Source organism: Stenotrophomonas maltophilia, assembly GCF_039555535.1.
Classification (GTDB): Bacteria; Pseudomonadota; Gammaproteobacteria; order Xanthomonadales; family Xanthomonadaceae; genus Stenotrophomonas; species Stenotrophomonas maltophilia_Q.
Genome location: NZ_CP154630.1, coordinates 1,063,123 through 1,119,783 on the forward strand (window position 1 = coordinate 1,063,123; position 56,661 = coordinate 1,119,783).

At 65.6% G+C, this 56,661-nt stretch carries 51 protein-coding genes, 2 tRNA genes and 1 other RNA gene (2 of these 54 cut by a window edge); 29 read left to right on the top strand and 25 right to left on the bottom strand.

Going from position 1 to position 56,661, the window contains the following annotated elements; genetic code table 11:
• Together AASM09_RS04860 and AASM09_RS04865 are read left to right on the top strand one after the other, a co-directional pair.
• A protein-coding gene (locus AASM09_RS04860; protein WP_049430213.1) for an MBL fold metallo-hydrolase crosses the window boundary here: on the top strand, positions 1–223 show its 3' end. 545 nt of this gene lie to the left of the window's left edge; only the last 223 of its 768 coding nucleotides appear in the window; its start codon lies beyond the left edge, outside the window; it ends in the stop codon at positions 221–223.
• Complete coding sequence (locus AASM09_RS04865) at positions 220–609, top strand: DUF4440 domain-containing protein (protein WP_049430211.1); 390 nt, start codon at positions 220–222, stop codon at positions 607–609. Before AASM09_RS04860 ends, AASM09_RS04865 begins: the two co-directional genes overlap by 4 nt.
• A 90-nt stretch (positions 610–699) precedes the next feature.
• Here AASM09_RS04865 and ffs read toward each other — a convergent pair.
• An RNA gene (ffs, locus tag AASM09_RS04870) (signal recognition particle sRNA small type) lies at positions 700–796 on the bottom strand.
• A gap of 300 nt (positions 797–1,096) precedes the next feature.
• Here ffs and AASM09_RS04875 point away from each other — a divergent pair.
• Positions 1,097–1,414: a DMT family transporter gene (locus tag AASM09_RS04875; RefSeq protein ID WP_005408286.1), complete on the top strand. Its 318-nt coding sequence runs from the start codon at positions 1,097–1,099 to the stop codon at positions 1,412–1,414.
• A gap of 359 nt (positions 1,415–1,773) precedes the next feature.
• On the top strand, positions 1,774–12,678 hold the full coding sequence (locus AASM09_RS04880; protein WP_049430209.1) for an autotransporter-associated beta strand repeat-containing protein: 10,905 nt from the start codon (positions 1,774–1,776) through the stop codon (positions 12,676–12,678).
• Positions 12,679–12,735: 57 nt separating this feature from the next.
• On the opposite strand, the gene AASM09_RS04885 is transcribed toward AASM09_RS04880, so the two are convergent.
• On the bottom strand, positions 12,736–13,179 hold the full coding sequence (locus tag AASM09_RS04885) for a GNAT family N-acetyltransferase (RefSeq protein WP_049430239.1): 444 nt from the start codon (positions 13,177–13,179) through the stop codon (positions 12,736–12,738).
• Between the two features lie 374 nt (positions 13,180–13,553).
• Between AASM09_RS04885 and AASM09_RS04890 the strand changes: the two genes are divergently transcribed.
• Positions 13,554–13,928, top strand: a complete 375-nt coding sequence (locus AASM09_RS04890; RefSeq protein WP_049430207.1) for a DUF3592 domain-containing protein — start codon at positions 13,554–13,556, stop codon at positions 13,926–13,928.
• Positions 13,929–14,069: 141 nt separating this feature from the next.
• On the opposite strand, the gene AASM09_RS04895 is transcribed toward AASM09_RS04890, so the two are convergent.
• A tRNA-Ser gene (locus AASM09_RS04895) sits at positions 14,070–14,162 on the bottom strand.
• Positions 14,163–14,306: 144 nt separating this feature from the next.
• Here AASM09_RS04895 and dnaX point away from each other — a divergent pair.
• The 4 genes from dnaX (at position 14,307) to AASM09_RS04915 (ending at position 17,788) form a co-directional block, all read left to right on the top strand.
• Positions 14,307–16,352, top strand: a complete 2,046-nt coding sequence (gene dnaX, locus AASM09_RS04900; RefSeq protein ID WP_049430206.1) for a DNA polymerase III subunit gamma/tau — start codon at positions 14,307–14,309, stop codon at positions 16,350–16,352.
• A 6-nt stretch (positions 16,353–16,358) separates the two neighbouring features.
• Positions 16,359–16,679, top strand: coding sequence for a YbaB/EbfC family nucleoid-associated protein (locus AASM09_RS04905; protein ID WP_004154630.1), 321 nt, complete (start codon positions 16,359–16,361; stop codon positions 16,677–16,679).
• A gap of 82 nt (positions 16,680–16,761) precedes the next feature.
• Positions 16,762–17,361 carry a recombination mediator RecR gene (gene recR, locus AASM09_RS04910; protein ID WP_049430204.1) on the top strand — a complete coding sequence of 200 codons (600 nt, stop codon included), beginning with the start codon at positions 16,762–16,764 and terminating at the stop codon, positions 17,359–17,361.
• Between the two features lie 67 nt (positions 17,362–17,428).
• Complete coding sequence (locus AASM09_RS04915) at positions 17,429–17,788, top strand: histidine triad nucleotide-binding protein (RefSeq protein ID WP_049430202.1); 360 nt, start codon at positions 17,429–17,431, stop codon at positions 17,786–17,788.
• Positions 17,789–17,900: 112 nt separating this feature from the next.
• Here AASM09_RS04915 and AASM09_RS04920 read toward each other — a convergent pair whose 3' ends face one another.
• From AASM09_RS04920 to AASM09_RS04935, 4 genes are read right to left on the bottom strand one after another with little or no spacing between them, the layout of a single operon-like run.
• The gene (locus AASM09_RS04920) at positions 17,901–18,428 is read right to left on the bottom strand and encodes a Slp family lipoprotein (protein WP_008265847.1); all 528 of its coding nucleotides are present in this window, start codon (positions 18,426–18,428) and stop codon (positions 17,901–17,903) included.
• Positions 18,425–20,374 (bottom strand): transglutaminase TgpA family protein, encoded by a 1,950-nt coding sequence (locus AASM09_RS04925; RefSeq protein WP_049430200.1) that lies wholly within the window; start codon positions 20,372–20,374, stop codon positions 18,425–18,427. Before AASM09_RS04925 ends, AASM09_RS04920 begins: the two co-directional genes overlap by 4 nt.
• Positions 20,367–21,311 (bottom strand): DUF58 domain-containing protein, encoded by a 945-nt coding sequence (locus AASM09_RS04930; RefSeq protein WP_049430198.1) that lies wholly within the window; start codon positions 21,309–21,311, stop codon positions 20,367–20,369. The genes AASM09_RS04925 and AASM09_RS04930 overlap by 8 nt, the downstream gene beginning before the upstream one ends.
• A 2-nt stretch (positions 21,312–21,313) precedes the next feature.
• Positions 21,314–22,267, bottom strand: coding sequence for an AAA family ATPase (locus tag AASM09_RS04935; RefSeq protein ID WP_049430196.1), 954 nt, complete (start codon positions 22,265–22,267; stop codon positions 21,314–21,316).
• Positions 22,268–22,309: 42 nt separating this feature from the next.
• Here AASM09_RS04935 and AASM09_RS04940 point away from each other — a divergent pair, with 42 nt between their 5' ends.
• Positions 22,310–24,151, top strand: coding sequence for a glycosyltransferase family 39 protein (locus AASM09_RS04940; RefSeq protein ID WP_049430194.1), 1,842 nt, complete (start codon positions 22,310–22,312; stop codon positions 24,149–24,151).
• A 250-nt stretch (positions 24,152–24,401) separates the two neighbouring features.
• Here AASM09_RS04940 and AASM09_RS04945 read toward each other — a convergent pair whose 3' ends face one another.
• Positions 24,402–24,971: a Maf family protein gene (locus AASM09_RS04945; protein WP_049430191.1), complete on the bottom strand. Its 570-nt coding sequence runs from the start codon at positions 24,969–24,971 to the stop codon at positions 24,402–24,404.
• A gap of 113 nt (positions 24,972–25,084) precedes the next feature.
• On the opposite strand from AASM09_RS04945, the gene AASM09_RS04950 reads away from it, so the two are divergent.
• The 15 genes from AASM09_RS04950 to AASM09_RS05020 all read left to right on the top strand — a co-directional run bounded on the left by AASM09_RS04950 (position 25,085) and on the right by AASM09_RS05020 (position 36,681).
• Entirely contained in the window at positions 25,085–25,594 is a 510-nt protein-coding gene (locus tag AASM09_RS04950; protein ID WP_012479287.1) for a YceD family protein, read from the top strand.
• 107 nt (positions 25,595–25,701) lie between these two features.
• On the top strand, positions 25,702–25,896 hold the full coding sequence (rpmF, locus tag AASM09_RS04955) for a 50S ribosomal protein L32 (RefSeq protein ID WP_005408308.1): 195 nt from the start codon (positions 25,702–25,704) through the stop codon (positions 25,894–25,896).
• A gap of 90 nt (positions 25,897–25,986) precedes the next feature.
• A complete protein-coding gene (locus tag AASM09_RS04960; RefSeq protein WP_005408309.1) occupies positions 25,987–26,964 on the top strand; it encodes a beta-ketoacyl-ACP synthase III in 978 nt (325 codons plus the stop codon).
• Positions 26,965–27,041: 77 nt separating this feature from the next.
• Positions 27,042–27,824: a serine/threonine protein phosphatase gene (locus AASM09_RS04965; protein WP_049430189.1), complete on the top strand. Its 783-nt coding sequence runs from the start codon at positions 27,042–27,044 to the stop codon at positions 27,822–27,824.
• A 113-nt stretch (positions 27,825–27,937) separates the two neighbouring features.
• The gene (fabD, locus tag AASM09_RS04970; protein ID WP_049430187.1) at positions 27,938–28,882 is read left to right on the top strand and encodes an ACP S-malonyltransferase; all 945 of its coding nucleotides are present in this window, start codon (positions 27,938–27,940) and stop codon (positions 28,880–28,882) included.
• Between the two features lie 82 nt (positions 28,883–28,964).
• Positions 28,965–29,708, top strand: a complete 744-nt coding sequence (fabG, locus tag AASM09_RS04975; protein ID WP_005408312.1) for a 3-oxoacyl-ACP reductase FabG — start codon at positions 28,965–28,967, stop codon at positions 29,706–29,708.
• 152 nt (positions 29,709–29,860) lie between these two features.
• Positions 29,861–30,100: an acyl carrier protein gene (acpP, locus tag AASM09_RS04980; protein ID WP_005408313.1), complete on the top strand. Its 240-nt coding sequence runs from the start codon at positions 29,861–29,863 to the stop codon at positions 30,098–30,100.
• 142 nt (positions 30,101–30,242) lie between these two features.
• On the top strand, positions 30,243–31,505 hold the full coding sequence (gene fabF, locus AASM09_RS04985) for a beta-ketoacyl-ACP synthase II (RefSeq protein WP_049430185.1): 1,263 nt from the start codon (positions 30,243–30,245) through the stop codon (positions 31,503–31,505).
• Between the two features lie 112 nt (positions 31,506–31,617).
• Positions 31,618–32,982, top strand: a complete 1,365-nt coding sequence (locus AASM09_RS04990; RefSeq protein WP_049430183.1) for an aminodeoxychorismate synthase component I — start codon at positions 31,618–31,620, stop codon at positions 32,980–32,982.
• Between the two features lie 157 nt (positions 32,983–33,139).
• On the top strand, positions 33,140–34,201 hold the full coding sequence (mltG, locus tag AASM09_RS04995; RefSeq protein WP_049430182.1) for an endolytic transglycosylase MltG: 1,062 nt from the start codon (positions 33,140–33,142) through the stop codon (positions 34,199–34,201).
• Entirely contained in the window at positions 34,198–34,863 is a 666-nt protein-coding gene (gene tmk / locus AASM09_RS05000; RefSeq protein WP_049430181.1) for a dTMP kinase, read from the top strand. Before mltG ends, tmk begins: the two co-directional genes overlap by 4 nt.
• Positions 34,860–35,816: a DNA polymerase III subunit delta' gene (locus AASM09_RS05005; RefSeq protein WP_049430180.1), complete on the top strand. Its 957-nt coding sequence runs from the start codon at positions 34,860–34,862 to the stop codon at positions 35,814–35,816. Before tmk ends, AASM09_RS05005 begins: the two co-directional genes overlap by 4 nt.
• Positions 35,813–36,166, top strand: coding sequence for a PilZ domain-containing protein (locus AASM09_RS05010; RefSeq protein WP_046982794.1), 354 nt, complete (start codon positions 35,813–35,815; stop codon positions 36,164–36,166). Before AASM09_RS05005 ends, AASM09_RS05010 begins: the two co-directional genes overlap by 4 nt.
• A 112-nt stretch (positions 36,167–36,278) precedes the next feature.
• Positions 36,279–36,353, top strand: a tRNA-Val gene (locus AASM09_RS05015).
• 106 nt (positions 36,354–36,459) lie between these two features.
• Positions 36,460–36,681: a hypothetical protein gene (locus AASM09_RS05020; protein ID WP_343368829.1), complete on the top strand. Its 222-nt coding sequence runs from the start codon at positions 36,460–36,462 to the stop codon at positions 36,679–36,681.
• A 9-nt stretch (positions 36,682–36,690) separates the two neighbouring features.
• Here the strand turns inward: AASM09_RS05020 and AASM09_RS05025 are convergent, their stop codons facing one another.
• Positions 36,691–40,392 (bottom strand): phage tail protein, encoded by a 3,702-nt coding sequence (locus AASM09_RS05025; RefSeq protein ID WP_343368830.1) that lies wholly within the window; start codon positions 40,390–40,392, stop codon positions 36,691–36,693.
• 190 nt (positions 40,393–40,582) lie between these two features.
• The gene (locus tag AASM09_RS05030; RefSeq protein ID WP_343368832.1) at positions 40,583–42,013 is read right to left on the bottom strand and encodes a phage major capsid protein; all 1,431 of its coding nucleotides are present in this window, start codon (positions 42,011–42,013) and stop codon (positions 40,583–40,585) included.
• Between the two features lie 392 nt (positions 42,014–42,405).
• Here AASM09_RS05030 and AASM09_RS05035 point away from each other — a divergent pair, with 392 nt between their 5' ends.
• Complete coding sequence (locus AASM09_RS05035) at positions 42,406–42,609, top strand: hypothetical protein (RefSeq protein WP_256647484.1); 204 nt, start codon at positions 42,406–42,408, stop codon at positions 42,607–42,609.
• 43 nt (positions 42,610–42,652) lie between these two features.
• On the opposite strand, the gene AASM09_RS05040 is transcribed toward AASM09_RS05035, so the two are convergent.
• From AASM09_RS05040 to AASM09_RS05055, 4 genes are all read right to left on the bottom strand, one after another.
• A complete protein-coding gene (locus tag AASM09_RS05040; RefSeq protein ID WP_343368833.1) occupies positions 42,653–43,162 on the bottom strand; it encodes a hypothetical protein in 510 nt (169 codons plus the stop codon).
• Positions 43,159–43,425: a hypothetical protein gene (locus AASM09_RS05045; protein ID WP_188239830.1), complete on the bottom strand. Its 267-nt coding sequence runs from the start codon at positions 43,423–43,425 to the stop codon at positions 43,159–43,161. Before AASM09_RS05045 ends, AASM09_RS05040 begins: the two co-directional genes overlap by 4 nt.
• A 145-nt stretch (positions 43,426–43,570) precedes the next feature.
• Positions 43,571–43,933 (bottom strand): hypothetical protein, encoded by a 363-nt coding sequence (locus AASM09_RS05050; RefSeq protein ID WP_343368835.1) that lies wholly within the window; start codon positions 43,931–43,933, stop codon positions 43,571–43,573.
• A 100-nt stretch (positions 43,934–44,033) separates the two neighbouring features.
• A complete protein-coding gene (locus AASM09_RS05055) occupies positions 44,034–44,228 on the bottom strand; it encodes a helix-turn-helix domain-containing protein (protein ID WP_049433219.1) in 195 nt (64 codons plus the stop codon).
• Between the two features lie 106 nt (positions 44,229–44,334).
• Here AASM09_RS05055 and AASM09_RS05060 point away from each other — a divergent pair, with 106 nt between their 5' ends.
• A complete protein-coding gene (locus AASM09_RS05060) occupies positions 44,335–44,883 on the top strand; it encodes a hypothetical protein (protein ID WP_049433220.1) in 549 nt (182 codons plus the stop codon).
• Between the two features lie 30 nt (positions 44,884–44,913).
• Here the strand turns inward: AASM09_RS05060 and AASM09_RS05065 are convergent, their stop codons facing one another.
• Positions 44,914–46,092: an integrase family protein gene (locus tag AASM09_RS05065; RefSeq protein ID WP_343368837.1), complete on the bottom strand. Its 1,179-nt coding sequence runs from the start codon at positions 46,090–46,092 to the stop codon at positions 44,914–44,916.
• A 290-nt stretch (positions 46,093–46,382) separates the two neighbouring features.
• Between AASM09_RS05065 and AASM09_RS05070 the strand changes: the two genes are divergently transcribed.
• On the top strand, positions 46,383–46,862 hold the full coding sequence (locus AASM09_RS05070) for a hypothetical protein (protein WP_049430179.1): 480 nt from the start codon (positions 46,383–46,385) through the stop codon (positions 46,860–46,862).
• A 122-nt stretch (positions 46,863–46,984) separates the two neighbouring features.
• Here the strand turns inward: AASM09_RS05070 and AASM09_RS05075 are convergent, their stop codons facing one another.
• From AASM09_RS05075 to AASM09_RS05090, 4 genes are all read right to left on the bottom strand, one after another.
• A complete protein-coding gene (locus AASM09_RS05075; RefSeq protein ID WP_152906594.1) occupies positions 46,985–47,596 on the bottom strand; it encodes a hypothetical protein in 612 nt (203 codons plus the stop codon).
• A 141-nt stretch (positions 47,597–47,737) separates the two neighbouring features.
• Complete coding sequence (locus AASM09_RS05080; protein WP_202908393.1) at positions 47,738–49,141, bottom strand: RNA-directed DNA polymerase; 1,404 nt, start codon at positions 49,139–49,141, stop codon at positions 47,738–47,740.
• 467 nt (positions 49,142–49,608) lie between these two features.
• On the bottom strand, positions 49,609–50,169 hold the full coding sequence (locus tag AASM09_RS05085) for a hypothetical protein (protein WP_049430178.1): 561 nt from the start codon (positions 50,167–50,169) through the stop codon (positions 49,609–49,611).
• A gap of 52 nt (positions 50,170–50,221) precedes the next feature.
• Positions 50,222–50,629 carry a hypothetical protein gene (locus AASM09_RS05090; RefSeq protein ID WP_049430177.1) on the bottom strand — a complete coding sequence of 136 codons (408 nt, stop codon included), beginning with the start codon at positions 50,627–50,629 and terminating at the stop codon, positions 50,222–50,224.
• A 563-nt stretch (positions 50,630–51,192) separates the two neighbouring features.
• Here AASM09_RS05090 and AASM09_RS05095 point away from each other — a divergent pair.
• Positions 51,193–51,573 carry a tautomerase family protein gene (locus AASM09_RS05095; protein ID WP_049430176.1) on the top strand — a complete coding sequence of 127 codons (381 nt, stop codon included), beginning with the start codon at positions 51,193–51,195 and terminating at the stop codon, positions 51,571–51,573.
• An 80-nt stretch (positions 51,574–51,653) separates the two neighbouring features.
• On the opposite strand, the gene AASM09_RS05100 is transcribed toward AASM09_RS05095, so the two are convergent.
• The 6 genes from AASM09_RS05100 to AASM09_RS05125 form a co-directional block, all read right to left on the bottom strand.
• Positions 51,654–52,727, bottom strand: a complete 1,074-nt coding sequence (locus AASM09_RS05100) for a phage late control D family protein (protein WP_049430175.1) — start codon at positions 52,725–52,727, stop codon at positions 51,654–51,656.
• Positions 52,718–52,933: a tail protein X gene (locus AASM09_RS05105; protein WP_049430174.1), complete on the bottom strand. Its 216-nt coding sequence runs from the start codon at positions 52,931–52,933 to the stop codon at positions 52,718–52,720. Before AASM09_RS05105 ends, AASM09_RS05100 begins: the two co-directional genes overlap by 10 nt.
• Positions 52,917–53,384, bottom strand: coding sequence for a phage tail protein (locus AASM09_RS05110; protein ID WP_049430173.1), 468 nt, complete (start codon positions 53,382–53,384; stop codon positions 52,917–52,919). The genes AASM09_RS05105 and AASM09_RS05110 overlap by 17 nt, the downstream gene beginning before the upstream one ends.
• Positions 53,385–53,386: 2 nt before the next feature.
• Positions 53,387–55,858, bottom strand: a complete 2,472-nt coding sequence (locus AASM09_RS05115; RefSeq protein WP_049430172.1) for a phage tail tape measure protein — start codon at positions 55,856–55,858, stop codon at positions 53,387–53,389.
• Positions 55,859–55,978: 120 nt separating this feature from the next.
• Positions 55,979–56,269 (bottom strand): phage tail assembly protein, encoded by a 291-nt coding sequence (locus AASM09_RS05120; protein WP_005412456.1) that lies wholly within the window; start codon positions 56,267–56,269, stop codon positions 55,979–55,981.
• A gap of 80 nt (positions 56,270–56,349) precedes the next feature.
• Positions 56,350–56,661, bottom strand: the 3' portion of a protein-coding gene (locus tag AASM09_RS05125; RefSeq protein WP_049430170.1) for a phage major tail tube protein. Its footprint extends 192 nt past the window's final position; only the last 312 of its 504 coding nucleotides appear in the window; its start codon lies beyond the right edge, outside the window; it ends in the stop codon at positions 56,350–56,352.

Below are 56,661 nucleotides of genomic sequence, written 5' to 3' on the forward strand. Positions count from 1 at the left end.
CCACGACTGTGGCCTGCACGGCAACCCGTCGCATACCGGCGTGGACGACCTGGAACGTGAGTACAGCGCGGAACTGCAGGCACGGATGATGCTGTACCACTACGCCAGCGTGGCCGATGGTGCGGCGCTGGCCGCGCGCGGGCACCGTGTCGCACAGCCGGGGCAGTGCGTGCCGCTGGCCAGCCCGACCGCGCCGCACGTGCTGGCGCAGGACCCGCCGTGACGGACGTGGCCCAGCCTGCGGATGCAGCGCTGGCCGCCGGACTGGAACATCTGGAACGCGCACTGCACACCCCGCAGGTGCGCGGTGACCGTGCGCGTCTTGCGGCGCTGCTGGATGAGGATTTCAGCGAGATCGGCAGTTCCGGCCGCTGTTACGGCCGTGAAGCGGCGTTGGCGGAGATTCCGCTGGAGCGGGCGCAGGTGCAGATCGAATCGGAGCAGTACGCGGTCTCGCTGCTGACGCAGGACCTGGCCCAGGTGCGTTATCGCAGCCGCTATCACCTCGATGGCCAGCCGCAGGGCTGGGTGCTGCGCAGTTCGCTGTGGCGCAGGCACGCACAGGGGTGGCGGGTGGTGTTCCACCAGGGCACGCCCGAGGCACGGTAGCGCTGGGCCATGCCGGGCGAAGCATGTGAAGCCGGGGTCAGATCCCTTTGCCGTGCAAAGGGATCTGACCCCAGTGCAGAAAAGGCGGTGGCCCCGCCGGCTGACCTCGGCGCCCGCGTCGATCGATACCGTTGCTGCCTTCCGGCCCTGGCGGGGTTTTCGACCTAGCGTCGCGAGGGGCCGACGGGGCCACCATAGAGACGTTGGCCGCCCGGTGGGCGGCCAGTTCACGGATCAGGGGAAGCAGCGCGCGATGCGCCAGAGACCACAGCCGGACTGCGCATCGGCTGGCCGATGGCAGGCGCGTAGTCTAGCGCAGGCAGGTGCATCGACGCCAGCTTCACGCGCTGAATCTGCTGTAACCCGTTCCCGCCCACGGCGCCCCGGGCCAGCCCCCGTTGCTAGAATGCCGGCCTGGAGGAACGACCTCCCCCACATCGGGAATCAATGACCAGGACGGCCTGGCCCTACCAAGAGGAGGGCCGTCATGGCCTGGATCTATCTGTTGTTCGCCGGCCTGCTGGAAATCGTCTGGGCCGTGTCCATGAAGCAGTCCGAAGGCTTCACCAAGCTCACCCCCACCGTGGTCACGATCGTTGGCATGATCGCCAGCTTCTGGCTGCTGGCCGTGGCCATGCGCAGCCTGCCGCTGGGCACCGCCTACACGATCTGGACCGGCATCGGCGCGGTCGGCGCATTCGTGGTCGGCATCGTGTTCCTGGGCGAGCAGGTCAGCCCGATGCGGATCGGTGCGGCGGTACTGATCGTTTCCGGCCTGGTGCTGATGAAACTCTCGAGCAGCTGAATGTATTTACTTATGGCGGGGAAAGGAATCTCCGCTTCCAGTAGATATATGCATTTTCGGCAAAACCATTTTGTCCGCCCGTTTTATTTGACGTACGTCATGAAAATGGAGGGCGTGATTCACATGCCGCTGGCACCGACGGTCGCACAGTGCCGCCATTCGTCGGGCGAAACCGGGGAGTTTTCGCCTTGATGGACATGCTTTCGTACCTGTCACCGGGTGTGATCGCGTGAAGATGTGAAGATTTTCAGGAGTTAATGCCTTCAAGCCTTGTTTCCGTATCGGGAGCCGAGGTGGGCCGCATTGTCTCCAAAAAACCTGCCAGCTGTGCCATCCGGTCTTTTCATGGAGATTTACCGATGAACCGCATTTACCGTCTGGTTTTCAATCGCGCCCTCGGCGTAATGCAGGTTGCTTCGGAGGTCGCCCAGAATCCCGGCGGAAGTGCGGTACGCTCGGCACGGCCACCGCGATTGCGGACGCACCAGCTGGCGGTAGCACTGGCAGCCACGCTGGCCAGTGGATCGGCATTCGCGGCCTGCACTACCGCAGGTACGACGGTGACCTGCGCCACCGGCTCCAATACCAATTCTCTGGCCAACAGCATCAATGGCGTGACGCTGGATATCCAGACCGGCGCCGCGCTCAGCGTGCTGCCGGTCGTTGGCGGAAGTGCAGTGAATTTGAGTGGTAATGGCATCACCGTGAACAACCAGGGCACGGTCGATCCCACGATCAACGGTGGCCTGAGCCTGGCGGCGTCGGGCATGGTGCTGGGCAACAACACCGTCGGTGGAAACACCATCAGCGTCAACAATCAGGCAGGCGGGGCGATCAAAGGCCTGGTCAACATCGGCTCCATCTTCGGTTTCGGCGGACAGGCGCTGGTGGTGCAGAATGCTTCCGGCGGTGTCAGCAACATCGTCAACGCCGGTAATGTGGACATGTCGATCTTTGGTGCAGGCCTGTTGACCACGGCCGATGCGGCATCGATCGTCAGCTACGGTGGTGCGCAGACCACTCTCGACAACACCGGCACCATTACCGGCCGCATAGGGTTCCAGGGTTCGGCCACGGCGGGGGCCGGCAATACCTTCCTCAACGCAGGAACCATCAACGGCAGTGTGAACCTGGGCAGTTCGGTCACCGGCAACACCTTCACCGCCGTGTCTGGTTCCAGCGTCAATACCGCCGGTATCGGCGTGGCCGGGCAGGTCGGCGCGCTTGCGGTGAATCTGGCCGCGGCCGGCATCGTCGACGGTGGTTCGGCGTCCAACAACAGCCTGGTGCTGCAGAACAGCGCCACCGGCCCGGGCAGCGGTACCGGTGGGGTGGTGACCACGCTGGGCTGGAACCAGTACATCAACTTCCAGAGGCTCACCGTCAACAGCGGTACCTGGAACCTGCAGGGTGCGTGGGCTGGTGCAGGCACGACCACGCTCAATGATGGTCTGGTCAATTTCAATAATGCCGGTTCCTTCGGCACAGGGCTGTTCACCGCCAACGGGGGTGCCATCGCCTCCTCCACGGCCGGTCTGAATCTGGCCAACGCTTTCAGCCTTGGTGGCAATCTGTCACTCGCGGGGACCAATGCGTTCAGCCTGGGTGGCGTGCTGTCCGGTACTGGCGGGCTGACGGTCAACAACACCGGCATCGTTACTCTCGGCGGCGCAAACCTGTTCTCCGGCGGCGTCAACCTCAATGCCGGCGGCCTGGTACTGGGGAATGCCGGTGCACTGGGCAGCGGCAACCTGACCGTGGGTGGCAGCGCTTCGTTGGATACGACGGCGGGCTTCACCCTGGGCAACAATCTGGTGATCAATGGCGGGGGCTCGCTGAACCTGCTGGGCAGCAATGCGCTGTCATTGAACGGTTCGATCTCCGGTGCCGGCAACGTGACCAAGAACGGCGCGGGCACGTTGACCTTGAATGGTGCCAACTTGCTGACCGGTAACTTCAGCCTTGCCGGGGGCTCGCTCGCGCTCGGCGCGGGCGGCAGCCTGTCGCCCACGGGTGCGATGACGCTGGGCGTTGGCACCACGCTGGACCTGACGGCAGCGGCCAACCAGACCATCGGCTCGTTGGCCGGCCTCGGCGGCACGGTCAATCTGGGCAGCCACACTCTGACCTTGGGCGGGCTGGGCGACACCAGTTACAGCGGCACGTTCGGCGCCGGCACGGGTGGCCTGATCAAGCAGGGCATCGGTGTGCAGACCCTGTCCGGCGTAAACAACCTCAGCGGCGGTGTTGCGCTCAACGCCGGCGGCTTGTTGCTGGGCAACGTGGCAGCGTTGGGCAGCGGCACGCTGTCCGTCGGCGGCAATGCCACGCTGGATGGCACGACCGGGTTGGCGTTGACCAATGCCGTCAACCTCGGTGCCGGCGCCAGCCTGAATCTGCTGGGCAACCAGGCGCTCACCTTCAACGGCGTGATCGGTGGCGCTGGCGGCCTGATCAAGAATGGCGCGGCAACCCTGACGCTCAACGGCGCCAATACGTTCGGCGGCGGTCTGGCGCTCAACGCCGGCAGTCTGGTGCTGGGCAATGGCGGTGCACTGGGAGCCGGCGCACTGAACGTCGGCGGCGCGGTATCGCTCGACGCCAGCACCGGGCTCACCGTGGGCAATGGCATCACACTGGGCGCCGGCGGTTCGCTCAATGTGCTGGGCTCGAACGCGCTGACGCTGGGGGGTGTCATTGGCGGGACCGGCAGCCTGGTCAAGAACGGCGCTGCCACGCTGACGCTGGGTGGTGCGAACACCTTCACCGGCGGCCTGGCCATCAATGCCGGCAAGGTCGCGGTGGGCAGCGGCGGCAGCCTGGCTGCCGGCGGTGCGGTCAGCCTGGCCGGCGTGGGCGCTGACCTGGACATCTCGCTGGGGGGCAACCAGACCATCGGTGCACTGTCCGGCATCGCCGGCAGCACGGTGACGTTGGGCAGCAGCACGCTCACCTTCGGTGATGCCACCAACCAGACCTTCGCCGGCGTGATCGGCGGCACCGGTGGCCTGATCAAGCAGGGCACCGGCGTGCAGACGCTGACCAGCGCCAACACCTTCAGCGGTGGGGTAAATCTTGCCGCCGGTGGCCTGGTGCTGGGCAACGCCGGTGCGCTGGGAAGCGGTGCGCTGACCGTAAGTGGCAACGGTTCGCTGGACGCCACTGCTGCGCTGAACCTGGGCAATGCGATCAACCTTGGCGCGGCATTGACCCTGCCGGGCAGCCAGAACCTGACCCTGGCCGGCAACATCACCGGCACCGGCAGCCTGGTCAAGAACGGTGCGTCGACGTTGACCTTGAACGGCACCAACACCTTCAGTGGTGGACTGAGCGCAAACGCCGGAAGTCTGCTGCTGGGCAACAACGGTGCGCTGGGTACCGGAGCGCTCAGCGTCGGCGGGAGTGTTTCGCTGGACGGCAGTGCCCCCCTGAGCCTGGCCAATGATGTCGCGCTCGGTGGTGGTGCGCTGCTGACGCTGCCGGGCACACAGGCCATCACCCTGGGCGGCGCGGTTTCCGGCGCAGGTGGCCTGGTGAAGAACGGTGCCAGCTTGTTGACCCTCAACGGCGCAAATACCTTCAATGGTGGGCTGACGCTCAACGGTGGTGGCCTGCTGCTGGGCAATGCCGGTGCACTCGGCACGGGCGCACTGAATGTCGGCGCAAGCGCGACGCTGGACAGCAGTGTCGCGCTCAGCCTGGGCAATGCGGTGAATCTGGGCGGAGGCACGGTACTGAACCTGCTTGGCACGGAGAATGTAACGCTGGGCGGTGTCATCGCCGGAACCGGCGAACTGGTCAAGAACGGCGCTTCGACGCTGACCTTGAATGGCTCCAACACCTTCTCCGGTGGTGTCGGCCTCAATGCCGGTGTGCTGCGGCTGGGCAATGCCGGCGCACTGGGCACCGGCGCACTGGATGTGGGTGGCAACGCGTCGCTGGATGCCAGCGCCGCACTGAACCTGGGCAACAGCATCGGCCTGGCCGCAGGTGCCAATCTGACCGTGCTGGGCAGCAACGACCTGACGCTGGGTGGGCCGGTGTTCGGCGCCGGTGGATTGATCAAGGACGGTGCGGCACGGTTGACCCTGAGCGGTGCCAACCTCTATGCCGGCGGCACCACCATCAACAACGGCACGCTGGCGCTGGGGGCCGGTGGCAGCCTGGCGGCGGGCGGCGATGTGACGCTCGGCAATGCCGGCGCGGGCTTCGACATTTCCGCGGCCGGCGGCAACCAGACCATCGCTGCGTTGAACGGCGTGGCCGGAACCGCGCTGACGCTGGGCGGCAATTCGCTGACCTTCGGCAGCAATGCCAACGCCAGCTTTGATGGCGTGATCAGCGGCACTGGCGGCCTGGTCAAAACCGGTACTGGCATCCAGACGCTGTCCGGTGCCAACACCTTCAGCGGTGGCCTGGCGCTCAATGGCGGTGGGCTGGTGCTGGGCAACGCCGGTGCGCTGGGGACCGGCGCGCTCGGTGTGGGTGGCACCGTCAGCCTCGACAACACGGTGGCACTGAACCTTGCCAACGCGGTGAACTTCGGCGCCGGCACGCAGCTGACTCTAGGCGGCGGCAGTGACCTCACCCTGGGCGGCGTGCTGAGCGGCAACGGCAGCCTGGTCAAGAACGGTGCTGGCCTGCTGACGCTCAACAACAGCAACACCTTTGGCGGCGGCCTGACCTTGAATGGTGGCGGCCTGGTGGTCGGCGCCAGCGGCGCGCTGGGCACCGGTGCGTTGAATGTGTCCGGCAGCACCACGCTGGATGCCGGCGCTGCGGTGACGCTGGGCAACGCCGTGAACCTGGGATCGGGCGTGGCACTGACCCTGCCGGGAAGCAACGCGCTGACCCTGGGCGGCATCGTGGCCGGCAATGGCAGCCTGATCAAGAACGGCACCGCCACGCTGACGCTGGCAGGGGCCAGCACCTACAGCGGTGGTACCACCATCAACGCCGGCACGCTGGCGCTGGGCACGGGCGGCAGCCTTGCCGCAGCGGGCGATGTCACGTTGGGAGCAGGCGCTGGCTTCGATATCTCCGGTGCCGGCAGCAGCCAGACCATCGGCGCGCTCAACGGTGCTGGCGGAAGCACGCTGGCGCTGGGCGGCAATTCGTTGACCTTCGGTACGGCCGGCAACGCCGCGTTCGACGGCGTGATCAGTGGCAGCGGCGGGCTGATCAAGGTAGGCACGGGCGTACAGACGCTGTCCGCGGCCAACACCTTTGGCGGCGGCGTGACGCTCAACGCGGGCGGACTGGTGCTTGGCAATGACGCGGCGCTGGGCAGCGGCGTACTGACCGTTGGTGGTGCCGCCACGCTGGATACCACCGGCCTGGCAGCGCTGACCAACAACATCGCGCTCAACGCCGGGCTGACCGTGCTCGGGACCAATGCACTGACGCTCAACGGCGTCCTATCCGGGGCCGGCAGCCTCACCAAGAATGGCAGCGCGACGCTGACCTTGAATGGCATCAACACCTACACCGGTGGCACCAACATCAACGCCGGCACGCTGGCGCTGGGGGCCGGTGCCAGCCTGGCGGCGAGCGGTACCGTGAACCTCGCCACCGGCGCCACGCTGGATCTGTCTGCCGGCAGTGGCACGCAGCAGTTCGGCACGCTGGTCGGCAACGGTACGGTGAACCTCGGTGCCAACTCGATCGAGGTCGGCGGCGCCACCAATGGCACCTTCAGTGGCTCGATCGCAGGCACGGGGGGCCTGACCAAGGTCGGTGCGGGCATCGAGACGCTGACCGGTGCCAATACCTACACCGGCGGGACCTTCATCAATGCCGGCACGCTGGCGATTGGTCCGGGCGGCAGCCTGGCCGCCACCGGTGCGGTCACGCTGAGCGCCGCAGGCACCGGCTTTGATATCTCCACCGCAGGGGCCAGCCAGACCATCGGGGCGTTGAATGGCGTGGCGGGCTCGACGGTGAGCCTGGGGGCACAGACGCTGACACTCGGTGGCGTTGGCAACAGCCTCTTCGATGGCGCGATTTCCGGCACCGGTGGCCTGGTCAAGAATGGCGCCGGGATTCTCACGCTGGGCGGCGCCAATCTCTTCAGCGGTGGCGTTGCACTCAACGGCGGTGGCCTGGTGGTTGGCAACAACGCTGCGCTCGGCAGCGGTGCGTTGACGGTCGGAAGCAACGCAACGCTGGACGCATCGACCGGTGCCAGCCTGGCCAACAACATCAGCCTGGCAGCGGGTGCCAATCTTGATCTGCTCGGCAGCCAGTCGCTGGCACTGGGCGGTGTGATCTCGGGTACAGGTGGGTTGATCAAGGACGGTGCGGCCACGGTAACCCTGAGCGGTGCCAACACCTACACCGGTGGTACCACCATCAACAGCGGCACGCTGGCGATCGGTGCCGGTGGCAGCCTCGCCGCAACCGGCGCGGTGAACCTGGCCGGTACCGGTACGCTCGACATCTCCGCGGGCAACCAGGCCATCGGTTCGCTGGCCGGCGTGGCCGGCAGCACGGTGGCGCTGGGCGGCAGCACGCTGACCCTGGGCGGCACGGTGGACAGCACCTTCAACGGTGTGATCGGCGGCAGTGGTGGCCTGGTCAAGAACGGCGCGGGCGTGCAGACGCTCAATGGCGTCAACACCTTCAGCGGCGGCGTGGCGCTCAACGCCGGTGGCCTGGTGGTCGGCAACGATGCTGCGCTGGGCACCGGTACGGTGACGGTCGGAGGCGCTGCTACGCTCGATTCGAATACTGCGGCCATCCTTGCCAACACCTTCGTCCTCAACAACGCGTTGACCGTGCTGGGCAGCAACAACCTCACCCTTAATGGCAGCCTGAGCGGCACCGGCAGTCTGACCAAGGAGGGGGCAGCCACGCTGACCTTGAACGGCACCAACACCTACACCGGCGGCACCAACATCAACGCCGGTACGTTGGCACTGGGCGCGGGCGCGAGCCTGCACGCCAGCGGCATCGTCAACCTGGCCTCGGGGGCGACCTTCGATCTGTCGGCGGGTAGCGGCACGCAGCAGTTCGGCACCCTGATCGGCAACGGTACGGTGAACCTGGGTGCCAACACGCTGACGATCGGAGACGCCACCAATGGCACGTTCAGTGGTTCGGTGGCGGGCTCCGGTGGCCTGATCAAGGAAGGATCGGGTACCCAGACCTTGACCGGCACCAACACCTTCACCGGTGGTACCACCATCAACGCCGGCACGCTGGCGATCGGCGCCGGTGGCAGCCTGGCTGCGACCGGTGCGGTGAACCTGGCCAACGCCGGTACCGCCTTCGACATCAGTGCGGGCGGCGCGCAGGCCATCGGCTCGCTGGCCGGCGTGGCGGGTTCGGCAGTGGCGCTGGGCGGCAGCACGCTGACGCTCAATGGCGTGGGTAACAGCACGTTCGCCGGTGACATCACCGGCACCGGTGGCCTGGTGAAGAACGGCGCAGGCATACAGACCCTGAGCGGCAACAATACCTTCAGCGGCGGCGTGGCACTCAACGCCGGCGGCCTCGCCCTGGGCAACAACAATGCACTGGGAACCGGCGCGCTGACCGTGGGCGGCAATGCCAGCCTGGACGGCACCAGCGCGCTGACCTTGGCCAACAGCGTGCAGCTGGCCGGCGGTACGCTGACCCTGGCCGGCAGCAACGCGTTGACCTTGAATGGCCCGATCAGCGGTGCCGGCGGCCTGCTGAAGGATGGCGCGGCGACGGTTACCCTCGGCGGCGCCAGCAGCTACACCGGCACCACCACCATCAACAGCGGCACGCTGGGGGTGGGCGCGGGCGGCAGCCTGTCTGGCGCCAGCACGGTGAACCTGGCCGGCACCAGCACGCTGGACATCAGTGCCGGTGGCAACCAGAGCATCGGCGGCCTGGCCGGTGTCGCCGGCAGCACGGTGGCGCTGGGCGGTGCAACGCTGACCACCGGCGGCAACAACGCCAGCACCACCTTCGCCGGCGTCCTCGGTGGTACCGGCGGCCTGGTGCAGAGCGGTACCGGTACGCTGACCCTGAGCGGCGACAACACCTATACCGGTGGCACCACCATCAACGGCGGCAGCACGCTGCAGATCGGCAGCGGCGGCAGCACCGGTTCGGTGCTGGGCGACATCACCAACAACGGCAGCCTGGTCTACAACCTCGGCACCACGGCAACCGTGGGCGCCGTGATCAGCGGCAGCGGTGGCCTGACCCAGGCCGGCAGCGGCACGCTGGTGCTGACCGGCAACAACACCTACACCGGCGGTACCACCATCAACGCTGGCGGCACGCTGCAGGTCGGCAACGGTGGCGCGACCGGTGCGATCGTCGGTGACATCACCAACAATGGTGCGCTGGTCTCCAACGTGGCCGGCAACACCACGCTGGGCGGCACCATCAGCGGCAGCGGCGGCCTGACCCAGGCCGGCGCCGGTACGCTGACCCTGACCGGCAACAACACCTATACCGGCGGCACCACCATCAACAGCGGTGGCACGCTGCAGGTGGGCAATGGCGGTGCGACCGGTGCGATCACCGGCAATGTCGCCAACAACGGCAGCCTGGTGTTCGATGTGTCCGGCAATACCACGGTCGGCGGTGCGATCAGTGGCACGGGCGCGCTGACCCAGGCCGGCGCTGGCGTGCTGACCCTGGTCGGCAACAACACCTACACCGGTGGCACGACCATCAACGCCGGCGGCACACTGCAGATCGGCAATGGCGGCGCGACCGGCTCCCTCGCCGGCGACATCATCAACAATGGCGCGCTGATCTCCAACGTTGCGGGCAATACTCTGCTGGGCGGCACCATCAGCGGCAGCGGTGGCCTGACCCAGGCTGGCAGCGGTACGCTGGTGCTGACCGGCACCAACACCTACAGCGGCGGCACCACCATCAACACCGGCGGTACGCTGCAGCTGGGCAACGGTGGCGCGACCGGTTCGATCGTCGGCGACATCACCAACAACGGCACGCTGGTCTCCAACGTGGCCGGCAACACCACGCTGGGGGGAACCATCAGCGGCAGCGGCGGCCTGACCCAGGCTGGCAGCGGCACGCTCACCGTGACCGGCAACAACACCTACACCGGGCCGACCACGATCAACGCAGGCGGCACGCTGCAGGTCGGCAACGGCGGTGCGACCGGCGCGATCGGTGGCAACGTCACCAACAACGGCAGCCTGGAGTTCAACGTGGCCGGCAACACCACCGTCGGCGGCGCCATCAGCGGCAGCGGTGGCCTGACCCAGGCCGGCAGCGGCACGTTGATCCTGGGCGGCAACAACACCTATACCGGGGGTACCACCATCAACACCGGCGGCACGTTGCAGCTTGGCACTGGCGGCGCCAGCGGTGCGATCGCCGGCAACGTCAGCAACAACGGCAGCCTGGTGTTCAACGTCGGTGGCAATACCACGGTGGGCGGCACCATCAGTGGCAGTGGTGGCCTGACCCAGGCCGGCACCGGCACCGTCACCCTGACCGGCAACAACACCTACACCGGCGGCACCACCATCAATGCCGGCGGTACCGTGCAGGTCGGCAATGGCGGCGCCAGCGGCTCGATCACCGGCAACATCACCAACAACGGTGGCCTGGTCATCAACACCGGCGGCACCACCACGCTGGGCGGCACCATCAGCGGTGGTGGCAGCATTGTGCAGGCAGGGCCGGGCGGCCTGAACCTGGGCGGCAACAGCGGCGGCTTCAGCGGCACCGGCCAGGTCACCGGCGGTGGCCTGAATGTCACCGGCAACATCGGTGGCCAGTGGACCATCGGCAGCGGTACCACGCTGTCCGGCACTGGCACCATCGGTGGTACCGGTGGCGGCGTAACGGTGTCCAGCGGCGGCGTGCTGTCGCCGGGCAACGGCCCGGGCAACGGCAGCGGCGCGGGCAATGGCACCGGCACGATCACGGTGGGCGGCAACCTGACCCTGTCGCCGGGCAGCACGCTGGGCATCGATCTCGGTGCCACCGGCAGCGATACGGTACAGGTGGGCGGCAGCGCCAACGTGGGTGGCAGCATCGTAAAGGTGAATACCATCTCGCCGAACACCAGCTACCAGCAGGGCCAGCAGTACACCGTGATCAACGCGGGTGGTGGCGTCAGCGGGCAGTTCGCTTCGGCGACCTCGCCGTCGGCCTTCCTGACCATCACCCCGGTCTATACCGCGAACACGGCCAATCTGCAGATTGATGTGGCGCAGACCGCGGCATTCACCACGGCGGCGAAGACGCGCAACCAGTACAACACCGCTGCAGCGCTGGACAGCCTGCCGCAGAGTGGCGCAGCACTGGGCCTGTACAACACGGTGCTGACGTACGACGCGGGCACCGCACGCGCGGCGTTCGACCAGCTGTCCGGTGAGGTGCATGCGGCCAGCCGTGCGGTGTTGCTGTACGACAACTATCTGGAAGAGGGCATCCGCCAGCGTCTCGGCAGCGAACTGCCGACCGTGCGTGGCGAGCGTGCCTCGGCCTGGCTGGCCGGCAGCGGCAAGGTGTTCAAGCAGGATGGCGATGGCAACGGCGGCGACATCCGCTCCAACCGCAATGCACTGATGGCGGGTGTGGACTGGCAGCTGGGCGAACATGTGGTGCTGGGTGCGGCCGCGGGCAACGAGCGGCTGGATACGTGCCTGTACGATCGCAGCTCGCGGGCCCGCCTGCGCGGCAACACGTTCGGCCTGTACGCACAGGGCCAGTGGAACAACGGCTTTGCGGTCGGTGGCAGCGTGTCGCGCGGTGATTACCGCACGCGCACCACGCGCGAGGTGCCGCTGTTGGGGCAGACCCTGTACAGCCGCCAGGATTCGGATGTGACCATCGCGCAGGTGGAGGGCAGCTGGACCTGGACCCATGGCAAGACCCAACTGCAGCCGTATGTGCAGTTCACCAAGCACTGGGTCGACAGCGATCGTGCGGTGGAGCAGGGCGGTACGGCCGCGCTGGTACTGGAAGGTGGCAAGGACACGCTCAATGTCAGCACCGTGGGCGTGCGCGGCCGTTGGGACGTGGGCAGCGGCGAGCGTTTCCCGGCGCAGCTGACGGTGGGCCTGGGTTGGCAGCACGCATCGGGTGATACCGATGTGGCCAGCCGCAACCGCTTCGCCGTCGGTGGCAACGCGTTCGATGTCTACAGCGCGGTGATGGCACGCAATGCCCTGGTCAGCCAGGTGGGCGTGGCGGTTGGGCTGGGCCGCAACAGCCAGCTGTCGATGTTCATGCAGGGCCAGCACGGCGATGGCCGCCGCGATGTTGGCGGGCAGATCAACCTGCGCGTGGGCTTCTGAGGGGAGCAGGGCAGCACCGGATCCACGCGCGGCGTGGATCCGGGCCGGGGCGGAGGGCTACACCCTCCGCTCCATCTCCACGGCGTCAATCCCGGCGCCGTGGCCATCGGGTACCACCCGTGTCACCTGGAAACCGAGGCCGGCGTAGAACCCCTGGGTGTGCTGGCTGGTGCTGAGCGTGATGCGCGCAATCGAGGCATCACGTCCGGCCTGCTGCAGTCGTGCCACCGCCAGTTCCCGGCCCAGTCCATGCCGGTGCAGCGCGCGCTGTACCATGCCCCAGCAGAAACCGGCACTGCCGTCGCCGCGTCGCGACAGGCCGCCGCAGGCCACGATGCTGCCGTCGCGCTCGATGACCTGGAATGCACAGTCCATGGCCTGTTCTTGCAGGAAGCGCTCAAAGTCGCTGCGCTCTTCGGGCGCGAAGTAGGTGGGCACGTTGCTGTCGAAAATCGACAGGCAGGCGCTGGCATCGGCGGGACGGTAGAGGCGGAGGTTCATGGAAAATGCCTTGGCGTTGCCCGGGCGCATTTCAGCCGTCCAGACGCTGTCCTTCTCAAGGGGGTATTGCACGACGAGGCCGCAGGGGGGCGCCGAAGTGCTCCAAGGTACATGGAGCGGAGTCGATCTTCTCACGGATGATTTCGCCCACCTCGAATGACTGTGCGGAACACAGGCGCCTGCACCAGGCGGGTGCGTCAGTGGCGAGGCATGCGGCCGCGATGGCGTGCAGCGGGGCGCGGCGGCTTCTGGGCTATGCTTTCGACACGTGGGACTGACCGCGCGGCAGGATCCGCCGGCCCCATTCGTCTTCCTGCCTGCAACGGAGCTGCCCAGCGATGCCCGCCCCTTCTCTTTCCCGGACTGCCCAGGTCATGCGCGGTCTGCTGTTTGGCGCGGCGGGGCTGCTGATCCTTGCCGTGGCCGCCTTCGAAGTGACGCATCGCCTTGAGTTCCTGCAGATCGCGCAGGCCGTCGATGGCCAGGTCGAGCGACTGAACGCGGGCGGATCGCATCCGCAGGTTGCGTTCACCGCCGCGACCGGCCAACGCGTCTCTTACCCGCAGGGCGGCATGATCTTCGGCTATGAGCCTGGACAGCCGGTACGCGTGCTGTACGATCCGGCGCAACCGCGCCTGGAGCCGGTCCTGGATGCGTTCGGTGCGCTGTGGGGAATGACGGTCGTGTGGATGCTGCTGGGGCTGGCGTTCGTCGGCGTCTGCGTGCGGGGACTGCTCCGGCGCAGGTGACTCGCAGCGGATCGCGCGCTGTCGGCGGGCGGATCGTTGGACCTGCCCCTGGCGGCAGGGCCTGTTCAGTTCGGTAGTACCTACCGCGCTTCCCGCCAGCCAAATAAAAAAGCCGCCCGGTGGGCGGCTTCTTCATTTATCTGGCGGAGAGAGGGGGATTCGAACCCCCGAAGCGCGGTTTAGACGCTTACACACTTTCCAGGCGTGCTCCTTCAACCACTCGGACACCTCTCCGGATCCCTGCCATCGGCAAACGCCTCAGCAGGGGCGCAGATTCTAGCGGGCTGCGCGGCACTTCACAAGCACCCCGGCCAGGAACCTGCGAAGGGCGTGCCGGAGGCGAGGGGGCTGGACAGGCATGGCACAATGGAACATCCGATGGAAAACGGTGGCCTGATGTCCTATCTCGTCCTTGCCCGCAAGTGGCGTCCGAAGCGTTTTGCCGAGCTGGTGGGCCAGGAACACGTGGTCCGTGCGCTCAGCAATGCGCTGGACAGCGGCCGGGTCCACCATGCGTTCCTGTTCACCGGCACCCGCGGCGTGGGCAAGACCACCATCGCGCGCATCTTCGCCAAGTCGCTGAACTGCGAGCAGGGCACCAGTGCCGATCCCTGCGGCCAGTGCGCGGCCTGCCTGGACATCGACGCCGGCCGCTACATCGACCTGCTGGAAATCGACGCCGCGTCCAACACCGGCGTGGACGACGTGCGCGAGGTGATCGAGAACGCGCAGTACATGCCCTCGCGTGGCAAGTACAAGGTCTACCTGATCGACGAAGTGCACATGCTGTCCAAAGCGGCGTTCAACGCGCTGCTGAAGACGCTGGAAGAGCCGCCGGAGCACGTGAAGTTCCTGCTGGCCACCACCGACCCGCAGAAGCTGCCGGTCACCGTGCTCAGCCGCTGCCTGCAGTTCAACCTCAAGCGCCTGGACGAGGACCAGATCCAGGGCCAGATGACCCGCATCCTGGCGGCAGAAGAGATCGAGGCCGACGGCAGCGCCATCGTGCAGCTGGCCAAGGCCGCTGATGGCAGCCTGCGTGACGGCCTGTCGCTGCTGGACCAGGCGATTGCCTATGCCGGCGGCGCACTGCGCGAGGACGTGGTGCGCACGATGCTGGGCACCGTCGACCGCACCCAAGTGGCCGCGATGCTGGATGCACTGGCCGAGGGCGATGGCCCGCGCCTGCTGCAGGTGGTGGCCGCGCTGGCTGAATTCTCACCGGACTGGAGTGGTGTGCTGGAAGCGCTGGCCGAAGGCCTGCACCGCATCCAGGTGCAGCAGCTGGTACCGGGTGCGGCCGTTGCCGAAGGCCTGGATGCCACCGCATTCGCCGAGCGCCTGCGCCCGGAAGTGGTGCAGCTCTGGTACCAGATGGCCTTGAATGGCCGCCGCGACCTGCCGCTGGCGCCGAGCCCGCGCGCGGGCTTCGAGATGGCCGTGCTGCGGATGCTGGCATTCCGTCCGGCTGCCGCGGTACCGCCGGTGCCGAAGTCGGTTGAAGGTGCAGCAGGCGGCAACGTTGCCGGTGGAGGCAGCGGTGCCGGCAACCACGAAGCGGCGCCGGCCGCTGCCGCCGCTCAGGCGGCCCCGGCCCCGGCGACGCAGGCGGCCGCGCCGTCCGAGGCTGCGCCGCGCGAACCTGACCCCGAGCCTGAGCCGGCCCCGCAGCCCGAGCCGGACCCGACGCCGGAACCCGAGCCGGTTCCGGTGGAAGAGCCCGTGTCGCCGCCGCCGGTAAAGGCCGAAGCAGAGGTGCCGCCGCCGGCCGCTGAAGCAGAAACGAGCGACGATCTGCCGCCGTGGGCCACCGACGAAGCCGAGTCTCGTGACGCAGCACTGGCGGCCGAGATGGCCGGCCCGGAGGCGGCCATGGTCGCGCCCTGGCACGAGCCGCCGGCTCCCGCCGCGGCCCCCAGCGAACCTGCCCCGCCCGAGCGCCCGTTCCGCGCCGATGGCATTGCCATTGCACCCGCCGAACCGGTCCCGGCGCGTGATACCGCGCCGCAGGACGGCGTCAGCGAGCTGGCCACGGCCGAGGACTGGCTGGATCTGGTCGCCAACAGCGGTCTCAGCGGCCCATCGCGGCAGTTGGCCGCCAATGCCGCGTTCATCAGCTGCCAGCACGGGACCTTGAAACTGGGGCTTTCGCCCGGATTTGAATACCTGCGCTCGGAGCGCGCGCTGGCCGCCCTGGGCGAGATGCTGGAGAAGGCCCTGGGCCAGGCGCCGAAGATCGTGGTCGAGACCGTGGAAACCGAACACGTTCCGGCCGAGACCCTGCACCAGCGCGCCGACCGCCAGCGTGGCGAACGGCAGCAGGAAGCAGAGGCCGTTTTCATGGACGACCCGGAAGTGCAGGTGCTGATCCAACAGCACGGCGCCCGGGTTGTTTCCGATTCCATCCGTTCTTTTGACGAGTAAGACACCATGCGCGGAAACATCGCCCAACTGATGCAGCAGGCCCAGAAGATGCAGGAAAACCTGCAGAAGGCCCAGGAAGAAATTGCCAAGATCGAAGTGACCGGCAGCGCCGGTGGCGGCATGGTCAGCGTGACCCTGACCGGCGCCAAGGAATGCCGCAAGGTGCGCATCGACCCGTCGCTGGCCAGCGACCCGGAGATGCTGGAAGACCTGATCGCCGCCGCCTTCAACGACGCCTCGAACAAGATCGATGCCGAGTCGAAGTCGAAGATGGGTTCGGCCACCGCCGGTATGCAGCTTCCGCCGGGCATGAAGCTGCCGTTCTGATTTTCGGCGTGGCACCCGTGCAAGCGGGTGCCACGGAACCTGTAGCCGTCGAGCTTGATCGACGCCATGAAAGCATGCCGCCGTGTCTGCACCCCTGCTTGAACAATTGATCGACGCGTTGCGGGTGCTGCCTGGCGTCGGCCAGAAGACCGCGCAGCGCATGGCCTACCACCTGCTCGAACGCGAGCGCGAAGGTGGCCAGCGTCTGGCCGAGACACTGGCATTGGCGGTGGAGCGCATTGGCCACTGCGCACAGTGCCGCGATTTCAGCGAATCCGAGTTGTGCCCGACCTGCGCCAACAGCAGCCGCGAGCGCAGCCAGCTGTGCGTGGTCGAATCGCCCGCCGATCGCCTGGCCATCGAGAACGCCACCGGTTTCCGCGGCGTCTACTTCGTGCTGCAGGGCCGTCTGTCGCCGCTCGATGGCATCGGCCCGCGCGAACTGGGCCTGGAACAGCTGGAGCAGCGCCTGGCCGGAGGCGAGGTGCAGGAACTGATCATCGCCACCAGTGCCACCGTCGAGGGCGAGGCCACCGCGCACTATCTGGCGCAGTTGGCGCGCGCGCGCAAGGTGCAGCCGAGCCGCCTGGCGCAGGGCCTGCCACTGGGCGGTGAACTCGAATACGTCGATCGCGGCACGCTCTCGCACGCGTTCGGAACGCGCAGCGAATTCCGCGATTGAACGCCGGCCGGGCATCCGCCGGCGCGGCCGGCCTACAATGCGGATGACATTTCCGCCGAGGCCGAACATGAGCACTGAAACCCTCTTCAGCAAGATCATCCGTCGCGAGATCCCGGCCACCATCGTCTACGAGGATGACGAGGTGCTGGGCTTCAAGGACATCGCACCGCAGGCGCCGGTGCATGTGCTGTTCATTCCGAAGAACGAGATCATTCCGACCCTGGATGACCTGCAGCCCTCGCAGGCACACCTGATCGGCAAGCTGGCGCTGGCCGCTGCCGAGTACGCGCGCCGCGAAGGGTTCGCACAGGACGGCTACCGCATCGTGATGAACTGCCGTGAAGATGCCGGGCAGACCGTGTTCCACATCCACATGCACCTGCTGGCGGGTGCACAGCTGGGGCATTTCGGTACGCCGGGGCGTTGAAGCCCCTATCCACGCAGGAGTACCACGGGTACCCCGCTGTAGATCCACGCCATGCGTGGATGAAAAAGGCCGCCCGAGGGCGGCCTTTTCCGTCACGCGTGCCGGTTGGCGATCACCACCAACCCCAACGGCCGTAACCGCCCCAGTACGGGCCATACGGACCTGGGCCCCACGGACCATAGGGGTAGGGCACCACGTCGACCTGGCGCTGTTCCGGCCACAGGTAGATCACATCGGCCGACAGCTTCGGCAGGCGGTAGTCGTAGTCCCCGATGCGGGTGTTCTGGTAGCCATCGATCTTGCCGATGAAGGTCACGTCACGGCCTGCTTCAAACACGGCCGGGTCGTAGAAGCCGGCGCGGCAGGCGATGAAGCGGCCGTCGCTGGCGTCGGACGAGGTGGTGTTCGGGCGGCCGCTGGCGTTGAGCGGGCGCGAGATCATCTGGAAGCAGGTCTCGCCCTGGCCGGGCTTGGTTTCGATGATGCGACCGCCCCAACGGACCGGCGTGCCGACCTGCTGGGTGGCGACCGAGTCGCGCGGGGAGACCAGGCTGAACTGTCCCTGCAGCGGCTTTGGGGCCGTGGCGCAGGCCGACAGGGCCAGCGTGGCCACAGCGGTGAGGAGGAACTTGGTGTTCATGGGGAGGCTCCGGAAGTCGGGCGATGCCTGCGCAGGTCCCGCAATAATGAAGCGAGGTCGGTGCAAGTTCCAGCGTAACGCGCGTCGGCGAAACGCTGGCTGAGTGCGAGCAGGGCGGGATCGGGACGTTGGGCATGGACCCGCCGTGCCCAGTCCTGCGCGGTTTCGTGGGGTTGCCGGCCCAGCCCGAGGCGGGCATAGCGCCGGCCCAGCCCGCGCCAGGCACGCAGCAGCGGGTCACGTTCGCGCTCGCCCCGGGCCAGCAGCCAGACCATCCACGCCAGGGCCAGCACCGTTGCCACCACGAAGCCAGCGACAAGTTGCGTGGGGCCGAGATCATCCAGTCCGAACGGCTTGAGCAGCTGCTGCTGGCGGCGCGCATCGAAGGAGAGCACCAGGTCGTTCCAGCCGCGGCGCAGCCAGTCGCCCATCTGCCCCAGCTGCTGCCAGCGTTGCCGCAGCGGGCTGTCGGTACCTGCCTGCAGGCGGTCGTCGAGGGTATCGAGGATGCGTTCCGGTGCCACTGCGGCGGTAGGGTCGACCCGTACCCAGCCGCGCTGCGGCAGCCATACCTCGGCCCAGGCGTGGGCGTCCATCCGCCGCACGATCCAGTAGTCGCCAAGGCGGTTGTAGGTGCCACCAGCAAAGCCGGTCACCACCCGCGCCGGAATGCCGGCGTTGCGCATGAGTACCACGAAGGCGGAACTGAAGTGTTCGCAGAAGCCGGCCTTGTAGCCGAACAGGAACTCGTCGACCGGATCGCGTCCCGCCGGTGGCGTCTGCAGCGTGTAGGAGAAATCGGTGGTGATCCATTGCAGCGCGCGGCGGACGATGGCTTCGTCATCACCGCCGGCATCCTGCCGCCATTGCTGCGCCAGTGTGGCGGTGCGCGGGTTGAAGCCGCTGGGCAACTGCAGCGCGGCCCGTCGCAGATAGGGCGACAGCGTGCTGTCGAAGCGTTGAGGTGGCGCCGAATGCAGTCGCCAGCGGCTCAGCGACGCCAGTGGCCGCTCGCTGCTCAGGCTCATGTCAGCATCCAGCGTGCTGCCTGCTGGGGCGCGGCTGGGCAGGTCCAGTGCCACCAGCTGGCGCCGGTCGGTGGGCTCGTAGTCGATCTGGTAGTCCCAGTCCTGCGTGCCGGCCTCGACCACGGCCGCCGGTCGTCGCTCGCTGGCGCGGTCACGTGTCCAGCGCCGGCCATCGAAGGCGGTCAGTACCGGCCCTCGCCAGTAGCGTTGCATCGGCTCGGGCACCGCACCGAAGAACTGCACGCGCAGCGCCGGGGCGTCGTCGGCCATCAGGTCCAGCCACTGGCCGGGTTCCATGCTGTCGGACAGCCCCGGCGTGCCGACCGCGCGCTCGGGAACGCCCCATAGCGGGGTCGCCAACCGCGGGAACAGCCAGAAGCAGGCCAATGCCAGTGGCAGGCCGATCGCCAGCAGGCGGCCAACGCCGCGCAGCTGCCCTCGCAGTGGCAGGTGGCCGGCGTGGCCTTCATCCCCGGCCAGGCGCTGCAGGGCGAGCAACGCGCTGATCCCCGCCAATGCGGCCAACACGGTGGTCAGTGGCCCCTGGTCGAGCAGGAATGCCGCAAACGGGGAAAACAGCGCGAAGCCGAGCAGGCTGCGGGCATCGCGCCGGCTGCGCAGTTCGCTGGACTTGATCGCCAGCATCGCTGCCAGCAGGGCGCAACCTGTATCGCGCCCGGGTCGAACCATCCCCATCTGCCAGACGATGGCACCGAGCATGGCCAGCACCAGCAGCAGGCGCACCGGCATGGGCAGTACCTTCCGCCACGACAGGGCCGCAGTCACGAGCGCCGCGGCCGCGATCACGCCGGCCAGCAGGGGCGGCAGCTGCAGCAGCAACGGCAACAGCGCCAGTGCCGCGCTGGCCAGGGTCCAGTTGCGGGCATTGCGGTCGAGGGCGGGCGTGGTTTCAGTCATGCGGCATCAATGCCAGTGCGCGCAGGCACAGGTGGTGGTGACTGGCGCCCTGCCCGGGCCCGAACGGTGGATGTGCAGGCAGCAGCAGGGTGTAGCGGCGGCCTTCGCGCTCGGCCATGTCGACCCATCGTGCCAAACGCGCGATGCGTGCTTCATGGCCCAGCGGAGACAGCCTGCGCCAGTCGAGGATGACTTCGATGCCGACTGGCTTTTCGTACTCGCGCACCAGCAGGCTGTCGCGGCGTGCCGAGTGCTTCCATGAAATGCTGCGTGGTGCATCGCCCGCACGATAGGGCCGCAGCTGATGCAGTTCCTCGCCACTGGCATGGGCGCGGGTATGCAGCGGATCGTTGCCGCTTTCCGGCAGTGCAGGCGCCAGCGCTTCGGGTTGCGGATAGACCAGCAGCGTTTGTTCCGGCCACACCCACGACCATGCCCGGACCAGGCCCAGTGGCTGGGTGGTGGACAGGCGGATGCGTGGCAGTTCCAGCCAGCCGCGGCGTTCGGTGGTGACCTGCAGCTCCACTTCGCCACGGCCGTGCGCAGGCAGTGACATCCAGGCTTCGCTGTTACCCAGCAGCAGGTGCAGGCCGTGGCGTGCGCGCGGATCGTGCAGTGACAGGTCCACGCGCAGGCGCAGCGGTTGTCCGGCCGGAGCCGGTTCGGCGGAGATCGCATCGATCTGCACGCCCGACAGCTGCAGGTGCGCGGCGATGGCGCTGGCGATCGCCGCTGCCGCCAGCAGCAGGGCCAGCAGCAACGCCGGGTTGTTGTTGTAGTTCAGTGCGCCCAGCAGCATTGCCGCCAGCAGCGTGGCGACGAACAGGCCGAAGCGGGTGGGCAGCACGTAGATGCGATGGCGGTCCAGGCGCTGCGGCAGTGCTTCAGGCCTGCGCGGGCGTGCCAGCAGTTGCAGTCGTGGCCAGCGCGTGGCCACCCTCAATCCACCGCAACGGTCTGCAGGATGGCTCGTGCCAGTGCCGGCCCCGAGCTGGACTCGGCTTCGGCCACCAGGCGATGACCGGCCACCGCCACGAACAGGGTCTGCACGTCCTCGGGCACCACGTGGCCGCGGCCCAGCAGCAGTGCATGCGCCCTGGCCGCGCGCAGCAGCGCAAGGCCTGCACGCGGTGACAGGCCCACGCGCACGCCGGCGTGCTGGCGGCTGCGGGTCAGCAGGGCCTGCACGTAGTCGACCAGTGCATCGCTGGCATGGACCTGGCCGACAGCCTCACGCAGCGCGCGTACCTGAGTGTCATCCAGCTTCGGTACGGCACGTGCGATCAGGTCACGACGATCGGTGCCGCGCAGCAGTTCGCGTTCGGCCTGCGCGCTTGGGTAGCCCATCGCCAGTCGCAGCAGGAAACGGTCCAGCTGCGAATCCGGCAGCGGGAAGGTGCCGGACAGGTCCACCGGGTTCTGCGTGGCGATCACGAAGAACGGATCGGGCAGGGGGTGGGTCTGTCCATCCAGGGTGACCTGCTGTTCGGCCATCGCCTCCAGCAGCGCGCTCTGCGTGCGCGGTGGCGCGCGGTTGATCTCATCGGCCAGCAGCACGTGGGTGAATACCGGCCCTGGATGGAACTGGAACTGGCGGCTGCCGGCTTCGTATACCGAGACGCCCAGTACATCGGCGGGCAGCAGGTCGGAGGTGAACTGCACGCGCTGGAAGCTGAGGCCCAGGCTGCTGGCCAACGCATGCGCCAGCGTGGTCTTGCCCAGGCCGGGCAGATCCTCGATCAGCAGATGACCACCGGAAAGCAGAGCGACAAAGGCCAGCCTGACTTCCGGCACCTTGCCCAGCACCAGTGCGTTTACCTGATCCTGTGCCTCCCGCAGGGCCTGGCGCAGTTGATCGGTTAGCATGGTGGGATTGGGGGACGAGGCTGGCATGATCGTCTCAGGTCTGGAATCCATTCGATTATCCATAGAGCAATGCAAGGCGAACAGCGCGCGCGGACAATATTTCTCTGGTTATGGACGCTGGTCACAGCGGCCAAGCTGGTGGTGGCTGCGCGCCTGCCACTGTTCGTTGACGAGGCGTTCTACTGGCAGGAAGGCCAGCATCTGGCCGCCGCGTATTCGGACCTTCCCGGACTGACCGCATGGCTGGCGCGCCTGGGGGTGGAGATCGGTGGCCACCATGTGCTTGCGTTGCGCCTGCCGTTCCTGGCCATCGGCGCGCTGCTGCCGTTGCTGGTGGTGCGCACGGCCACGCGCTGGTTCGGCAATGTGGCTGGTTGGCAGGCGGGCAGCCTCACGCTGTTGATGCCTTTGTCGGCGACGCTGGGCCTGCTGGCGGTGCCGGATGTACCCATGGCGCTGGCCGCGGTGATCTGCCTGCACGCCGGTGCACGGATGCTGCACAACGTCGATGCATCGTCGGCGATGAAGCTTGCGCTGGGCCTGTCGATCGGAGCGCTCAGTCACTACCGTTTCATCGGTGTCATCGGCGTGGGCTTCATCGCGCTGCTGGCGCTGCCGCAGGGGCGGCGCATGCTGGCCGATCCGCGCGTATGGGTCGCACTGGCGGTAGGCGTGCTGGCCTGGCTGCCGCTGCTGGCATGGAATGCGGACAACCACGACGCTGGCCTGAAGTTCCAGGTGGTCGAGCGCCATCCCTGGACGTTCGAATGGAACGGGCTGTGGTTCCTGGTGATCCAGCCGATGCTGGTCACCCCGATCCTGTGCATGGCGATGTGGAAGGTGGCGGTGGCCGGTACCCGCAGGGGCGGCGGCACGCGTGTGCAGTGGCGCTACTTCGGCCTGGTCGGGGGCGTATCCACGCTGGGCATCTTCCTGCTGGGCTTCTTCACCGACGTCGAGCGGATCAGTTTCCATTGGCCACTGCCGGGCTACCTGGCCCTGCTGGTGGCGGTGCCGGTGGTGCTCAACGGCTGGCCACGCTGGCTGCGGCGCACCGGCTGGTGGCTGGCAGGCGCAGGCATGGTGCTGGCGTTCGGCTATTACCTGATGGCCTCCACGCCTGCGTTGCGCGAGCAGCTGGCGGGCAGCAAGTACTACCCGCGCAATTTCGCTGGCTGGCAGCCGTTGGCGATGGCAGTGCGCGAAGAGTTGCAGCAGATGCCCGCGGGCGCGCGGGTGCTGGCCGGGAACTTCAAGGTGGGGGCCGAGCTGGGCTTCCAGCTCGGCAACGGCGATATCGAAGTGCTGCCGCACCCGCTCAACGACAAGCATGGGCGCACCGCGCAGCTGGCGCAGTGGGGTCTGCTGCATGAAGGCAAGCGCTCGGCGCCGATGCTGCTGGTGCTTTCACCCAGCGATCAGCGTTACCGCGATCTGCTGGCGCGCTATCACGCCATCTGCGAGCAGGTGGGGCCGTTGCCGGCGCCGCGGGTGGTCAGCAGTGACCACGGCTTCCAGCGGTTCCTGCTGTTCCGCCTGCCGGCGCAGCGTGCGCCGGGGGCGTGCGTGACTCCGGCAATGGCGTGGCTGGATACCCCTTCCAACGGCGAAAAGGTGTCCGGCGTGCTGGCCATCAAGGGATGGGCGTTCAAGGATGGTGTCGGCCTGGCACGGGTTGAAGTGCTGGTCGATGGCCGCTCGGTGGGCGATGCGCGCTATGGCCGCGCATTCGACGTGCGCCAGACCTGGCCGGACAGCACCGACCCGCAGCATCCGGCGGTGGGCTTCGATGCGTCATTGGACACGAGCACGCTGGCGCCCGGGCGGCATTGGCTGGGCCTGCGCCTGCACGGCCGCGATGGCAGCGTGGAGGAATGGCAGGAACAGCCGTTCGAGGTTCGCGGGCGCTGAGGCGGCGCGCGGTCCAGGTTGGTCGCGTACTCCGGGTTGGTTGCGCGTGCCAGGTTGGTCGGGTGCTCCACGTTGGTCGGGTGCTCCGGGTTGGTAGAGTCGACTGTTAGTCGACTGCTCTTCCAGCCGCTGGCAAAACCCCGCGCTGCGCGCGATAGTCGACTGACAGTCGACTCTACCCGGCTTGGGTCCTACCCGGCCCAGGTCCGGCCTGTTTCCGCGATCGGTGCCGGCAGTCAGCGTGCCGCCTTCAGGGCACCGCGAACCCTGCCTGGCGCAGCAACCCGCACAGCGCGATCAGCGGCAGGCCGATCAGCGCGGTCGGGTCGCGGTTGTCGATTGCTTCGAACAGGCTGATGCCCAGGCCCTCGCACTTGAAGCTGCCGGCGCAGTCCAGCGGCTGTTCGGCGGCCACGTAGCGGGCGATCTCCTCCTGGCCCAGCGCGCGGAAACGGACCTCGGTCAGATCCACGGCGCTGAGTGATTCTCCGTCTCGTGTGAGACTGATTGCGGTATGGAAGCGTACCGTCTGCCCGGACATCGCCGCCAGCTGCGCGCAGGCCGCCTCGGCCGTGCCCGGCTTGCCCAGCGGCCGCCCGTTCAGGTCCGCCACCTGATCCGAGCCGATCACCCAGGCGCCGGGGTAGCGAGCGGCGACCTCGGCCGCCTTGGCCGTGGCCAAGCGCGTCGCCACGGCCAGTGGCGTCTCACCGTTCAACGGGGTTTCATCCACCTCCGGGCGGGCGCAGTCGAAGGGCAGGCCCAACCGCTGCAGCAGCTCGCGGCGGTAGCGGGAGGTGGAGGCCAGGACCAGTGACATGCGACAATTCCGGGGCAGGGCGCGGCAGTCTGGCCCGTGTGCAGCGCCAGCAGCAAGTCCTGTATGGCGGGCATTTGACAGCAGCCCCCCCGATCCTTAGTATTCAGCGGCTTATGTCCGCGAACGTGCCCGAATCGCTGGATGCTTGGCGGATGGTCGTAGCGCGCAGGCGCTTCGACGGCCAGGTCTCCCTGGCTGAATTGACCCGCCTGCAGGGGCTGGTCGCAGATACCGACGGTGAGTGTTCCTACTCGCTTGAATTCGGTCGCGACGAAGTCCTGCGGGTATCCTATGTGGAACTGACCATCGACACCGCGTTGCCGCTGACCTGTCAGCGCAGCATGCAGCGATTCCTGTTGCCGGTGAAGGTGACCCAGAGGCTTGGCCTGATCCGCGACGAGGACGAGGAATCGTCCCTGCCGGAGGAGTACGAGGCGTTGCTGGTGCCGGAAGACGGCCAGCTGCGTCCGCTGGACCTGGTCGAAGACGAGTTGGTGCTGGCGGTGCCGGTGGTACCGCTGTCGCCCGACGGTGAAGCAGTCGACAAGGACTGGGCACCGAGCGAAGAAGAAACGAAGAAGGCCAACCCGTTCGCGGCGTTGGCGGCATTGAAGAAACAATAGCAGCCGGATTGTCGTCGGCGGCTGCGGCGAAAGCGAAAGTGTGCTGGGCGCTGGCGTCCTGCGCGACGATACGACGAAGCAAAACGAACCGAGTTTGGAGCAATCCCATGGCTGTGCAGAAATCCCGTGTTACCCCGTCCCGCCGCGGCCAGCGCCGTTCGCATGACGCCCTGAGCGCCAAGCAGCTGTCGACCGACCCGACCACCGGCGAAGTGCATCTGCGTCACCACATCACTGCCGATGGTTTCTACCGCGGCAAGAAGGTCATCCAGACCAAGACCTCGGCCGTCGAAGAAGATTGATGTGCCGGGAAGGCCGCTGCCCCGGGCAGCGGCCTTTGCCTTCTTTCCCGGGCGTGCCGGTGATCGGCGGCCCGCGCAACAGGAAACATGATGAGCAAGCGGATCTATTCGAGGATCGCGGGCACCGGTAGCTATTTGCCGGAAAAAGTCCTGACCAACGCCGACCTGGAAAAGATGGTCGAAACCTCGGATGAGTGGATCCAGTCGCGCACCGGAATTCGTGAACGGCACATCGCGGCCGAAGGCGAAACCACCAGCGACCTCGGCTACCAGGCCGCGTTGCGCGCACTTGAAGCGGCCGGCATCGACGCTTCGCAGCTCGACATGATCGTGGTTGGTACGACCACGCCTGACCTCATTTTCCCCTCCACCGCGTGCCTGATCCAGGCCAAGCTCGGTGTTGCGGGGTGCCCTGCCTTTGACGTCAACGCGGCCTGTTCGGGCTTCGTGTTCGCGTTGGGCGTGGCCGACAAATTCATCCGTTCCGGCGACTGCAGGCACGTGCTGGTGATCGGCACCGAAACGCTGACCCGCATGGTCGACTGGAACGATCGCACCACCTGCGTGCTGTTCGGCGATGGCGCCGGCGCCGTGGTGCTCAAGGCCGACGAAGAGACCGGCATCCTCAGCACCCACCTGCATGCCGATGGCAGCAAGAAGGAACTGCTGTGGAACCCGGTGGGCGTCTCGACCGGCTTCAAGGACGGCGCCAACGGGGGTGGCACCATCAACATGAAGGGCAACGACGTGTTCAAGTACGCCGTCAAGGCGCTGGACTCGGTCGTGGACGAGACCCTGGCCGCCAACGGCCTGGACAAGTCCGACCTGGATTGGCTGATTCCGCACCAGGCCAACCTGCGCATCATCGAAGCCACCGCCAAGCGCCTGGACATGTCGATGGACCAGGTGGTGGTGACTGTCGACAAGCATGGCAACACCTCGTCCGGTTCGGTGCCGCTGGCGCTGGACGCCGCGGTGCGTTCGGGCCGCGTAGAGCGTGGCCAGCTGCTGCTGCTGGAAGCCTTCGGTGGCGGCTTCACGTGGGGTTCGGCCCTGCTGCGCTATTGATAGCGCAAGTTACGACAATGTGAAGTTTGTCGTTACGGCCCCTCTGGGGCCGTAACGCGTTTATAGGAGTACCCGTCATGGTTGAGCCCATCGTCATCGAAGGGCAGCGCGCCTGGCTGAAGCAGTACGGCAAGGGAAGCCGCGCACTGGCCCTGGGCCTGCTCAATTTCGTTGCCCGCCGTTTCCATCTGGACGCCCTGCGCCCACCGCCGCACCGAGGTGGTGATGCCGCGCGCGAAACCGAAGCCCGTCGCCTGGGAGAACTGCAGGCGCAGGGCGTGAACGTGCCCGACGTGCTGGGCAGCGGCCACGCCGCGCTGGTGATCGGCGACAACGGCAGCTCGTTCAATACCTGCCTGCGCCAGGCCGACGAGGCCGGCCGCGACCGGCTGGTGATGGCCGCCATGCAGGCCATCGCCGAAGCGCATGCACGCGGCGCCTATTTCGGCCAGCCGCTGCCGCGCAACCTCACCTGGGACGGGCAGAAGGTGGGCTTCATCGACTTCGAGGAAGATCCGCTGGAAGTGATGGATCTGGCCGAAGCGCAGGCCCGCGACTGGCTGATGTTCGGCTACGGCGTGGCCAAGTACTACGCCGACCGCCCCGAGCAGCTGCAGGCGATGATGGCCGAGGCGATGGGCGATGCCCAGGCGCCGGTGCGCGAGCATGTGCATGCGGTCAGCGGCCGGCTGCGCAGCCTGGCCCGGGTGTGCATGAAGCTGGGCCGTTCAGCGCGCGCGCTGGCCCATTCGATCTTCATCGCCCATGGCGCCAGCACGGCGGGCGTGCTGATGCTGGTGGGCCTGTGCGTGGATTTCCTCGCCGACGGCGACCTGGACGTGCTGCAGCTGTTCTGCTGACGCCGTGCGCTTGCCCGGCTGCGCTCCATACGCCTGCATACGCGCACGTACAGACGACACAGCGGATTCGCCCTTATCATGGCCCGCTTCGATTGCAACAAGCGGATGACCGCGTGACCGTATCCACCCTCGCTTTTGTCTTCCCCGGCCAGGGCTCGCAGTCTGTGGGCATGGTGGCCGAGCTGGCCGAACTGCACCCGCAGGTGCGTGAAGCCTTCACCGAGGCATCCGATGGTGCCGGCGTCGACCTGTGGGCGCTGTCCCAGGGTGGCCCGGAGGAAATGCTCAACCGTACCGAATACACTCAGCCGGCCCTGCTGGCCGCAAGCATCGGCGTGTGGCGCGCCTGGAACGCCGTGGGCGGTCCGCGCCCGTCGGTGCTGGCCGGTCACAGCCTGGGCGAGTACACCGCCCTGGTTGCCGCTGGCGCGCTGAGCCTGCATGACGGCGCCCACCTGGTGCGCCTGCGCGGCCAGCTGATGCAGGAAGCCGCACCGGCCGGTGTCGGCGCCATGGCCGCCGTGCTCGGCGCCGAAGACCAGCTGGTGCTGGACGTCTGCGCCGAAGCCGCAGGCAGCCAGGTGGTGGTGCCGGCCAACTTCAATTCGCCGGGCCAGATCGTGATCGGTGGCGACGCCGACGCGGTCGACCGCGCACTGGCGCTGCTGGCCGAGAAGGGCGTGCGCAAGGCGGTCAAGCTGGCCGTGAGCGTGCCCTCGCACACCCCGCTGATGCGCGAAGCCGCCAACCGCCTGGCCGAAGTGATGGCCGGCCTGTCCTGGCAGGCGCCGCAGCTGCCGGTGGTGCAGAACGTCGATGCCAAGGTGCACGAGGGGGTGGACGCGATCCGTACCGCGCTGGTGCAGCAGCTGTACCAGCCGGTGCAGTGGACCGGTTGCGTGCAGGCTCTGGCCGGCCGTGGCATCGCCCAGATCGCCGAGTGCGGCCCGGGCAAGGTGCTGACCGGCCTGGTCAAGCGCATCGACAAGGCCATCGACGGCCGTTCGCTGGCCACCCCGGGCGACTTTGAAGCCGCCCGCGAGGCATGGTCGGCCTGATCCCCCTTGTTCCTGCCGACCGTACCGATGGCCGCTGCACGCGGCACGGGTGCGGCGGCCGCCCCAGCCTGAGGAAAACATCATGAGCAAGCCCCTGCAGGGTGAAATCGCACTGGTCACTGGTGCCAGCCGTGGCATTGGTGCCGCCATCGCCGATCTGCTGGCCGCCCAGGGCGCCACCGTCATCGGCACCGCCACCACCGAATCCGGTGCCGCCGCCATCGGCGAGCGCCTGGCTGCCCACGGCGGCCACGGCCGTGCGCTGAACGTGACCGACGCTGCCGCGCTGGACAGCGTGCTGGACGGCATCGCCAAGGAGTTCGGCCCGATCTCGATCCTGGTCAACAATGCCGGCATCACCCGCGACAACCTGCTGATGCGCATGAAGGACGAGGACTGGGCGTCGATCATCGATACCAACCTGACCAGCGTGTTCCGCACCAGCAAGGCGGTCATGCGCGGCATGATGAAGGCGCGCAAGGGCCGCATCATCAACATCGCATCGGTGGTGGGCGTGACCGGCAATGCCGGCCAGGCCAACTACGCGGCCGCCAAGGCCGGCATCATCGGCTTCAGCAAGTCGCTGGCCAAGGAAATCGGTTCGCGCGGTGTCACCGTCAATGTGGTCGCTCCCGGCTTCATCGACACCGACATGACCAAGGCGTTGCCGGAAGAAGCGCGTACCGCGCTGATCAACGACATCGCCCTCGAACGCCTGGGTTCGCCGGAGGACATCGCCCATGCGGTGGCCTTCCTGGCCAGCCCGGCTGCCGGTTACATCACCGGCGAAACCCTCCATGTGAACGGTGGCATGTACATGCCGTAAGCAAGGGGCGCAGGGATTGCGCCGCAAGTGGTTGATCTGCTGAGGTTTTTGCTGCGATGCAAGGCCGCGCCGGTTTCCACTACACTATCCCACGGCCATCGCCTTTGATGGCGACCACTTTTGAACCACAACTCCATCTGGAGCGAGATCCCATGAGCACCATCGAAGAACGCGTCAAGAAAATCGTCGTCGAACAGCTTGGCGTCAAGGAAGAAGAAGTCACCAACAGCGCATCGTTCGTCGATGACCTGGGCGCTGACTCGCTGGACACCGTCGAGCTGGTGATGGCCCTGGAAGAAGAATTCGAGTGCGAGATCCCGGACGAAGAAGCCGAGAAGATCAGCACCGTGCAGGCCGCCATCGACTACGTCAAGGCCCACGTCAAGGCCTGATGTCAGACGGCAGTGCGCGTGCGGGTCATCCTCGCCGCGCACCGCACCCCATGGGGCCGCTGTTGCGGCCCCGTGTGTTTGAGCATCACATCGAAGCAAACCGAGTTGCCCGTAGAATCCATCCGGGTCAGGAGAAACAGCAATGAAGCGTCGCGTCGTCGTAACCGGCCTGGGTATCGTCTCGCCGTTGGGCAATGATCTGGCCAGCAGCTGGGAAGGCATCACCCACGGTCGTTCGGGCATCGGTCCGCTGACCAACGTTGCTGATGCCTACGTGGATCGGTTCACCACCAAGATTGCAGGTGAGGTCAAGGGATTCGACATCACCGCCGACAATGAACTGTTCGGCAAGTATCGGGTCAGCGGCAAGGATGCCAAGAAGATGGACCCGTTCATCCATTACGGCCTCGGTGCCTCGTTCATGGCCCTGCACGACTCGGGCCTGGAGATCACCGACGCCAATGCCGAGCGCATCGGCGCCATCGTCGGCGCCGGCATCGGCGGCCTGCTCGGCATCGAAGAGCAGACCATCGAGTTCCACGAGGGCAAGAAGATCTCGCCCTTCTACGTGCCCAAGACCATCATCAACATGCTGCCGGGCCAGCTGAGCATCATCACCGGCCTGAAGGGCCCGTCGTTCTCGGCGGTGTCGGCGTGCGCGACCTCGAACCATTCGATCGGTACCGCGATGCGCATGATCCAGTACGGCGATGCCGACGTGATGGTGGTCGGTGGTGCCGAGCGTGGCTCGTCGCCGACCGCGCTGGGCGGCTTCTGCGCGATGAAGGCCATGAGCACCCGCAACGACGCCCCGGAACAGGCCTCGCGCCCGTGGGACAAGGACCGTGACGGCTTCGTGCTGGGCGACGGCGCCGGCATCCTGATCCTGGAAGAGTACGAGCACGCCAAGGCACGCGGCGCGAAGATCTACTGCGAACTGGCCGGTTTCGGTGCCAGCTCCGACGCGTACCACATGACCGCCCCGAGCGAGAACGGCGAAGGCGCCGCGCGCTGCATGGTCATGGCCATGAAGGACGCCGGCGTGACCCCGGAACAGGTGGGTTACCTCAACGCGCACGGCACTTCCACGCCGCTGGGCGACCTGGGCGAGACCATGGCGATGAAGACCGCCTTCGGCGACCACGCCTACAAGATGATGGTCAGCTCCACCAAGTCGATGACCGGCCACCTGCTGGGCGCCGCCGGTGGCGTGGAAGCGATCTTCTCGGTGATGGCGCTGCAGGACAACATCATTCCGCCGACCATCAACCTGGAACAGCCCGGCGAAGGCTGCGACCTGGACTACGTGCCCAACGAAGCACGCCAGGCCAAGGTGGACGTGGTGATGTCCAATGGCTTCGGCTTCGGCGGCACCAACGGCACGCTGATCTTCAAGCGCGTCTGACCGGCATCGTCGCGCCGCGACCCATCGGCAATCCGACAAACGGATCAACGCCGTGCACCACGGAGCCGCCGCAAGGCGGCTTCCGTGCATCTGAACCCCCGAACTGGCCATCATGACCCACGCACCGCTGATCCACCCGCTGCCGCACCCGATCGATCTGTTGGCGCTGCAACGGCACGACCCGGCGCGTTTCCCGCTGCTGATGGAATCCACGGCCTCGGGCACCGCCCAGGGCCGCTGGAGCCTGCTGCTGGCCGCGCAGGGCGAGGGCCTGCGGCTGGACGCCGATGGCCAGGTGCGTGACCTGCACGACGCCGTGCAGCCCGGCACGTTCCTGCAGGCGCTGGATCGCGCGTGGCAGGCCGAACGCCTGCCACATGACGGCAGCCACAGCCTGCCGTTCCGCGGCGGCTGGGCGCTGATGCTGGATTACGAAGTGGCCAGTCAGATCGAACCGGTGCTGCCGGCGCGTGCACGTGACGATGGCGGCCCGACCGCCGTGGCGCTGCGTTGCCCGGCCGCCGTGCTGCACGACCATCACAACGACGCCAGCTTCGTCATCGCCGAAGCCGGTGAGCAGGTATTGCTGGATGCGCTGGTAGCACTGGCCTCGGCGGCGTTGCCCGACGCCGGGCAGGGCTGGCAGCCGCCGCAGTCGGTGGGCGAGGATGCGCCGCAGCGCTTCACCGACGGCGTGCGCCGGGTGATCGAGTACCTGCGTGCCGGCGACGTGTTCCAGGTGAACCTGTCGCGGCGCTGGGGCGCGCAGTTCGCTGCGCCGGTCAGCCCGCAGGCGCTGTATGCACAGCTGCGCCGCGCCAACCCGGCGCCGTTTGCCGGCCTGTTCAGCGCGCATGGCCGCCATGTGGTCAGTTCCTCGCCGGAGCGGCTGGTGTCGGTGCACGCCGGCCACGCGCAGACCCGTCCGATTGCCGGCACGCGTCCGCGCTTCGAGGGCGACGATGATGCCGCGCGCATCCAGGAGCTGGTCGGTCACCCCAAGGAGCGCGCCGAGCACGTGATGCTGATCGACCTGGAGCGCAACGACCTCGGTCGCATCTGCCTGCCGGGCACCGTGGTGGTCGATGAGCTGATGACCGTGGAGAGCTACGCGCACGTGCATCACATCGTCAGCAACGTCAGCGGCCATCTGCGCCCGGAGGTCACGCCCGGCGAGGTGATCGCCGCCACGTTCCCGGGCGGCACCATCACCGGCTGCCCGAAGGTGCGCTGCATGCAGATCATCAGCGAACTGGAGCAGGTGCCGCGCGGTGCCTATACCGGCGCCTTCGGGTGGCTGAACCGCGATGGCGACCTGGACCTGAACATCCTGATCCGCACCGCTGAAGTGGATGGCCACGAGGTCAGCTTCCGCACCGGCGCCGGCATCGTGGTGGACTCGGACCCGGACAAGGAACTGGACGAGACCCGCGCCAAGGCGCGCGGCCTGCTGCGGGCGCTGGGCCAGCAGGGCTGATTGACCGCCCCCGCCGGGCATGACCCGGCGCTGCCGGTTCCGGTTTTGGTGGGTGCCGATCTTGGTCGGCACGGATGCGGGTGTCTGCCTCCCCGGTCATGACCCCACACCACCGGCACGGTATCCTGCACGACGGAATCGAGTTCAGAGGTAGTCCATGGCGGGAGCCAAGCGCGGGTGTCTGTTCGTGGTAACGCTGGTGGTGGTGCTGGCCGCCGTCGTGGCCGGCGTGGGCGCGTGGTTCTTCTACCAGCAGACCCGCTTCGCCGATGCTCCGATCACCCCCACTGCCGAAAGCGTGGTCATTGCCAGTGGCGATGGCATGAACAGCGTGCTGCGCAAGCTGCGCGACGCGGGTGTGGATGAAGGCCAGGACACCCAATGGCAACTGCTTGCGCGTCAGCTCGATGCCGCCGGCAAGCTGAAGGTGGGCGAGTACGCGCTCAGTGGGGAGCTGACCCCGCGCGAGCTGCTGCTGCGCATGCGCGCCGGCAAGGTGCTGCAGCACCGCGTCACCCTCGTGGAGGGTTGGAACATCCGCCAGCTGCGTGCCGCGCTCAAGCGCGCCGAACCGCTGCTGCACACCACCGACAACCTGGATGACGCCGCGTTGATGCAGCGTCTCGGCTTCGGTGGCCAGCATCCGGAAGGCCGCTTCCTGCCGGAGACCTACGTCTACCAGCGCGGCGACAGCGACCTGGACGTGCTCAAGCGCGCCCACGCCGCGATGGAAAAGGCACTGGATGAAGCCTGGGAAAGCCGCGCACCAGATCTGCCGATCAACACGCCCTACGAACTGCTGACGATGGCCTCGATCATCGAGAAGGAAACCGCGCTGGCCAGCGAGCGCCCGCAGATTGCCGGCGTGTTCATGCGTCGCCTGAAGATCGGCATGCGCCTGCAGACCGACCCGACCGTGATCTACGGCATCGGTGCCGCGTATGACGGCAACATCCGCCGCCGCGACCTGACCACCGATACGCCGTACAACACCTATACCCGTGCCGGCCTGACCCCGACCCCGATTGCCATGCCCAGCCGCGATGCACTGATGGCCGCCGCGCAACCCGCAGCGGGCGACGCGCTGTACTTCGTCGCCGTGGGCGATGGCAGTGGCGCACACGTGTTCTCGCCCAGCCTGGACCAGCACAACGCCGCAGTCGCCCGCTACCTGCAGCAGCTGCGCCAGCAACGTACCAAGGAGACCTCGGCGCAATGAGTCCCGCGCTGCTTCGCCACCCGCGTTTCGTCAGCCTGGAAGGCGGCGAGGGCGCAGGCAAGACCACCGCCATCAACGCCATCCGTGACTGCCTGCGCAGCCACGGCCACGAGGTGGTGCTGACCCGCGAGCCGGGCGGCACGCCGCTGGCCGAGCGCATCCGCGGCCTGGTGCTGAAGCCCGATGCCGAGATCGCCGCCGAACCGCTCAGCGCCGAAGCCGAGCTGCTGCTGGTGTTCGCCGCGCGCGCGCAGCATGTGCGCCAGGTGATCCAGCCGGCACTGCAGCGCGGCGCCTATGTGCTGAGCGATCGCTTCACCGATTCCAGCTACGCCTACCAGGGCGGTGGCCGTGGGCTCGATCCGCAGTGGATTGCCGATCTGGAGCGCCGCGCGGTCGGCCTGTTGCCGGGCCTGACCCTGCTGCTGGATGTGGACGTGGCCATCGGCCGCGCGCGCGCCAACGGCCGTGACCTGTGGCCGGACCGCATCGAAAGCGAGCAGGACGATTTCTTCCAGCGCGTGCGCGAAGTATTCCGCGGCCGTGCGCAGCAGGATCCGCAGCGCTTTGCGTTGATTGATGCGGGCCAGGAGCAGGAACGCGTGGCGGCCGATGTGGTCGCGCGTGTCGAGCGCTGGCTGCAGGAAGGGGAGGGCGCATGAGCACGTTCTCGCCCTGGCAGCAGCGCGCGTTCGACCAGACCGTGGCCGCGCTCGATGCCGGTCGCCTCGGTCATGGCCTGCTGATCTGCGGGCCGGCCGGGCTGGGCAAGCGTGAGGTGGCGCTGGCATTGGCCGACCACGTGCTGGCCCGCGGTGACGCCGCGCATGCCACGCGCACGCGTCAGCTGATCGCCGCGGGTACCCATCCGGACCTGCAGCTGGTCAGCTTCATCCCGAACAAGAGCGGCGACAAGCTGCGCACCGAGATCGTCATCGAGCAGGTGCGCGAGATCACCGACAAGCTGGCGCTGACCCCGCAGTACGGCGTGGCGCAGGTGGTGATCGTCGACCCGGCCGATGCGATCAACCGTTCGGCCGCCAATGCGCTGCTGAAGACCTTGGAAGAGCCGCAGCCGGGCCGCTACCTGTGGCTGATCAGCAGCGATCCGGCGCGCCTGCCGCAGACCATCCGCAGCCGCTGCCAGCGCCTGGAGTTCAAGCTGCCGCCGCAGCACGAGGCGCTGGCCTGGCTGCAGCAGCAGGGCCATAGCGAGGCCTCGGCGCGCGAAGCGCTGGAGGCTGCACGCGGCCATCCCGGCCAGGCCGACAACTGGCTGCGCGAAGATGGCCTGAGCCTGCGCCGCGAAGTGGGTCGCGAGCTGGAACAGCTGTCCGCCGGCAAGACCGGTGCGGTGGAGCTGGCGCAGAAGTGGTGTGGTGACGACAACGCAGCGCTGCGCCTGCGCTTTGCCGCCGACCTGGCGCTGGCCCAGGCCAGCACCGATGCCTTGACCACGCCGGAGCGATTGCACAAGCTTGCAGCCTGGTTCGATGCGGCCAACCGCACCCGCGACCTGCTGCGCACCACGGTGCGTGCAGACCTTGCGGTGGTCGAGTTGCTGCTGGCCTGGAACAAGGTGAACGAGCGGCCTGCCGCAAGGGGAAATCGATGAGTGCCAGCAACGCCCGCCAGGGCATCCTGTCCCTGGCCGTGAAGGACAAAGCCGCGCTGTACAGCGCGTACATGCCGTTCGTGAAGAACGGCGGCATCTTCGTGCCCACGCCCAAGCGTTACTTCCTGGGCGACGAAGTGTTCCTGCTGCTGACCCTGCCCGATTCCAGCGAGCGCCTGCCGGTGGCTGGCAAGGTGATCTGGGTGACCCCGGCCGGCGCGCAGGGCAACCGCACCGCCGGCATCGGCGTGCAGCTGGCCGAGGGTGCCGAAGGCGAGGGCGTACGCCACAAGATCGAGACCCTGCTGGCCGGCCTGACCGGCTCGGACAAGCCGACTCATACGATGTGATGTAGCGCCGGGCCATGCCCCGCGGCGACCTCGAAACACCCGTGAACACGAATGTGAAAAACTGTTGACGGCCTCTGAAAAGCCCCTATAATGAGCGGCTCAGCAACACACCGGGCGGTTAGCTCAGCGGTAGAGCATTGCCTTCACACGGCAAGGGTCACAGGTTCGATCCCTGTACCGCCCACCAAGTAAATCCCTGATTTTTCAGGTGACATGAAGAAGCCGGCCTTGAGCCGGCTTTTTCGTAACTGCAGGGTAACAGCACGCCGCTTTCTTCATCCCAAGGAGGTCATATGAAGCTTTCTCTGCGTACGGTACGTATCCAACCAGCCACCGAAGGCGAAGATTCCCCTTCGATCGGTGCGGAGCTGACCATCCTCTTTCCCAATGCTGGGGATAATGTCCTGATTGCGGGCTCTATCGGAGTCACCTTCTCTCACCCGGCACCGGAAACGCTGACATTTGCAGAGATCGAGCCGCTGGCTGTCGCAGAGGTCCTCGCTGCTCTCGGCTGATTTCCATAGCTATCGCGCGTTGAGGGACAACCTCAGCGCGCTGCTGCTGGCTGTCGCCGCTGTCTTGTTGCTGGCGACCTCGATCCGGTCCAACCGATCCACCACCTGAGCGAGCAGAGCATTGCTCTGCTGCACCGCCGCCGTGGTCGCGGCCTGCGCCTTGTTGTCCACCACCAGGTCAAACACAGCGCGCGCGAAATTGTCCGGCAGCGCCTCGATGGTGTCGGCCAGCTCGCCCATGCCGACGCCGCCCTTGTCCAGGTCACCCACCTTCATGCCGTCGATCAGGCCCGTCACCTGCCCGTAGAGGCTGTTGTAGTCCTGGCCGCTGGCGTAGAGGTTCCGACCGAAGCCCAGCGCCGCCTGTGCGGCCGCCTGCGCCGCGCTGCTGTCGCCGCCCGCTACCGCCCGCTCCAGCTCCTGCATGGTCTTCTGCAACTTCTCCTGATCGGTCAACGGCGACAGGTCGCTTACAGATAGGCCATAGCTAATGGCTTTCTTGTCCTTGTCGATCTGCGCTTGCAGCTTGCCCATGTTGGTGGCGCGCAGTGCCTCGATCTTGGCCAGGTCCTCAGCGCGCGCGCCGGACAGTCCCAGCGCCTTGGCGTAGTCGTTGGCCGACTTCACCTGTTGGCGGTAGGTGCGCTCGATGCTCAGGGCCTGCTGCTGGTAGGCGGTCAGGTCGCCAGTGAGCAGCTGCGTCGACACGTCGGCCATCAGGGTGGAGTAGTTGCCCAGCAGGCCCGACACCTTGCTGATCTGCGTGGCCAGGTCCGTACCGGCAACGCCGGCCAAGTCCTGAAAATAGTCCACCGCCTTGTTCACCTTGTCGATCTCCAGGCCGTTGAGTGCCCGGCCCAGCTCGTCGGCGTTGCCCACCGCCAGTTCGATGGATGCTCCCAGCGCCGCGAACACGTCCGCCGAGTCGAAGTAGCCATCCAACTGCCCACCGAAGCCCGCCGCCCGCACGGCCTCCGTGTAGAGCCGATCCTGCATGCCGACGAGGTAGGACTCCAGCTGCTGCTGGGCCTCGGCCGAATCCGCCGACAACGACAGTTTGCCCAGGCTTACCTTGACCCCGGCCAGCTGCTTGCTCAGGTCCACGCCCAGCTGCTTGGCCAAGTCAGTGGTTGCGCCCCGGATCTGCCGAGCCGCCATGTCGAACGTGCGATCGATGCCCGGATCCAGCGCGCCATACTGGGTCCACTTCTTGTCAGAGCGGAACCAGCCGCCCTTTTGCTTCACGTCCGCGTAGCTCTGGCCGTCCAGTCCACCGAAGCCGTAATCGCCCGTGATGCCCTGGCCGGTGATCTTGGGCGCACTGCGCCCGAACGCCTTGCCCATCAGCGAGCTGCCGGAGAAGATCGCCGCCGTCTTTCGGTTCATGCCCAGCGCGCGCCCGATCACGTCCAGCGACATGCTGTCGAGCATGACCGGCGTCAGCAGTCCACCGGATGCGAAGTGGCCGCGTTTCAGTAGGTCGAACTTGTCCTGGTTCTCCAGTCCGAAGCCCTCCTTGTACGCGCTGCCGGCCATCTGCATACCCATCGCGATCAGCGCCGCATAGGGAGCAAACGCGGCCACAGCGCCGAGCGCACCGGTAGCCGCTCCTGCGGCACCGGCCCCACCGGCAGCGGCCGTGCCACCGCCCGTCAGTGCAGCTACGTTGTTGCCGAAGCCCATCATGGTGTTCGGGCCGAAGCCACCCGCCGCGGCTGCGGCGCCAGGGGTGAACCCGATAGCGCTCTGGCCCTTCGATAGCAGGCTGGCGATGTTGCCGGCGTTCTGGCCGCCTGCGGCAGTGCCGTTGCCGGCGAAGATCCCCAGGATGCTGTTGAGGCTCAACCCGTTGCCGCTGCCGAGGCCATTGATGCCGTCCATGATGCGGGTCTGAATCGGGATCACCAGCTTCTGCTCCAGCAGCTGGCGCGCAATGTCGCGCAACCCCTGCTTGGCAATGTCCTTCATGTCGTCCCACATGCCGGACCAATCGCGCAGGCCGTCCGCGACGAAGTTGGCCATAGCGTCGGCCGTGTCGCTGACCAGGTAAGTGCCCACGTCGGCCCACTGCTGAAGGCTGGCGGCGTACTTGTCCGCGTCGATGCTGGCCTGTGCCGCAGCGCGCGCCTGTGCCATGAGTGAGGCGCTGAGGTCGGCGGTGATACCCGCGCCGGCCGCGTTCGCCTCGTTGATGGCCTCCTGCATGTCGCGCTGGTTCTGCATTTCACGGCGTGCGCGCTCCCGCGCTGGCCCGATGAGGCGAATCATGTCCAGCTCGCCGCTCATGGTGTCCAGCAGCGCCTGCGGCGCCCGCTTGCGCTTGTCCAGCTCGGCGGTGGTGGTGGCCAGCTGTGCCGCTGACTCCTTTTCCAGCGTGTTGAAGGCAGCGCGCGTGATGTTGCCGGCGGCCAGCTCCTTGTTCAGCTCGGCCAGGCGCTGCTTGTGCTTCTGCTCGGCCTCGGCCAGCGGGCCGGCCATTGTGGCGGCGGCCATGTCCGCCTCGGCGGCGTACCGCCGCAGCGATTCTGCCTGGCGGTCGACCGTGGAGCCGCTCGTCCTGCTATCGGGGCCCAGCTTTGGCGGCTCGTAGGGCTTAGGCTTGCCCGGGATGCCGGCGGTGGTGTCCACGGTGGCGGTCACGCCCCGGAAGGGGAACGCGGCGATTAGCGCGTCCACCTCTGCCAGCTCGCCCTGCACCTTCTTCTTGGCGTCATCGCTGAAGATGCCCTTCCAGTTCTTCAGGCTGTCACCCAGCGCGCCGCGCCGCGCCTGAAGGCTCTCCAGCGAATCGGTGTTGCTAACGGGCATGAAGCCCTTCGATTTGAGCCACCCGGTGTAACTGACCACCAACTGCCCGAAACCTGCGGCGGCATCCAGAGCTGCCTGGCCGAACGCCATGACTCCATTGGTGGCCGTGTGCATGGCCTCCTGCGCCTTCGGGTCATGCAGCAGCTTGTTCAGTTCGGTCAGGGCCGGGATCACGCCCTCGGCTACCTGAACCTTGACGCCCATGAAAGCGAGGTCCGCTTCCTGCGTTACCCGGCGCAGGTCGATCATCGCCTTGGTGGTGTCGTCGCTGATGATCGCGCCGGCTGCCTCCGCCGCGTTGGCCATGCGGTTCAACTCGGCGCTGTTGTTGCGCAGCAGTGGAATCAGCATCGCCGAGTCGCTGGCGATGGCCTCCATGTAGAAGGTCAGCTCAGTCTGCGACAGATTGGCCCGTTCGAGGCTCTTGAAGTACAGCCCGAGCGCGTCCGGGCCAGATAGCTTGCGCATCTGCTCGGCTGTGACGCCGGCGCCCTTGGCGATGTTGTTGAAGAAGTCGGCCATGGAGCCACCACCCGTTTGGATGTAGTCGCCGATCTTGTCCTGCACATCCTTGAGGATATCGGCCAGCTTCTCGTGGCTGATCCCTACGGTGTTGGCGGCTGCGGCCATCCGCTGGAACTGCTGCGAGGTGGTGCCCGACAGCTGGCCGAACCTCTCGTATTGCACCGCGAGGTCGCCAACCTGGCGCGTCCACATGACCACAGCTGTGCCGGCGGCGGCCGCTGCCGTGCCGAGCGCGGTGCCGACTGCTGTGGCCAAGCCAGACATGGTTTGCTGGATCGCAGCGGAGCGCTTGGCAGCGACGTGTTCAGCCTTTGTCATCCCCTGCTCGAATGAGCCGGACTTCATCAGCAGGTCGACGGTGAGGGTATAGAGGCTCATGGGTATCCCGGCCTGAAATTTGAATTCTGTGGAAGCGCGAAGAAAAGGGGGCGCGCGTGTCGAGGGGGGAGGCCCTTCAAGTTTCGACCTCCCCCCTCCCGTTGCCTGGTCACGAGCTGAGGACGCGCATCGCGCTGGCGCCGCCCAGGCTGCCGGTGTTGTCAGGGGCACCGCCGGCTGGCCCCGCCCTTTACTCGGTGTCCGTCACGCCTTCGATGACGGTGAACGCCTTGGGGTAGGCCGATGCCACGTCCAGACGGGTGTGGCAGATGAAACCAACCTCGCCAGTCTCGGCATACAGCTCCTTCAGCAGCTGGATCGACACGGACTCGCGCATGTAGATGGTGAACATCTGGAAACCGCCCACGTAGATGGCGGCCGCGTTGGTGGCGGTGCCCACATCCTCGTTGGTCGGGATCTGGCTGGTCGTGAGGAACTTCCAGTTGCTCAGGGCTTCCGGCCGGCGCAGCGGCTGGCCAGTGGTGTCCACCAGCAGGCTCATGGTTTCGTCTTCGCGCGGCGACAGAATGGCCACGTCCGGCACCGGAGCGTTGGCCTCGGTGATGAGGCGACGGGCGCGGATGAACTGACGCCAGTCGGTGATCGGCGCCCCGTTGGTGCCCATCGGCAGCTTGTTGATACCCGGGATGTTGCGCAGGCCGCGAATCTCCGGCTCGGTGCCGCTGCCCATCAGGGACGCGCGGTCGATCTCCTTGGCGAACGCTTGGGCAATGGCCGTGCGGAGCGCAGCGTCCAGGCCGCCCAGCGAATCGGCCAGCAGCTCGCGAGAGATCTTGAAGCGGAACGCCAGGCTGCGCGGGGTGACCTTGACCGCGCGGAACGCCGGCTCGCTCTCAGCCACCTGGCCGTGTTCCTGGCGCCAGGCTGGGGTGGGGATGGTGTCCACTGCCGCGATGCTGAAGGAGCTTGCCGAGGTATCCAGCACGGCGACGTTGGCGCCTGCGCTGAGAACGGACGAGGCGGGCACCAGGGCGTTGAGGATGCCCGGCATCAGCACGGTCGGCACGGTGTAGCCGCCTGCGGTGTTCGTGCCTTCGCTCAGAGCAGCGCGTACACCGTCGCTGGTGCGCATGTTGGCAACGCCGCGGATGAAGTCCGACAGGCTCACCTGGTCATCGCCATTGTTGAAGCCGCCGCCGTCCGGGCGCATCGCATTCAGGCGCCGCGCGATGGTTGCCTGGTTCTGCAGGTCAGATGCGGTGAGCAGCGTGCCGATCTGGCGGCCTTCGGTGTCGCGCAGGCGCTCGCCCTCGCTCATGGTGCCCAGCGCGTTGGCTGCGGTCAGGTCCATCTGTTCCTGATGATCCATGCCCGCGCTGATCAAGCTGATCGCGTTGTTGATGTACTCCAACGCGTCCATCACGCCGTCGGTGAGGTTTTCGTCCTTCTCCCTGGCGTGGGTCGTCAGCGCATTGGACGCACGGCGCAAGCTGTTGCGATAGGCCAGTGCTTCAGCGCGCGGCAACTGGTCCAGCGGCTTGTCGGTAGTCGGTTCTTCGATGGTGACGCCGAGTTTGCCGAGCTCCGCGCGTGCCGAGAATGCGGCTTTGCGGTTGGCGTGGCGGTCGCGCATCTGCTGGAAATCGTTGTGGTGAGGCATTGGGTGGTCCCTATGTGGGGTCCAGAAACGCACAAGCGCGCCCGGACCATGGTGAAGTGGTCTCAGAGCGCGCTTTGGCGTTGCCTCTGCCGCAGTGTCGGCCCAGTGTCAGGTTTGCCCGTGGGGCAGTCTGTCTTGGACGCGCTCAGTTTATCGCTGTTGTTGCTTGGCGATGCCTGTTTCGTTACGCGGAACTCAGCGCGCGCCGAATTCGATGTGCCTTCTGTCTGCACGCATCGGTGCAGTAGCGCCGTGGTCGGCCGGTTGCCTGGTCGCGGAGCGGTCCACCACAGACCTCGCACCGAAATTCAAATTCTGCGGAAGCGCGTAGAAAGGGGGGCGCGCGTGTCGGGCTGGCAGGCGCTTCAACTTTCCGTCTCCCCCTATGGTCCATGTCGATCACCGTATGGCTGGTGGTGAACCTGGTGCATGGGGTGCAGCGGGCGCAGGTGGTGCACGACGTGCACGTGGTGCATCCCGTGCAGTACCTGCACCGCGTGCAGCAGGGGCGGGGTGTGCGCAAAACCACACACCCCCTGGTAGTAGTTATCTGTGCACTCACCCTGAGTACGGTTTTGCCCCGAAATCTGGCTTGACCGTACTCGCCCTGAGTACGCTTTCGTTAGGAACCCGTTACGTTTAGGCATGACCGTACTCGCCTTGAGTACGGGGTGTACTCACCTTGAGTACCGTGTTTTTTTGGCGTTCGTCGGCGTATGGCCTCCAGCGCATGTAGGTCTTCTTGGCATCGGCGTCGCCGCCGTCGGTGCCAACATTCGTTAACAGGAACGAGCGCGCGCGCCCGGTGCCTGTCTTCTGATCGAAGCTCCCGGCCTTGGCCTCCTCGATCCAGCCGCGCTCCTCAAGTGCAGCAAACGCCGCTTGCACCTTCGCCTGGCCTACGTTGCCCAAGCGCCGGCGCGCCTCCCGGACACTGAGGAAGACCTCATTGCCGGTGGATGGTCGATACAGCGCGCGTAGCTCGACCAGGAGCGCGCGTGCATCCGGGTTCAAGGTTCGATAGGCGGGACAGTCAAGCTCCCAGGCATAGAGCCGGACGTGCGGAGAGATGGGGACGTAGACACTGCTGCTACGTCCCGTGGCCCGTGCCCGCCGCCTTGCCTGCTTGCGGGCTTCGCGCTCTGTCATCTCAGGTGTGCCCCTGCCAGCAGCTGGCCGACAGAGCGGCTCCACTCGACCCCAGCGCGCGCGGCCCGCGTCATGATCCATTCGCGCACGCGGGCATCAGACGGGTTGCCTCTATGCTGCAGGGCGCAGTCACCGCACAGCACGTAGGGGAGGGAGGCCCAGCCGAACTCCCGCTCCACACGATGGAACGTGCCGAACACCGGTAGCAGCGGCTTGCCGCAGCAGTCGCAGGCGATGGGCTCAACCGCAGGACGGCGGCTCATGGCGCGCGCTCCTGTCGGCGGGGTGGGGCGCGATCGATGGCAGCTGCCAGGCGCTCGGCGAGTGCCTGTAGGCGAGCCTCAGACAGTGCGGAAAGCGGTGGAGTCCGCACGATGCGGTGTGCAGGGAAAGGAATGATGACGGCGTTCACCCGACCCTCCGCAGCGTGTTGGCGTAGGTGACAAGGCCCAGCACCCTCAGCGCAGCGCGCGGGATCAAGGTTCCCTTGTAGATGCCCGACAGCACGTAGACGTACATGCCATCGCTGCCCCGGCTCTGGACGTAGCGGAGATGCTGCTTACCGTTGATTTCCACGGCATACATCGCGTCGTAGCGGAAGTCTGTCACTTTCAGGTCGATCACCAGCACGTCGCCGGGGACATACGTTGGCGCGTGCTCGCGGTCAGTCACGGCGACGGTGGCCCAGCGCGCGGTGTCAGAAAAGTCTGAATGCGCGTCACGGGTTTGCCCGATTGCGGGCAGGGATGGTTGGTGTACGATGGGCGTCATGGTCTCGTTCCTTGCAAGGGTTCGAAGGCTTCTGCGGCTCAGCTGGGTGCGAACCAGCTGGGCCGTTTCTCTTTCTGGGCATCTGGTCATGGCTTGCCTCTTAGGCGGCGGCTTCTTTCTCGCGGGCTTCGATGTACTCGCGCAGCGCGCGGGCTGAGACCATGCGACGCTTCCCGACTTTGAAGGTGCTGAGCTGGCCAGCGGCCATCGCTCGATAGAGGGCGTTTCGGTTGAGGCCGGTTACGGCGCATGCCTCTTCAGTGGTGTAACTGAGGCGTTCGGCTTGGGGCTTCATTTCATCTCCAGGTTGTGCAGGTTTCGCACACTGCGAAACCTGTGGAGACGCTATCACGCACAATTGCCCGTTGCAACAGGTTTTTCAACCTGCGAAACTCGGCGTCATGGCAACCAAGAATGCATCCGTGAAGAAGCGGCCGGGCCGCCCCCGCAAGGCGCCCGAGGAGAAGCTCGAGCAATTCAGTATCCGGCTCCCGCCCAAGCTGAAGTTGGGTCTGGAGTTGCTTGCCCGAGCTCAGCACCGCTCCCTGAGTCAGGCGGTCGAGTGGGCGCTCAATGCCGGCCTCTCCAAGTACCAGCTCAACAACAACAGCTACTACGCATCGCTGTCATCGTTGCTCGATGACGTGTGGGACTTCACGCCGGCCAAGGGCGCTCTCACCATGTTGCTACATGCCCCGGAGCTGATGACCTATCAGGATCGCATCGCGGCAGAGCTGGTTGAATACAGCGTGGAGATGCAGGCGCTGGAGCAGGGCAAAGACTGCGAGATCACCCACGAGGAGCTGTTTGAGATGGTCGAGAAGCACTGGCCCACAATCCTGCAAATGGCTGAGTACGTCATCAGCAATGGGGAATCGCCGCGCGGCATGTCCCTTCTTGCGCAAGACCGTAGAGGGTGGCCGGGCTTTGGAGTGACTGCCAATCCCTGATTTCATGGCAAACCTCAAAATTGAGTTTCGCTACAGGAACTGCACCTGTGCCAGCTTGTCGCGTGCTGCGCCCTGCACCAGGTGGCCGTAGTGCTTCTCGATCATCGCCAGCGACGTGCCGGCCAGCTTTGCCACGGTCAGCAGGTCCATGCCGCCCACGATGGCGTCGGTGATCCAGCAATGGCGCAGCGTGTAGAGCGTCACGCCGGCAGGCAGTCCAGCGCGCGCTGAGGCATCCCGAACAAGCTCGCTCCACTCGCTGGGCGTCCACACCTTCTTTCCGTCCGGGGTGAACAAGTGCGCCTTGGGCAGCTTCCCCTTGGCCAGCCGGTCGAACAGCGCGGTGGCACCGGGCGAAAGCGGTATCTTGCGGTCGTGGTCCTTGCTGCGGAACCTCACGCTGGCGGTGCGGCCATCGTAGTCCGAGCGCAGGCACAGCGACGGGTCGCCCGGCCTGCAGCCCGTCAGAGCCACACACTCGATCAGGTCGCGTACCGGCCCCTCAGCGGCCTCCAGCAGCGCGCGCCGCTGCTCCCGCTCCAGGTACAGCCCCCGGCGCTGTCCGGCGTCCTTGAGTGGCTTCACCGCGTTCCACTCAAACGCGAGATCAGGAGATACCTTGCGGCGGGCCACGGCGTGGTTCAGGGCGGCCACCAGCGTCGTGCGGATGCGGTTGATGCTGGAGCGTGCCAGGGGCTTCGCCACCGGTGGCCGGCCGCGCTTCACTGGCAGCGGCGGGAGGTCGCCCTTCTCCACGCGATCGCGCCAGGCTTCGATGTGATCCTGGTGGAGATCCTTGAGGCGCACCTTTCCCAGCTTGTCGCCGTAGAGGCAGCGTTCAAACCGGCGCTTGGCGTCATCCGATGCGGTCTTGCGCCCATCCTTCTCCAGCGCGGTCACGTAGTCGCGGCAGGCATCGGCCACGGTGAGTTCGCTCTTGGGAGCGATGACCGCCAGCGGTGCGCCGTGCTGGTCTGTCTCGGCGAGCACAGCGCGCGCGCGGGTGCGGGCGGCCTCCACAGTAACGGCAGGCCACTTTCCCAGCGCGCGGGTGCTGGTCCGGCTCCATTGGACGTTCCAGCTCTTCACCCCAGATGGCTGCACCCGGACGTGCAGCTGCGGAACCACGGTGTCCCACAGGCGGTAGGGCGCAGCCTCGGGCTTGGCCGATTCAACGACGCTGGGATTGAGGCGCTTGGATTGCTTCATGGGCTCGTAACTGCACGGTAACAGCAAAACTCAGTGTGCGGCCAAATCCAGCGGGACGCAATGACACAGTAAAACAAGGGCTTCCAGACGGATGCTTTGCGCTGTAAGGGCCTTTGCCATCCTTCACACGGCAAGGGTCACAGGTTCGATCCCTGTACCGCCCACCATTTAGAGTCAGTGTGTTACAACAAAGCCGGCGAAAGCCGGTTTTTTGTTTTTTTGCGCTCCTCCTGCAAAAGCGCAAATCGCGCTTGTTCGCGCTCCCCCCATCTACGCCAGAGTTGCACGCGATGGTTGACGAGACTGGTATTTCATCCACGAGCGATTGGGCAGTTCAGATTGGGCGATTCTCGATGGGACTCGGAGGTATCGAATGGGCCGCCGATATGTTGCTGGTGTTATCAGAGGGTGTCTCCAAGAGTAACGACTTCTATGATCGCCTCGTCGCTTTGAAGGCGTCGGCAAGCAATCTCAAGGCAGACTTACAGATTGAGGTTTCGGGACTGGTCGATGAGGCCCAAGCGCTGCGGATGATGCGCAACACGGTGCTGCACTCTACTGTTGCGGTTAGCTTTTACGTCGAAGCGGCCGCTTCTGCGGGTGGCTGCCCGGACCTGGATGCGGGCCGAGTTATGACTATGACGCACCTCAACGACAGACGAGGTCGACAAACCGATATCGACCTTGCTGCAATGACCGCCTTGGCCGCCCTGGCGGAAGAACTAAGCGGGCGGTTCTGGGCGGCACTATTCAAGCAGGATGCCCCGTAGGACAAAGGAGCGCACGGAGCACTTCTTGGCAATGTCGTTCAGGGCACGTGCTGAGACGTCTTCGCCCGACATATCGACCAGCTCAGTGATCGCGGATCGAAGGTGCTTGGAGCGATTAGCATTCATGGTGTGATCATGGCGTATGGCCAGAAGCGTGGTGCCAGCTTCTCGAATGACTCGGTTATCGACCACTCCACGGATCGGTGAGTTGCTTGAACAACGCCATCGTGGCCGCGCACCAGATGTTCTCCAGAACCGACGTAGAACCTCTGCCCTCTAGCCATTACCGGGTACATCAGAGAGGCAAAGAGCAACGCAACATTGTCAGCGCTTCGCGGATCCGCGGCAGCGGCATGGGCTCCGAACTTATCCCGCCATTCCTTTATTTCTGGGCAAATAGAAAGTACATACTGTCGACCTGCGTCCTTGATGCTGTTCCTTTCTGCTGCAAGGGTGTTCAACTCACTGGGGTTTGTGCGCAGTCGATCAGCCAAACGCACTAATTGCAGGTAGGCGATCAGACTGGTCGCGTACCAACTGAAGGCGCCATACACAAACGGATATGGGCACGGGTTCCCCAACCAGCGATCGGAGGGGGTCAGATCGTTCAACTCGGAGTGACGCACTCGACGAACTAGCTCCAAGAGTGAGTCTTGGCGCGCAACCATTCCGAGGGTCAGCATGTCGTCCGAGGGATGGGTGACCCCTGACTTGTGGTCAAAGATGAAGTTCACACTGTAGCTCCTAGCGCATCTGGCGCGGAAATCCGTGTTAAGTCTGGCGCTACTGATTTTCCGGCAATGACTGATCGCGAGCCAAACAAAAAGGGCTGCGCTCGATGTTACAGGCTGTGGATCAGTTGCGGTGGGTATACGCTAATAATCGCTGTAGCCATACATTTCGTCCTCGTCCTCGTCCTCGTCCTCGTCCTCGTCCTCGTCTTCTATCTCATCTTCCATTTCATCGGCGCCATCTAGATCGTCTAGAAATACTGATCCGTAGTCATTGGGATCATCGTCGAATTCGACATATTCATCTGCATTATCCCTCTCCAAAAGGGATAGCCAGTCTTCCGCATTTTCTCCTTTCGCTTTCCTCGCTGCGTTCTCGTCGAAGGAGAAGATTGGTCTGCTGCGCATGTCAGTCGAGTAGAAGTGGATCTCGCGTTTTGCTAGGTCATTGAAATAGGGGGCCGACTCTACAACTGCTCTTTGAAATCCTCCCCAGTTGCGAATGCCCGCTTCATAGCAAAGGAGCCAAGATTCACCACGCAGGTGCTCTTCTCCTCTAATTTCGTCCCAGATGGAGTGGTCGATTGCCACAGGTAGCTTTTGGCTCTGCTCAAGGTCCAGTAGAATTAAGCTGCATACGGAACTATTCATTGTCGAAACGCGATGGACGTTATCGATGCTGAGCTCTAAATCAAGTGATTTGCACATCCATAAACACCAGGCAACTTCGCTGTGGTGGTTCAGTGGTGCATGTTCTTCGATGATTGAATTTGCTAATCGTCCAACTGATGGGCGGTCAATGGGGTAGCCAATGCGTTCGTATGTTGAGAGAATTCTCTCAATTTGCTGTAGCGTATTCGGGTATGCAATTGCTACATGGCATAGATGGGCAACAAATGTCCTCCAATGTTCCTTTCGGATAATGCTGGATGCGGATTTTTTAACTGAATAGAGCATTACGCTCTCGTCAGTATTCGCGGCGGCTATTCTTTTGGCGAGCTCAAGGAAGTGGTGAATGTCGCGCCCCTGTTTTCTCTTGGTCTCTGATACTTCAAAAGCTCGCAGTTCATGTGTCCATAGGTCCTCGGTAAGATCTATGGTTTCACAGATTCTTGTCTTCTCGAAATTTATCTGTAGTTCGTAAGCTTGGAGTTGCTTTATTAGCGCTGCTAACGCGTTCTCTGCTTCTTTTCGACTGCTAAAGAATAGGTAGTAGTCATCAACATACCTCAGTCCAGCTATGCGTCCGCCCAGTGCAGTGGATAGTTGCTCGTCAATGGCGGTAGCGATCAATTCGGCGATGATATGTGATGTGTCTGGTCCAATCGGGAGCCCGATTGTTTGGCCATCCTGAAGGTTGCGACTGGTCTCATCGAGGAGGTTTCCAAGAATTTGTCGGCCTCTGTTTTGTTTGGAGAATTGTTTGGAATGGAGTGCCCATGGTATCGAATGGGTGTAAATCGTTGGAAAGAATCTGGATATGTCTGTCCGGAGGGTATACTTGAAACCCGCTGAGCGGAAAAGAAGAAACTCTGTGTGGAGTTTCATGTTGGGTATGGTGGCTCCCCTCGAAGCTCTAGCTTGTATTCGCGGACGACTAGCACTCAGCTTGCTTTTTCGGTAGTGTTTGAGTAATTCTCCCCAGTTGTCTGCAATTCTCTTGGATAGGTAAGTCTGCCCGATCGGATTGGTTATTCCGGTCACTCGTCGGCGATGCCCTGCTCGGGCAACACTAAAGGTTTCAGTTTTGGTCGTCGGAACCTTTGCTGGTTCTGCGACGCTGTGCTGTTGCCAATCTGCGAGCACTGCTACATAGGCGTCAGCTAAGTCCTTGGTCGTAAAGCCGGCCGGCAACTGTGTGGGGAAGTATCCAGCCTCTAATAGTCGTTTTGTCCGATCCACGATAATCCCTCAGTTTCGCGAATTACATTCTATGGAAGTATTCCCGTATAGCGAAGGCAAAGCTGGTGTTCTAGATTTGGATGTTGAGGCAGCACATTGTTGGATACTGATCGCTACCGATCCTTCAGCAGTTCCTGCGCGATCATCGCCGTTGCATCCAACAGGTCGAGGCCGCTGCCGGCCTGCACCACCACCGCCAGCAGGCTACGACCCACCTTGGCATTGCCGCTGGTCAGTTCCATCTCGCCTTCAAAGCACAGATCGGCCAACCATTCGTGGGCCTGTTGCAGCCCGCGCTTGCGGGCGCGGCGGAACTCCGCGAGCAGCTTCGCCTGGCCGGCCTCCTGCTCATCATCGGCAAGCAGGCCGATGGCACCGCCGTGCGCCGCGCGCCAGATGGCCGGTAGCGGGCGACCGTTAGCGTCCACCACGTCCGCCGAGAACTGCGCGCAGTACATTTCGTAGCGCTTACCTGCTGTGCTGCAGGGCACGATGCCGGCCTCGGCCAGCAGGCGTTCGGCTTCATCCAGTTTGCTGAACTTCAAGCGCAACAGTGCAGGGCGGCTCAGTTGTTGTGCCAGCGCGTGCTGGTTGGCGGCGAACCATACGTTCCAGCCTACGCTTGCGCGGCCTTCCAGAGCGGCCTTGAAGTACTCCAGGTGTTCGGCGTCCATTGCGTTCCCCTGCGTTCCCTCCGCGATTGTAGCGGGAGCGCATCCGGGCCGGTCAGGTGTGGCCCTCGGCGAGACAGTGATGCGCCTCGCGCACCAGTTGCCGTGCGGCCACGATCAGTCCGTCGGTATGGAAGGCGCCCAGCTGTTCTTCCGGGCCGGCCTCGGCACGCGCTCGGTCGGCGGCCTGCAGCAGATCGAGCACTGCGCTGAGCCCGGACATCGAGCGGCGCAGCGAGGCGTGATTGCTGGCGCCGAGGGTGAGGCTGCGGCACGGTTGCCCGTCATCGCCGTCGGCGCAGCTGATGGCGTTGAGGCACGCGAAGAAGGCAGGCGACTGCATGGGCAGGTTCTGTTCCTGCAGGGCGCATTCGATCTCGTGCGCAAGGTCTTCAGGCACGTCGGTGGCGATGTTGCCGATCAGGGCGTGCAGGCGGGGATGGATGGCGGTGCGGTTGGTCATGGCGAAACCCTCACTGGCGTAGGTCCACCTTCCGGAGCGAAGGTGGCGGACGGTGCGGGTTGGCGTACCAAGGCAAACAAGCTTCAAGGGAGAAGAACGCCTGGCGGATCTGGTGATCCCCACACACCGTCCGCCATTGAGGACAGTCGGTGCATTCTCTCAGCTGCGATTGTTTTCGCAGGCCTTGAAGCTTGTTCGTTTATTCGAGACGCCAATCCCGGCCCAGGCAATCTGCCTCGGCGCGGCGATCATCACGCCGGGCAATCACATCGGTCTGTAGGGAAAGTTCTCAACTTTCCCTAAGCAGGCCAGACGTTTTCCGTTGTGTGCCGTGCAACACCTGCGAGTAGTGCGGCACGTCACTGATGGCGCAGATCGCCGCCCCTGCCGACCGTGCGCATGACGCCTGCGGAGCCGCGCCGCCATGCCAATCACGTCACCTCGCGCGGGAGAGGAGGCATGTCACGAATGAAGGCAGAGGGTTCCATGCCTGCGCTGTTCCGCCGCCCCGGGCAGGCGTAGTCTCAGCCTGTCACCGTACCCATCCACGCTGGAGTGCCACCATGCCGCTCGCCCGCATCGATCTTCGCAAAGGTAAATCCGCCGACTACCTGCAACGTGTCGGCGAAACCATCTACCAGGCCATGCGCGCGGTGGGCGTGCCGGAAAACGACCGCTTCCAGATCTTCCAGGAACACGAGCCAGGCACGCTGATCTACGACGCCAGCTACCTGGGCGTGGACCGCACCGACGATTTCATCTGCATCCAGATCACCTGGAACGAAGGGCGCACGCTGGAGCAGAAGAAGGCGCTGTATGCCGGCATTGCTGATGGCCTGCACGCGGCAGTGGGCATCCGCCGCGAGGATGTGTTCATCAACCTGGTGGAAGTGAAGAAGGAGAACTGGTCGTTCGGGAGCGGGGTTGCGCAGTACGTGAGTTGATGCGCGAAAAGCATCCACGCATGGCGTGGATCTACCGAGCTTGGTCGAGGCCGCCGATGTAGATCCACGCCCGCGTGGATCTACACCTCGCTGCCGACCTGCTTGCCTTCGGTGGCGGCGGCACTGCGGGCCGCCTTCACTGCGTCGGCACTGTTGGGTTGTTCGCACTCGATGCTGGTCACGTAGCCATCGTGGCTGATGTTGTGCTCGGCGCGCTTGACCAGCCACTGCCCATCCACGCCATCGCGGAAGCCCTGCATCACCACCGTGGCTTCGGCCATCAGCGTCTCGCGGCCGGGTAGGGTGTAGCTCAGCGTACGCGTCTGCCGGGCCTGTTCCTGGTGTTTGGCACGCGCTGCAGCTTCGGCGGTTTCGCGGTCGGCGTAGGCCATGCGCAGGCGCACGATCGGCTCACCGCTGCCCAGCTTCACTTCCTGGCGCGTGGCACCGCGGACATCGCGGTAATAGGCAATGGTGGTGCCGGTCTTCTCGCGCGAGACGATGTTCACCTTGTAGCCACTGCCATCGGCCGGGGTCAGGGTGACGTCGGGAATGCGCTCACCGCTGGCACTGGTGGATTCGCCTCGCTTGACGAACATCAGGCGGCCGCCGCCCGGCTTGGCGATGGCGTCATGCTGCTTGGCCAGGCGCAGCAGCAGGTTCATGTCCGACTCCTGCGACTGCACCGTCAACGGCAGCGTGATCGATGCAAGCGACCCGCTCACGGCAGCCTCCATTCCGTGTTCGCCGGCCATGCGTTGCACCATGCCGCCGATGGTCGTGCCCTTCTTCCAGGTGCGTGTCTTCTGCGTCTGCAGATCGTTCTTGCCGCCCTTGCTGGCCTCGAACGGCGCCGCGCGGGCGCGCAGGGTCATGCTGCCCGGGTAGCCGGAAATCTCCACCTCGTCGCAGATGTACAGGCCCATGCGCCGCACGTCACCGTCGTAACCGATGAAGGCTTCCAGCTCCGCGCCTGCCGGCGGCAGCTGGATCGGATCGGAAGGATCATGGTCGGCCAACTGCAGTTCCAGCATGTCCGAGTTGTTGTCGGTCTCGTCGGTGATCCGCAGCGACTTGAAGCGCGACCTGATGGTGTCGGTGATGTCCTGGTTGTTGGCCACCACGCGGAATGCCGGCGTGATGTTCAGTCCCACAGGGCCACTCCCTTGCGCTCGTTTGCCGGGCGCTGCACATCCGGCAGGGTGATCGCCATGCCGGCAGGCAGTACCGCGCCGCGTGCGGCCAGGCCCGGGTTGGCGTCGAATACCGCGCGCAGGATGGCTGGTGATTGTTCGCCATAGTGCGTGTACGCGATGCGGTCGACGACGTCGCCGTCGCGGGTGTTATACGTTCGTGCCATCGCTGTGCTTCCGCAGGGAGAGGGTGAATTCGTGCCGTTGGATTCCAGCATCGGCAGTGAAACCGGAGGCGGTGGCGTCGATCTTGTCGATGACCCACAGCCCCAGGTTCCCGCCCTTGCCGGTCAGCAGCCGCTGTGGCTTGCCCTGCGCGGCCAGCTTGCGCAGCTGCGAGAGCTCATTGCCGGCACCGCGGAACGCATAGTGGATGACGCCAGGCAGCGTCATGCTGGCCTTGCCGGGCCCGGTGTACTGCAGCGCAGCCATCTGGCCGATGCGTTCCTGCGCTGCCCAGCCATACTCGTTGCTCTGCTGGATATCCTGGAACACGGCGGTGTTGAGGCTGAACTTGAAACCACCCAGCATCAGCAGCACCGGAGCGTTGCCGGAATCGTTGGCTTTGAACTGCGACAGCAGCTTGTCCACTGTGCCGGTTACGAACTCGCGCTTCATGCTCAATTCCTGTCTGCAAGGCCACCACGGGCGGCAACCGCGTTGCGACGCTGCAGTTCGTCGGCGGTGCGACGTGCTACGGATTCGCTGGATTCACCTGGTTGCTGGTGGATGGTGATGTTGTTGGTCTGTTGTTGTTGCACGGTGGTGACGCCGCGTGGAGTGGGCGCGGGCATGTCGGGTGCCGGACGGCCCTGCATTGCGCGGCGCAGGCTATCCTCCTGCTCTCGGACGGCGGGCCTGTCACCCATTGCCACCGCAACACCGGTATACAACGCATCGTTCAGGCCGCCTCGGCCCTGGGCGCGCATGTTGCTGTATCCAACCACACCGTTGCCGATGCTCTTCATGCCATCGACTGCGCCTTCCTTGAGCTGCCCCAGGAAGCCTGATGCAACGTCCAGACCCTTGCCGACAAGCCCTCCCAGATCACCCAGTGGACCATCGATCAGCTCCAGCAGGGGCTTCAGTGCATCCATCACCACGTTGATCGCGGCGCGGGCAGTCTCCTTCATCGAATCCCATCTGCCGATCAGCGCGGTACCAATGGTTTCGCCCAGGGACATCGCTGCATCATTGAGGAATACGATGGTCTGGATGATGTTGCCGACGGCAGCGATTGCCATGCGGAAACTTTCAAACAGCAGGGTGCCGACGAAGCGGCCCACTTCGCCAACACGCGAGAGCGCGTCGCCGCTGTATTCGACCGGTGCGATCAGCTGGCTGATCCAGTTCCATACCCGGTTGAACACTTCGCCCATTGCCTCCCATACCGGGCGCAGTGGCTCGACAGCGGCCATGATCTCGCCCATCGCGGCACCGGCGGAGTCGCTCACCCCCTGCCAGAGTCCTCCGAGGAATGCCTTGATCGGCTCCCAGTATTTGCGCACCAGGATGGCGCCTGCGGTGATCGCTGCGATGGCGATCGTGATCGGCCCGCCACCGATGGCGGCCACGGCAGTTGCGACGATGCGGAAGCCCGACGCCAGGCGCATCGCCATCGGCCCGAAGCGTCCCAACTGGGCCAGCAGGCTGCCGCCACGGAACAGCTCGAAGGCCTTCTGCACGGCCAGGATCGGGCCCTGCAGGAACGTCCAGGCGTAGCGGGCGCCGAGCACCGCGGTGCGCAGGCCCAGCATGCCGACCACGATCTGCGTGGTGTTGGCGATCAGCTTCGGGTTCTCCTGCACGAACGAGGTGACCCCGTTCAGCAGTTCGGTCAGCTTGACCGCCGCTTCGCCCACCGCCGGTAGCAGCGCGGCACCGAAGGCCTTGGACAGGTTGTCCACGGCGATCTTGGCGCCCTCGATCTTCTGCGGGTCGGTCTGCATCGCATCGGCATAGGCTGCATCGGTGGTGCCCGCCGATCCATTCAGCGCCTTGTCGCGGACTCGAACGTAGGTGTCCCAGTTCTCGATCATCGGCTGGACGAAGTTCTTCGCCTGCGCATCGCCGAACAGTGCGCCGATCTTCTTCTGGTCGCCCGCGGTGGCCTGGATGATCCCCTGCATCGCAGCATCGAAGGGATTGCCGCCGCTGGTCTGTGCATCGCCGATGATCTTGCGCAGATCCAGGTTCAGGCTCTTCTTGGCCTTCTCCTGAATGTCCGGCGAGAGCACCTCGGACATGAAGATCTTCATGTTGCTGGCGGCCTTGTCGGCGCCACCTGCCGAGTCCAGCGTGGCTTCCAGTGCCGCACCCAGCGTAGCCGCCGCCGATGTGCCCTGCAGCTTCATCGCCTCGAACGAGGAACCCAGCACCGGCAGCACCTGGGCCATGTCCTTCAGGCCCAGGCCGCCCTGCTGGCTGTTCACCACTAGCACGTCCAGCGCGTTCTGCATGCGCGAGGGATCGATATCGAACGACTGCTGCAGGGCGGCCGCGGCCTGGGCCACATCATCGATGCTGGCACCGGTGACGGTGGTGGTCCGCCCGACAGCACCGAGGCTGGCCTGGGCCGACTGCGCATCCATGCCGGCGTCGATCATCAGCCTGATCGAGCGTTGCAGCGCGTCGGCGCCCTGGTTGGTTGCACGCGACTGTTCCAGGATGGCCTGCCCCAGTGCGCTGACCTGGGCGCGGCTGAGGTTGGCTGCCACGCCGATCTGCTGGTTCTGGCGGGCGAAGCCGGAGGCGTTCTCGACCGGCTTGGCCAGTGCGGTGACGGCGGTGCCGAGTGTGCCGCGTGCCTCGCCAAATGCCGAGCCGAGCTTCCCGCGCTTCTCCAGGTTGGCGTCGCGCTTTGCTTCGATGCTCTCCAGCGCCACCTGCGAGGCACGCAGAGCATCGACCTGGGTACGCATGCGGGCGTACTCCTTGCTGGTCGTACTCATGCGCGCGAGCCTGCGATCCAGCAGGGTCACCTCGGTGCCGAGGCGCTTGATACCATCGTTGGCAAAGGAGAAGGCGTCCTTCAGTGACTTGGACACCTCGCCGCCGATCGTGATCGTTGTCGTTTGAACGTTACTGGCCATGTACCGGCAATCCCTGAATCCACCAGATGAACTTCGACACCCGCAGTGTCATGATCTCGCGCAGGCCCCAGCCGGTATGGCCGGCCAGGGCGAGCACTCCCTGCCTGATCTGAGGCAGGGTCAGGTGGTAAAAAGCGCGACGCCTGCCTGCAGTCGTGCGTAGTCGCGCAACGGCATCTTGCGCACGTCGTCCGGCGAGATCTCGCACAGGTTGGCGATCATCCGCACCTCACGCTGGGCGTCGCTGCCCTTGTCGTCCTGGTAGCGCTCCATGTCTTCCACGGTCGGTTCGCGCATGCGCAGCACGGCGGTCTCCATGCCGTTGACCTGGCGCGGGCGGGTGAGGGTGATCTCGGCAAAGCCATCGCGCTCGATGACGGTGTCGGTGGGGGTCTTGGTCTTGCTGGACATGGATGCGTTCCTGGAATGCGATGCGGTGCGATGGATGCGGGGGCGCGAGGCGCCCCCGGGTTCTTCAATGCGGCGAGGGTTCAGATGCCCAGTGCGCCGCGGATGCCGGCCAGTACGTCCACGCCACCCTGGCGCGCGATCATGTTGACCACGTCGATCTCCTGCACGACCTGGGCGCCATGGGTCAGCTTGTAGTAGCTCAGCGCCAGGTTGACCTTGATCGTGCCTTTCTCGCCAACCTTGGTTTCGCCGCGGTCCAGCAGCTTCACCTTGCCGCGCATGTTGTGCACGACCTGGGTCACTTCGCCGTCATCGCCTTCCAGGGCTTCACGGGCGGTGAAGCCGTATTCCTTGCTCTCGATGACGTGGAACTTGGTCATGATCTCCGCGTC

Coding starts and splice junctions, on each gene's coding strand:
- AASM09_RS05030 (WP_343368832.1), bottom strand. CDS start 42,013: ATGCCTCACCACAACGATTTCCAGCAGATGCGCGACCGCCACGCCAAC.
- AASM09_RS04990 (WP_049430183.1), top strand. CDS start 31,618: ATGACCCACGCACCGCTGATCCACCCGCTGCCGCACCCGATCGATCTG.
- AASM09_RS04925 (WP_049430200.1), bottom strand. CDS start 20,374: ATGACTGAAACCACGCCCGCCCTCGACCGCAATGCCCGCAACTGGACC.
- fabF (WP_049430185.1), top strand. CDS start 30,243: ATGAAGCGTCGCGTCGTCGTAACCGGCCTGGGTATCGTCTCGCCGTTG.
- AASM09_RS05085 (WP_049430178.1), bottom strand. CDS start 50,169: ATGGACGCCGAACACCTGGAGTACTTCAAGGCCGCTCTGGAAGGCCGC.
- AASM09_RS05110 (WP_049430173.1), bottom strand. CDS start 53,384: ATGAAGCGCGAGTTCGTAACCGGCACAGTGGACAAGCTGCTGTCGCAG.
- AASM09_RS05025 (WP_343368830.1), bottom strand. CDS start 40,392: ATGAGCCTCTATACCCTCACCGTCGACCTGCTGATGAAGTCCGGCTCA.
- dnaX (WP_049430206.1), top strand. CDS start 14,307: ATGGAAAACGGTGGCCTGATGTCCTATCTCGTCCTTGCCCGCAAGTGG.
- AASM09_RS04950 (WP_012479287.1), top strand. CDS start 25,085: ATGTCCGCGAACGTGCCCGAATCGCTGGATGCTTGGCGGATGGTCGTA.
- acpP (WP_005408313.1), top strand. CDS start 29,861: ATGAGCACCATCGAAGAACGCGTCAAGAAAATCGTCGTCGAACAGCTT.
- AASM09_RS05080 (WP_202908393.1), bottom strand. CDS start 49,141: ATGAAACTCCACACAGAGTTTCTTCTTTTCCGCTCAGCGGGTTTCAAG.
- AASM09_RS04890 (WP_049430207.1), top strand. CDS start 13,554: ATGCGCGGTCTGCTGTTTGGCGCGGCGGGGCTGCTGATCCTTGCCGTG.
- tmk (WP_049430181.1), top strand. CDS start 34,198: ATGAGTCCCGCGCTGCTTCGCCACCCGCGTTTCGTCAGCCTGGAAGGC.
- AASM09_RS05035 (WP_256647484.1), top strand. CDS start 42,406: ATGTCGATCACCGTATGGCTGGTGGTGAACCTGGTGCATGGGGTGCAG.
- fabG (WP_005408312.1), top strand. CDS start 28,965: ATGAGCAAGCCCCTGCAGGGTGAAATCGCACTGGTCACTGGTGCCAGC.
- AASM09_RS05010 (WP_046982794.1), top strand. CDS start 35,813: ATGAGTGCCAGCAACGCCCGCCAGGGCATCCTGTCCCTGGCCGTGAAG.
- AASM09_RS05050 (WP_343368835.1), bottom strand. CDS start 43,933: ATGACGCCCATCGTACACCAACCATCCCTGCCCGCAATCGGGCAAACC.
- AASM09_RS05115 (WP_049430172.1), bottom strand. CDS start 55,858: ATGGCCAGTAACGTTCAAACGACAACGATCACGATCGGCGGCGAGGTG.
- rpmF (WP_005408308.1), top strand. CDS start 25,702: ATGGCTGTGCAGAAATCCCGTGTTACCCCGTCCCGCCGCGGCCAGCGC.
- AASM09_RS04940 (WP_049430194.1), top strand. CDS start 22,310: ATGCAAGGCGAACAGCGCGCGCGGACAATATTTCTCTGGTTATGGACG.
- AASM09_RS05060 (WP_049433220.1), top strand. CDS start 44,335: ATGGCAACCAAGAATGCATCCGTGAAGAAGCGGCCGGGCCGCCCCCGC.
- AASM09_RS05055 (WP_049433219.1), bottom strand. CDS start 44,228: ATGAAGCCCCAAGCCGAACGCCTCAGTTACACCACTGAAGAGGCATGC.
- AASM09_RS04960 (WP_005408309.1), top strand. CDS start 25,987: ATGAGCAAGCGGATCTATTCGAGGATCGCGGGCACCGGTAGCTATTTG.
- AASM09_RS05095 (WP_049430176.1), top strand. CDS start 51,193: ATGCCGCTCGCCCGCATCGATCTTCGCAAAGGTAAATCCGCCGACTAC.
- AASM09_RS04915 (WP_049430202.1), top strand. CDS start 17,429: ATGAGCACTGAAACCCTCTTCAGCAAGATCATCCGTCGCGAGATCCCG.
- AASM09_RS04920 (WP_008265847.1), bottom strand. CDS start 18,428: ATGAACACCAAGTTCCTCCTCACCGCTGTGGCCACGCTGGCCCTGTCG.
- AASM09_RS04965 (WP_049430189.1), top strand. CDS start 27,042: ATGGTTGAGCCCATCGTCATCGAAGGGCAGCGCGCCTGGCTGAAGCAG.
- AASM09_RS05070 (WP_049430179.1), top strand. CDS start 46,383: ATGGTTGACGAGACTGGTATTTCATCCACGAGCGATTGGGCAGTTCAG.
- AASM09_RS05040 (WP_343368833.1), bottom strand. CDS start 43,162: ATGACAGAGCGCGAAGCCCGCAAGCAGGCAAGGCGGCGGGCACGGGCC.
- AASM09_RS05090 (WP_049430177.1), bottom strand. CDS start 50,629: ATGACCAACCGCACCGCCATCCATCCCCGCCTGCACGCCCTGATCGGC.
- mltG (WP_049430182.1), top strand. CDS start 33,140: ATGGCGGGAGCCAAGCGCGGGTGTCTGTTCGTGGTAACGCTGGTGGTG.
- AASM09_RS05045 (WP_188239830.1), bottom strand. CDS start 43,425: ATGAGCCGCCGTCCTGCGGTTGAGCCCATCGCCTGCGACTGCTGCGGC.
- AASM09_RS05020 (WP_343368829.1), top strand. CDS start 36,460: ATGAAGCTTTCTCTGCGTACGGTACGTATCCAACCAGCCACCGAAGGC.
- AASM09_RS05105 (WP_049430174.1), bottom strand. CDS start 52,933: ATGGCACGAACGTATAACACCCGCGACGGCGACGTCGTCGACCGCATC.
- AASM09_RS05005 (WP_049430180.1), top strand. CDS start 34,860: ATGAGCACGTTCTCGCCCTGGCAGCAGCGCGCGTTCGACCAGACCGTG.
- AASM09_RS04935 (WP_049430196.1), bottom strand. CDS start 22,267: ATGCCAGCCTCGTCCCCCAATCCCACCATGCTAACCGATCAACTGCGC.
- AASM09_RS04885 (WP_049430239.1), bottom strand. CDS start 13,179: ATGAACCTCCGCCTCTACCGTCCCGCCGATGCCAGCGCCTGCCTGTCG.
- AASM09_RS04945 (WP_049430191.1), bottom strand. CDS start 24,971: ATGTCACTGGTCCTGGCCTCCACCTCCCGCTACCGCCGCGAGCTGCTG.
- AASM09_RS04905 (WP_004154630.1), top strand. CDS start 16,359: ATGCGCGGAAACATCGCCCAACTGATGCAGCAGGCCCAGAAGATGCAG.
- AASM09_RS04875 (WP_005408286.1), top strand. CDS start 1,097: ATGGCCTGGATCTATCTGTTGTTCGCCGGCCTGCTGGAAATCGTCTGG.
- AASM09_RS05065 (WP_343368837.1), bottom strand. CDS start 46,092: ATGAAGCAATCCAAGCGCCTCAATCCCAGCGTCGTTGAATCGGCCAAG.
- AASM09_RS05120 (WP_005412456.1), bottom strand. CDS start 56,269: ATGTCCAGCAAGACCAAGACCCCCACCGACACCGTCATCGAGCGCGAT.
- AASM09_RS04880 (WP_049430209.1), top strand. CDS start 1,774: ATGAACCGCATTTACCGTCTGGTTTTCAATCGCGCCCTCGGCGTAATG.